At 47.8% G+C, this 57,671-nt stretch carries 56 protein-coding genes (1 of these 56 cut by a window edge); 14 read left to right on the top strand and 42 right to left on the bottom strand.

Annotated elements, in window-relative coordinates; translation table 11 throughout:
* Positions 1–254 precede the first annotated feature (254 nt).
* The 4 genes from AMJAP_RS07930 to ylqF all read right to left on the bottom strand — a co-directional run bounded on the left by AMJAP_RS07930 (position 255) and on the right by ylqF (position 3,065).
* Positions 255–1,433 carry a BaiN/RdsA family NAD(P)/FAD-dependent oxidoreductase gene (locus AMJAP_RS07930; RefSeq protein WP_019621727.1) on the bottom strand — a complete coding sequence of 393 codons (1,179 nt, stop codon included), beginning with the start codon at positions 1,431–1,433 and terminating at the stop codon, positions 255–257.
* 62 nt (positions 1,434–1,495) lie between these two features.
* A complete protein-coding gene (locus tag AMJAP_RS07925; RefSeq protein WP_019621726.1) occupies positions 1,496–1,741 on the bottom strand; it encodes a CDGSH iron-sulfur domain-containing protein in 246 nt (81 codons plus the stop codon).
* Positions 1,742–1,831: 90 nt separating this feature from the next.
* Positions 1,832–2,107: a hypothetical protein gene (locus AMJAP_RS07920; protein ID WP_019621725.1), complete on the bottom strand. Its 276-nt coding sequence runs from the start codon at positions 2,105–2,107 to the stop codon at positions 1,832–1,834.
* Positions 2,097–3,065 carry a ribosome biogenesis GTPase YlqF gene (ylqF, locus tag AMJAP_RS07915; RefSeq protein ID WP_019621724.1) on the bottom strand — a complete coding sequence of 323 codons (969 nt, stop codon included), beginning with the start codon at positions 3,063–3,065 and terminating at the stop codon, positions 2,097–2,099. Before ylqF ends, AMJAP_RS07920 begins: the two co-directional genes overlap by 11 nt.
* 175 nt (positions 3,066–3,240) lie before the next feature.
* Here ylqF and AMJAP_RS07910 point away from each other — a divergent pair, with 175 nt between their 5' ends.
* Positions 3,241–4,467 (top strand): EAL and HDOD domain-containing protein, encoded by a 1,227-nt coding sequence (locus AMJAP_RS07910; protein WP_019621723.1) that lies wholly within the window; start codon positions 3,241–3,243, stop codon positions 4,465–4,467.
* Positions 4,468–4,578: 111 nt separating this feature from the next.
* Here AMJAP_RS07910 and AMJAP_RS07905 read toward each other — a convergent pair whose 3' ends face one another.
* The 4 genes from AMJAP_RS07905 to AMJAP_RS07890 all read right to left on the bottom strand — a co-directional run bounded on the left by AMJAP_RS07905 (position 4,579) and on the right by AMJAP_RS07890 (position 8,127).
* Entirely contained in the window at positions 4,579–5,505 is a 927-nt protein-coding gene (locus AMJAP_RS07905) for a LysR family transcriptional regulator (protein WP_019621722.1), read from the bottom strand.
* Between the two features lie 191 nt (positions 5,506–5,696).
* Positions 5,697–6,179: a universal stress protein gene (locus AMJAP_RS07900; RefSeq protein WP_019621721.1), complete on the bottom strand. Its 483-nt coding sequence runs from the start codon at positions 6,177–6,179 to the stop codon at positions 5,697–5,699.
* Positions 6,180–6,234: 55 nt separating this feature from the next.
* On the bottom strand, positions 6,235–7,563 hold the full coding sequence (locus AMJAP_RS07895; protein WP_019621720.1) for a TRAP transporter large permease: 1,329 nt from the start codon (positions 7,561–7,563) through the stop codon (positions 6,235–6,237).
* 48 nt (positions 7,564–7,611) lie between these two features.
* Positions 7,612–8,127 (bottom strand): TRAP transporter small permease, encoded by a 516-nt coding sequence (locus AMJAP_RS07890; RefSeq protein WP_019621719.1) that lies wholly within the window; start codon positions 8,125–8,127, stop codon positions 7,612–7,614.
* A 719-nt stretch (positions 8,128–8,846) separates the two neighbouring features.
* Here AMJAP_RS07890 and AMJAP_RS07885 point away from each other — a divergent pair.
* Positions 8,847–9,428, top strand: coding sequence for a DUF2889 domain-containing protein (locus tag AMJAP_RS07885; protein ID WP_019621718.1), 582 nt, complete (start codon positions 8,847–8,849; stop codon positions 9,426–9,428).
* A gap of 310 nt (positions 9,429–9,738) precedes the next feature.
* On the opposite strand, the gene cysB is transcribed toward AMJAP_RS07885, so the two are convergent.
* From cysB to rluC, 3 genes are all read right to left on the bottom strand, one after another.
* Positions 9,739–10,713, bottom strand: a complete 975-nt coding sequence (gene cysB, locus AMJAP_RS07880) for an HTH-type transcriptional regulator CysB (protein WP_019621717.1) — start codon at positions 10,711–10,713, stop codon at positions 9,739–9,741.
* A 90-nt stretch (positions 10,714–10,803) separates the two neighbouring features.
* Positions 10,804–11,910, bottom strand: a complete 1,107-nt coding sequence (locus AMJAP_RS07875) for a DNA-binding protein (RefSeq protein WP_019621716.1) — start codon at positions 11,908–11,910, stop codon at positions 10,804–10,806.
* A gap of 22 nt (positions 11,911–11,932) precedes the next feature.
* On the bottom strand, positions 11,933–12,901 hold the full coding sequence (rluC, locus tag AMJAP_RS07870; RefSeq protein WP_019621715.1) for a 23S rRNA pseudouridine(955/2504/2580) synthase RluC: 969 nt from the start codon (positions 12,899–12,901) through the stop codon (positions 11,933–11,935).
* Between the two features lie 509 nt (positions 12,902–13,410).
* On the opposite strand from rluC, the gene rne reads away from it, so the two are divergent.
* On the top strand, positions 13,411–16,329 hold the full coding sequence (gene rne / locus AMJAP_RS07865; RefSeq protein WP_019621714.1) for a ribonuclease E: 2,919 nt from the start codon (positions 13,411–13,413) through the stop codon (positions 16,327–16,329).
* A 123-nt stretch (positions 16,330–16,452) separates the two neighbouring features.
* Here the strand turns inward: rne and murB are convergent, their stop codons facing one another.
* Both murB and AMJAP_RS07855 read right to left on the bottom strand, forming a co-directional pair.
* Positions 16,453–17,475 (bottom strand): UDP-N-acetylmuramate dehydrogenase, encoded by a 1,023-nt coding sequence (gene murB / locus AMJAP_RS07860; protein WP_019621713.1) that lies wholly within the window; start codon positions 17,473–17,475, stop codon positions 16,453–16,455.
* A complete protein-coding gene (locus AMJAP_RS07855; RefSeq protein WP_019621712.1) occupies positions 17,468–17,974 on the bottom strand; it encodes a low molecular weight protein-tyrosine-phosphatase in 507 nt (168 codons plus the stop codon). The genes murB and AMJAP_RS07855 overlap by 8 nt, the downstream gene beginning before the upstream one ends.
* 247 nt (positions 17,975–18,221) lie before the next feature.
* Between AMJAP_RS07855 and AMJAP_RS07850 the strand changes: the two genes are divergently transcribed.
* Together AMJAP_RS07850 and AMJAP_RS07845 are read left to right on the top strand one after the other, a co-directional pair.
* A complete protein-coding gene (locus AMJAP_RS07850) occupies positions 18,222–19,586 on the top strand; it encodes an alpha/beta fold hydrolase (protein WP_019621711.1) in 1,365 nt (454 codons plus the stop codon).
* A 102-nt stretch (positions 19,587–19,688) separates the two neighbouring features.
* Positions 19,689–21,038 (top strand): 1-acyl-sn-glycerol-3-phosphate acyltransferase, encoded by a 1,350-nt coding sequence (locus AMJAP_RS07845; RefSeq protein WP_169336953.1) that lies wholly within the window; start codon positions 19,689–19,691, stop codon positions 21,036–21,038.
* Positions 21,039–21,167: 129 nt separating this feature from the next.
* Here the strand turns inward: AMJAP_RS07845 and AMJAP_RS07840 are convergent, their stop codons facing one another.
* The 7 genes from AMJAP_RS07840 to AMJAP_RS07810 all read right to left on the bottom strand — a co-directional run bounded on the left by AMJAP_RS07840 (position 21,168) and on the right by AMJAP_RS07810 (position 27,612).
* Complete coding sequence (locus AMJAP_RS07840) at positions 21,168–21,890, bottom strand: DUF2189 domain-containing protein (protein ID WP_019621709.1); 723 nt, start codon at positions 21,888–21,890, stop codon at positions 21,168–21,170.
* Between the two features lie 299 nt (positions 21,891–22,189).
* Entirely contained in the window at positions 22,190–22,954 is a 765-nt protein-coding gene (gene kdsB, locus AMJAP_RS07835; RefSeq protein WP_019621708.1) for a 3-deoxy-manno-octulosonate cytidylyltransferase, read from the bottom strand.
* An 8-nt stretch (positions 22,955–22,962) separates the two neighbouring features.
* The gene (locus AMJAP_RS07830) at positions 22,963–23,148 is read right to left on the bottom strand and encodes a Trm112 family protein (protein WP_019621707.1); all 186 of its coding nucleotides are present in this window, start codon (positions 23,146–23,148) and stop codon (positions 22,963–22,965) included.
* Between the two features lie 34 nt (positions 23,149–23,182).
* The gene (gene lpxK, locus AMJAP_RS07825) at positions 23,183–24,205 is read right to left on the bottom strand and encodes a tetraacyldisaccharide 4'-kinase (RefSeq protein WP_019621706.1); all 1,023 of its coding nucleotides are present in this window, start codon (positions 24,203–24,205) and stop codon (positions 23,183–23,185) included.
* Positions 24,206–24,207: 2 nt separating this feature from the next.
* A complete protein-coding gene (locus AMJAP_RS07820; RefSeq protein WP_019621705.1) occupies positions 24,208–24,627 on the bottom strand; it encodes an ExbD/TolR family protein in 420 nt (139 codons plus the stop codon).
* Positions 24,628–24,639: 12 nt separating this feature from the next.
* Complete coding sequence (locus AMJAP_RS07815) at positions 24,640–25,260, bottom strand: MotA/TolQ/ExbB proton channel family protein (protein WP_026340114.1); 621 nt, start codon at positions 25,258–25,260, stop codon at positions 24,640–24,642.
* A gap of 60 nt (positions 25,261–25,320) precedes the next feature.
* Complete coding sequence (locus tag AMJAP_RS07810) at positions 25,321–27,612, bottom strand: DNA internalization-related competence protein ComEC/Rec2 (protein ID WP_019621703.1); 2,292 nt, start codon at positions 27,610–27,612, stop codon at positions 25,321–25,323.
* A gap of 77 nt (positions 27,613–27,689) precedes the next feature.
* On the opposite strand from AMJAP_RS07810, the gene AMJAP_RS07805 reads away from it, so the two are divergent.
* Positions 27,690–28,277: a DUF2062 domain-containing protein gene (locus AMJAP_RS07805; protein ID WP_051088415.1), complete on the top strand. Its 588-nt coding sequence runs from the start codon at positions 27,690–27,692 to the stop codon at positions 28,275–28,277.
* Positions 28,278–28,320: 43 nt separating this feature from the next.
* Here the strand turns inward: AMJAP_RS07805 and lolD are convergent, their stop codons facing one another.
* Together lolD and AMJAP_RS07795 are read right to left on the bottom strand one after the other, a co-directional pair.
* Positions 28,321–29,007, bottom strand: a complete 687-nt coding sequence (gene lolD, locus AMJAP_RS07800; RefSeq protein WP_019621701.1) for a lipoprotein-releasing ABC transporter ATP-binding protein LolD — start codon at positions 29,005–29,007, stop codon at positions 28,321–28,323.
* Entirely contained in the window at positions 29,000–30,244 is a 1,245-nt protein-coding gene (locus AMJAP_RS07795; protein ID WP_026340113.1) for a lipoprotein-releasing ABC transporter permease subunit, read from the bottom strand. Before AMJAP_RS07795 ends, lolD begins: the two co-directional genes overlap by 8 nt.
* A 98-nt stretch (positions 30,245–30,342) precedes the next feature.
* Here AMJAP_RS07795 and AMJAP_RS07790 point away from each other — a divergent pair, with 98 nt between their 5' ends.
* Genes AMJAP_RS07790 through AMJAP_RS07780 form a run of 3 tightly spaced genes read left to right on the top strand, consistent with a single transcriptional unit; the run spans position 30,343 to position 32,061 of the window.
* Positions 30,343–30,912 carry a PilZ domain-containing protein gene (locus AMJAP_RS07790; protein ID WP_019621699.1) on the top strand — a complete coding sequence of 190 codons (570 nt, stop codon included), beginning with the start codon at positions 30,343–30,345 and terminating at the stop codon, positions 30,910–30,912.
* Positions 30,896–31,747, top strand: a complete 852-nt coding sequence (locus tag AMJAP_RS07785) for a hypothetical protein (protein ID WP_019621698.1) — start codon at positions 30,896–30,898, stop codon at positions 31,745–31,747. The genes AMJAP_RS07790 and AMJAP_RS07785 overlap by 17 nt, the downstream gene beginning before the upstream one ends.
* An 8-nt stretch (positions 31,748–31,755) precedes the next feature.
* Complete coding sequence (locus AMJAP_RS07780) at positions 31,756–32,061, top strand: hypothetical protein (RefSeq protein WP_019621697.1); 306 nt, start codon at positions 31,756–31,758, stop codon at positions 32,059–32,061.
* 59 nt (positions 32,062–32,120) lie between these two features.
* On the opposite strand, the gene sthA is transcribed toward AMJAP_RS07780, so the two are convergent.
* The 10 genes from sthA to AMJAP_RS07730 all read right to left on the bottom strand — a co-directional run bounded on the left by sthA (position 32,121) and on the right by AMJAP_RS07730 (position 42,614).
* Positions 32,121–33,521, bottom strand: coding sequence for a Si-specific NAD(P)(+) transhydrogenase (gene sthA / locus AMJAP_RS07775; protein ID WP_019621696.1), 1,401 nt, complete (start codon positions 33,519–33,521; stop codon positions 32,121–32,123).
* A gap of 175 nt (positions 33,522–33,696) precedes the next feature.
* Positions 33,697–33,927, bottom strand: coding sequence for a (Na+)-NQR maturation NqrM (nqrM, locus tag AMJAP_RS07770; RefSeq protein ID WP_019621695.1), 231 nt, complete (start codon positions 33,925–33,927; stop codon positions 33,697–33,699).
* Between the two features lie 8 nt (positions 33,928–33,935).
* A complete protein-coding gene (locus AMJAP_RS07765; protein ID WP_019621694.1) occupies positions 33,936–34,994 on the bottom strand; it encodes an FAD:protein FMN transferase in 1,059 nt (352 codons plus the stop codon).
* Positions 34,987–36,213, bottom strand: a complete 1,227-nt coding sequence (nqrF, locus tag AMJAP_RS07760) for an NADH:ubiquinone reductase (Na(+)-transporting) subunit F (protein ID WP_019621693.1) — start codon at positions 36,211–36,213, stop codon at positions 34,987–34,989. The genes AMJAP_RS07765 and nqrF overlap by 8 nt, the downstream gene beginning before the upstream one ends.
* Positions 36,214–36,248: 35 nt before the next feature.
* Positions 36,249–36,857 carry an NADH:ubiquinone reductase (Na(+)-transporting) subunit E gene (gene nqrE, locus AMJAP_RS07755; RefSeq protein WP_019621692.1) on the bottom strand — a complete coding sequence of 203 codons (609 nt, stop codon included), beginning with the start codon at positions 36,855–36,857 and terminating at the stop codon, positions 36,249–36,251.
* On the bottom strand, positions 36,857–37,516 hold the full coding sequence (locus tag AMJAP_RS07750; RefSeq protein ID WP_019621691.1) for an NADH:ubiquinone reductase (Na(+)-transporting) subunit D: 660 nt from the start codon (positions 37,514–37,516) through the stop codon (positions 36,857–36,859). The genes nqrE and AMJAP_RS07750 overlap by 1 nt, the downstream gene beginning before the upstream one ends.
* A gap of 3 nt (positions 37,517–37,519) precedes the next feature.
* On the bottom strand, positions 37,520–38,308 hold the full coding sequence (locus AMJAP_RS07745) for a Na(+)-translocating NADH-quinone reductase subunit C (RefSeq protein WP_019621690.1): 789 nt from the start codon (positions 38,306–38,308) through the stop codon (positions 37,520–37,522).
* Positions 38,295–39,506, bottom strand: a complete 1,212-nt coding sequence (locus AMJAP_RS07740) for an NADH:ubiquinone reductase (Na(+)-transporting) subunit B (RefSeq protein WP_019621689.1) — start codon at positions 39,504–39,506, stop codon at positions 38,295–38,297. The genes AMJAP_RS07745 and AMJAP_RS07740 overlap by 14 nt, the downstream gene beginning before the upstream one ends.
* 2 nt (positions 39,507–39,508) lie before the next feature.
* Entirely contained in the window at positions 39,509–40,846 is a 1,338-nt protein-coding gene (locus AMJAP_RS07735) for a Na(+)-translocating NADH-quinone reductase subunit A (protein ID WP_019621688.1), read from the bottom strand.
* Positions 40,847–41,177: 331 nt separating this feature from the next.
* Positions 41,178–42,614, bottom strand: a complete 1,437-nt coding sequence (locus AMJAP_RS07730) for a glyceraldehyde-3-phosphate dehydrogenase (RefSeq protein WP_019621687.1) — start codon at positions 42,612–42,614, stop codon at positions 41,178–41,180.
* Between the two features lie 275 nt (positions 42,615–42,889).
* On the opposite strand from AMJAP_RS07730, the gene mfd reads away from it, so the two are divergent.
* Together mfd and AMJAP_RS07720 are read left to right on the top strand one after the other, a co-directional pair.
* Positions 42,890–46,339: a transcription-repair coupling factor gene (gene mfd, locus AMJAP_RS07725; RefSeq protein ID WP_040404365.1), complete on the top strand. Its 3,450-nt coding sequence runs from the start codon at positions 42,890–42,892 to the stop codon at positions 46,337–46,339.
* A complete protein-coding gene (locus AMJAP_RS07720; protein ID WP_019621685.1) occupies positions 46,339–47,085 on the top strand; it encodes a CsiV family protein in 747 nt (248 codons plus the stop codon). The genes mfd and AMJAP_RS07720 overlap by 1 nt, the downstream gene beginning before the upstream one ends.
* 63 nt (positions 47,086–47,148) lie before the next feature.
* Here AMJAP_RS07720 and AMJAP_RS07715 read toward each other — a convergent pair whose 3' ends face one another.
* From AMJAP_RS07715 to sohB, 6 genes are all read right to left on the bottom strand, one after another.
* Positions 47,149–47,550, bottom strand: coding sequence for a DUF2750 domain-containing protein (locus AMJAP_RS07715; RefSeq protein ID WP_019621684.1), 402 nt, complete (start codon positions 47,548–47,550; stop codon positions 47,149–47,151).
* 78 nt (positions 47,551–47,628) lie between these two features.
* Entirely contained in the window at positions 47,629–48,732 is a 1,104-nt protein-coding gene (locus AMJAP_RS07710; protein ID WP_019621683.1) for a mechanosensitive ion channel family protein, read from the bottom strand.
* Positions 48,733–48,775: 43 nt separating this feature from the next.
* A complete protein-coding gene (gene nagZ / locus AMJAP_RS07705) occupies positions 48,776–49,795 on the bottom strand; it encodes a beta-N-acetylhexosaminidase (RefSeq protein WP_236588755.1) in 1,020 nt (339 codons plus the stop codon).
* A gap of 8 nt (positions 49,796–49,803) precedes the next feature.
* On the bottom strand, positions 49,804–50,280 hold the full coding sequence (locus AMJAP_RS07700) for a L,D-transpeptidase (RefSeq protein WP_019621681.1): 477 nt from the start codon (positions 50,278–50,280) through the stop codon (positions 49,804–49,806).
* 21 nt (positions 50,281–50,301) lie between these two features.
* Entirely contained in the window at positions 50,302–50,961 is a 660-nt protein-coding gene (locus tag AMJAP_RS07695; RefSeq protein ID WP_019621680.1) for a TetR/AcrR family transcriptional regulator, read from the bottom strand.
* A gap of 134 nt (positions 50,962–51,095) precedes the next feature.
* Positions 51,096–52,172: a protease SohB gene (sohB, locus tag AMJAP_RS07690; RefSeq protein ID WP_019621679.1), complete on the bottom strand. Its 1,077-nt coding sequence runs from the start codon at positions 52,170–52,172 to the stop codon at positions 51,096–51,098.
* Positions 52,173–52,305: 133 nt separating this feature from the next.
* Between sohB and AMJAP_RS07685 the strand changes: the two genes are divergently transcribed.
* Entirely contained in the window at positions 52,306–52,641 is a 336-nt protein-coding gene (locus AMJAP_RS07685) for an SCP2 sterol-binding domain-containing protein (protein WP_019621678.1), read from the top strand.
* Here AMJAP_RS07685 and nudC read toward each other — a convergent pair.
* Positions 52,638–53,414, bottom strand: a complete 777-nt coding sequence (gene nudC, locus AMJAP_RS07680; RefSeq protein ID WP_019621677.1) for an NAD(+) diphosphatase — start codon at positions 53,412–53,414, stop codon at positions 52,638–52,640. The two genes, AMJAP_RS07685 and nudC, sit on opposite strands and share 4 nt — an antisense overlap.
* A 260-nt stretch (positions 53,415–53,674) precedes the next feature.
* Here nudC and nhaB point away from each other — a divergent pair, with 260 nt between their 5' ends.
* Positions 53,675–55,174 carry a sodium/proton antiporter NhaB gene (nhaB, locus tag AMJAP_RS07675; RefSeq protein ID WP_019621676.1) on the top strand — a complete coding sequence of 500 codons (1,500 nt, stop codon included), beginning with the start codon at positions 53,675–53,677 and terminating at the stop codon, positions 55,172–55,174.
* Between the two features lie 69 nt (positions 55,175–55,243).
* On the opposite strand, the gene dnaQ is transcribed toward nhaB, so the two are convergent.
* The 3 genes from dnaQ to AMJAP_RS07660 are packed head-to-tail and all read right to left on the bottom strand — an operon-like array spanning position 55,244 to position 57,193.
* A complete protein-coding gene (dnaQ, locus tag AMJAP_RS07670) occupies positions 55,244–55,963 on the bottom strand; it encodes a DNA polymerase III subunit epsilon (RefSeq protein ID WP_019621675.1) in 720 nt (239 codons plus the stop codon).
* 14 nt (positions 55,964–55,977) lie between these two features.
* A complete protein-coding gene (gene rnhA / locus AMJAP_RS07665; RefSeq protein ID WP_019621674.1) occupies positions 55,978–56,424 on the bottom strand; it encodes a ribonuclease HI in 447 nt (148 codons plus the stop codon).
* Entirely contained in the window at positions 56,408–57,193 is a 786-nt protein-coding gene (locus tag AMJAP_RS07660; RefSeq protein ID WP_019621673.1) for a class I SAM-dependent methyltransferase, read from the bottom strand. Before AMJAP_RS07660 ends, rnhA begins: the two co-directional genes overlap by 17 nt.
* 85 nt (positions 57,194–57,278) lie before the next feature.
* On the opposite strand from AMJAP_RS07660, the gene gloB reads away from it, so the two are divergent.
* Positions 57,279–57,671, top strand: the 5' portion of a protein-coding gene (gloB, locus tag AMJAP_RS07655) for a hydroxyacylglutathione hydrolase (protein WP_019621672.1). 381 nt of this gene lie beyond the right edge of the window; 393 of the gene's 774 nt are visible here — the first part of the coding sequence; it begins with the start codon at positions 57,279–57,281; its stop codon lies beyond the right edge, outside the window.

The following is a 57,671-nucleotide window of genomic DNA, read 5'->3' as shown; positions in this document are numbered from 1 at the left end:
CCCCAGCTCCCCTTGACTATTAGTTTTCTGGGGAGGAACATCTGGATTCTATTGTGAATTCAATCGGTCGTTGCAACCCACTGATTTAATCTATTCGCAGCCTCTCGGTTGCTTTTCTCTTCCTATTTCATTCTAAATGAGATGCCGCGTCACACTAATAAGACGGCATTCCATCTTTCATGATAATCAGACAATGTTAGTAAAAAAGTGAAATACATCTGCACAGCAGACAAACTTTATTGTTTCTACGCACATTAAACCGCCTGACCCGCCGCAAAGCCTGAAGCCCAGGCCCATTGGAAGTTATGACCACCTAGATGCCCGGTGACATCCAGACACTCTCCGATAAAATAAAGACCAGAAGCAGAATTAGATTCCATCGTTTTCTGATTGATTTCGTTAGTATTTATACCGCCGATCGTCACTTCTGCGGTACGATACCCTTCGGTACCTGAAGGCTTTATTTTCCAACGACAGAAGGCTGCAGCAATCGTTTCAAGCTGTTTATTTGAGAAGTTGCCCATCACGCCATTGAGCTCAAACTTGGTACAGAGCACCTGCGCCATCCGCTTACTCATCTGCTGAGCCATGATGGTAGTCAGTTCAGCTTTAGGACGGGCTTCGCGCTGCCCTTTTAACCATTCAAGAAGATCAAAGTCTGGAAACAGGTCGATCTCAACCTCTTCACCCGGATGCCAATAGTTTGAAATCTGGAGAATTGCCGGGCCACTAATACCCCGGTGAGTAAAGAGCATCATCTCTAAAAAACTGATTTTACCTATGGTCGCCCTGACAGAATGAGAGACACCTGAGAGCTCACTCAAAGCCTCTTTATCCTTTGGCTGTAAGGTAAATGGGACCAAAGAAGCGCAACGTGGTAAAACATCCAACGAAAACTGTTCAGCGATGTCATAAGCAAAACTCGTCGCGCCACCGTTAGGAATAGACAGACCACCGGTCGCAATAACAACAGATTCTGCTGAGATATTGCCTTTAGTCGTTTGTAACTGAAAACCAGCTTCAACAGACTTCAGTTTATGTATTTCAGTCTCAGTTCTGATCTCAACGCCTGCCCACTCACACTCAGTCGACAAAACCTGGAGGATCTCTTTACTGGATTCATTACAAAAAAGCTGACCTAAGGTTTTCTCGTGATATTCAACCCCGTGACGATCGACCAGATCGATAAAATCCTGGGCTGAATATCGGCTCAGTGCAGATTTGCAGAAATGTGGGTTCTGAGAGATGAAGTGCGCAGGTGAATTGTGCATATTCGTGAAGTTACAGCGCCCACCACCGGACATCAGTATTTTCCGGCCAATCTTGGAGGTATGCTCCAACACCAATACTGATCGCCCTCGATAGCCCGCGGTAGCGGCACACATCAAACCGGAGGCGCCGGCTCCGACAATAACGACATCAAACTGTTGCAAGGGACGGTCTTCCTAATAAAAAAGCGCATTGTACCCAGTCATGAATGCCCTAGCGAGAATTATTAACGCTTATTATGGCTCCCATCACAGAGCGGCGCGGTGCCGGTTTGTTTACAACAGCACAGTGCAACAGTTTCGGATTTTCGCGCAACGAAGACGACCGGGTCGAGTCCGGTCCCTTGATGGGAACCATCACAGAAAGGTTGAGTACCTGAACGACCACAGGCACACCAGCAATAGGTTTCGCCCTCTTTCAGATCAACTCTGGCTGGCGCATCACCAGCACGATGAACATCAGCATGAGACATTGTCTGATCTCCGTTTACTGCCTGCAAATAATTTCGCAGGTAACAGTAAACGTAGAGTACACAAAAGCAGAGATCAAACTATAGAAGGAATTATTCCTCTTCGGAATCTTTCTGACGCGCCTCTTCAGCACGCTTAAGGCGACGTATTTTTTCTGCCAGCGGCGTTTCTCGCTGCTGATCGACTGAATCAGAATTCTGCTCCGCATCACGGGCTTTTTCGTAAACCGACTTACTCTTTTTCTTCTGCTCCAGGTTACGACGTCTACGACTTTCATAACTATCAGGATCAGCAAGCTTTTCACTCCGGCGCGGAACATCCAAAAAGATGGGTTTTGGAGAGGTGCGCTTTTTCTTTTTACGTGTCATTTCTATTACCTTTATTTCGGTGGGCCGATCGTTGAGCCTCTGATTCAGCCTCCAAACGTTCTTGCTCCAATCTTTCCTGTTCCAGGCGCTCAGCTTCAAGCCTTTGCTGTTCCCACTTTTCCAACCACTCAGAAACGGTTTCGTAAGTAATCTGACCAATCTGGCCACCACGAAGCTCATTCAGCAGAATTTCTGATGCCTTATGCAGATCAATAACACCACCCGGTCTCAGGCCACCACGTTTTCGGCCTATCGCCTCTAACACCTGATCTGCATGGTCTGGTAGCTGTTTAAACTTATACCTTGCCACCAAAAGCTCTGGATATTCCCTGCGTAAGAAGCCGGCAGCATACAGCGCCACATCCTCAAACTCTATCGCGGTATTTTTGATCGCCCCACTGGCAGCCAAGCGGTAGCCCGAGTCATAATCTTCAATCTTAGGCCACAACATGCCCGGGGTATCCGACAACGCCATACCATTACGCAGCGTAAAACGTTTTTGCCCTTTAGTTACGGCTGGCTCGTTACCCACTTTTGCTATCTTTTTACCCAATAAAGCGTTGATCATAGTTGATTTTCCAACATTGGGAATGCCCATAATCATCGCCCGTACCTGGCGGCCATTATTACTTCTGGACGGCACCAGCTTGTTGCACATATCGGGGATAGTACTGATCAATTTCTTCTGCGAATAATCGAGCATTACCGCCTGAGTTTCGGGCAGACTATTGTAATAGTCGACCCACTCCTGAGTGCGTTCAGGGTCGGCCAGATCGCTCTTATTCAGCAATTTAATAACCGGCTTTCCTTTGCCCAGCTGAGAGACCATTGGATTTTCACTGGACACAGGCAAACGGGCATCAAGTACTTCGATGACCACGTCGATCTCATCCATCACCTGAGCGATCTCTTTGCGGGCCTTATGCATATGGCCCGGAAACCAGTTAATACTACTCATAATTACAGTCTGCTATTTCAGGGGCACACATTATACCTATAGCATAGAAAACAGCGACTTCTTTTGACAGCTCTTTGCTTAAGAACTGCCTGTTCTGGGCAATAACTTAGCTGACAATCCATCGCACTAGTTATATGCTTGATTAAAACGCAGTTTTCAATGGAAATAGCTAGAAATGGACACCTCTTCAGATTCTCAGGTTCTGATGGCACGGCAACCGATTTTCGACCGAAGTCAGCGGGTTGTAGCCTATGAACTGCTATATCGAGACGAGCAAGACACGGAGCACGCTCTGTTTCGAGGATCAGGCGCTACCCGTGAAGTCATTCTTAACTCCTATACCAGCATCTCCGACCAGGGATCGTTGAAACGCGTTCCCGCGTTTATCAACCTCACCCGGGATTTGCTTGTCTCCGAGGACTTTCCAGAACTTCCCCGTAAAAATATTGTTATCGAGATACTCGAAGATATAGAGATAGACCGGGAGCTGATCATTGCGGTACACCGTCTGGCGAAAGCTGGCTACCGCATCGCACTTGATGACTTTATCTACAAGGCTGAAGCCGTACCGCTGCTTAAAATGGCCCATATTGTCAAAGTCGACGTTAAAGGCATGAGTTTCGACCAGGTCGCTGAACAGGTGCGCCTCATCACCCCCTTTAAAGTCACTTTGCTCGCCGAGAAAATTGAAACTGTTGAGATGTTAGAAGAGTGCAACAAGCTCGGCTTTAAGCTATTTCAGGGACACTTTCTCAGTAAGCCTAAACTGGTTAAAGGGAAAAAAGTCGATCCAAATCAGGCTGCCCTGTTTGAGCTGGTGCAAGAACTACAAAATCCAAATACCACACCTGAGCGACTTGAACATCTGATCATCCGTGATCCGGTGCTAACCTATAAATTACTCCGCATCGTCAACTCTGCCGCGTACTCTTTAGTACGAAAAGTGGAATCTCTGACTGAAGCGATTGTTATGTTGGGGATGGCTCAAATCCGGAAGTGGGCTACCTTGATCGCCCTGAACAACCAAAGCGGCAAGCCTGAAGAGATCAGTCGTAGCCTGCTGGTACGGGGAAGAATGTGTGAAGAGGTAGCGCTGGCAGCTAAACTTAGCAATCACGGCAGCTATTTCATGACCGGAATGATGTCCAATCTCCACTTGCTGCTGGATATTGATCAGAAAACCATGCTTAAAGAGGTACCACTGAGCGACGATATCAAGAATGCCATTCTTTATAATGAAGGTCAGATGGGTGAAACCTTGCTGCATGTCGGCAACTACGAAGCCGGCGACTGGGACCTACTACCCTCTAATTTTGACGCCAATCTTTACGAAGCCTGTTACCGTAAAGCGCTAGACTGGAGCAAGGAAGCGATGCAAGCACTCAACGATCTTGAGATGTAAATCCAGCCAACAACAAAACAAGGCCGCGTCAGCGGCCTTATTTATTAATAGGTTACTATTATTTATTCAAGTAAAACATAAATAATTATTCACTATATCATCCACGACAAATCATAAAATCTGGTCACATTTCTCAAGGTTTTTCACGTTAGCCGTTATCCAACCCTCTAGAAACTTAATAAACAGATCAGCTTTCATATTCTTATATTTATGCGCAGGATAAATTGCAAACAAAGAGCATGGCTTTACCTCATAGTCAGCTAGTAACAGCCTGACTCTGCCCTCTTCAATCAGCTGACAGGCTTCGAAGCCCGAAAGCCTGCACACCCCCTGATGCGCCAACATCACCGCCTGCAGCATCAATGAGCTATTCGCTCTCAGTCTACTCGCAATCTGAATCTCCTGAGAACCGTCTATGCCATTAAACACCCATCGATTCGCTTTACCTAACGAGACGCCCCCAAGACAGTTATGGTTTTCCAGATCGGCCGGAACCTGCAACTGACCATGCCGGGCAATATATTCAGGCGTAGCACATATAACCTGCGGCGCACAGGCCAGCTCATGGACAACCAATGCTTCGCTGGGCTGAATGAAATCAATCACTCTGAACGCAAGATCAAAGCCCTGCTGAAGAGGCCCAACGGCGCCATCGTCCAACATTACCTCTAGCTGTATATCAGGATACTGAACGAGAAACTCGGGCACCGCCCTGGCCAACAACGCTGTACCGAAAGCAATATCGCTATTTACCTTCAACACTCCATGAGGATTACCCTGAAACTGCGTAACCAGCGCTTCAGCCTCTTCCACCTGAGAAAGAATCTGCTGACACTTCTCATAGTAAGCCTCACCAGCTTCCGTCACCTTAAGCCGTCGGGTCGTCCGCTCTAGAAGCGCCGCACCCACATGCTTTTCAAGGTGCGCAACCTGTTTACTAACCGACGAGCTAGAAACCCCTAAATCACTTGCCGCGAGGGAAAAACTCTGCAGCTCAATGACACGGGCAAAAACCGCCATAGCAGAGAGGACATCCATGGGCCTGTTTCTCCTTACAATAGATCAGCATTAAACTTATCAGGGCACTCCTTAAGACACAATATTATTTCCTGTAGCGAATTAATCTTTAACAGACATAAAAAAAGCGACCCCCTCGAAAAGAAGGGGTCGCTTTTATTTTCTCAGGGGCGCTTACAGCACAACGGCCATACCCCTGAACGCTAATCTGCTTATAAAGGCACGATCAGAATTGGACGCTTGGAGTTCTGCATCACTTTGTTAGCAGTGGAGCCAAGTAGAAACTGGCCAACCGCAGAGTGGGTACGGGTTCCCATAACAATGACATCTGCATCAATATCATCAGCAACCCTGAGGATGGTTTTCCAAGGCGTTCCCTCTTCAACACGAGATTGCACTGAACCTTCAGAAAGCATCTCATTTTCTTCAAGCTCTGTCTCACAAAAGCGCGCAATTCTATCTTCCATTTTACGCTTTAAGTTTTCTAAACCTTGAGTATGCATCTCATGCAGAGATTCATCATTCATCATTGTTTCAACCACACTCTGTGCTGAGGCACTGAGAGGCTCAATAATATGAAGATAGGTAATCTCTGAATTGTAATGACCACAAAGACTCACCGCAGCCCTGAATGCCGGACGAGAACCTTTATCAATATCAGACGCGTAAAGAATTTTTTTAACATCAGGTAGCATACTGTAACCCTCATAAACAAAGGCCCTCAAGGGGCCTTAAATGCTTAATATGACTTTATCGATACAACATTTCTGGCAGGAAGAGCGCAATCGAAGAGATAAACGTAATCAGCGCCAGACGAATAATGTCCGCACACCAGAATGGTGTTACACCCTTAAAGATTGTGCTGGCCTTAACATCCTTAAGCACCGCACTAAGCACGAATACATTCATCCCCACCGGCGGCGTGATCAGACTGATCTCGGTAACAACAACCACAACGATACCAAACCAAACCAGATCGAAACCCAGGCTGGCAACGAGCGGGAAGAAGATAGGCACAGTCAGCAGCAGCATAGACAGGCTCTCAAACACCATTCCAAGAACGATATAGATCGCCAGAATAACCAGGATCACCACCATCGGTGCGACATCCATGCTATTTACTAACGCCAGCAAATCTGCCGGCAACCCTGCCCGGTTGATAAAGTTTGAGAAGATCAATGCACCGATAAGTACAGCGAATAGCATCGCAGAGGTACGCGCAGTGTCGGTTAAGATATCAAACAGACTACCGAAGCTTAGCGAACGACGGAACAGTGCAATAAAGAACGCACCACCAGCACCTATACCCGCCGCTTCAGTCGGCGTGAATATACCCATGTATATTCCACCCATCACGACAGAAAACAGAGTCAGAACACCCCAGACACCATTCAGCGCTTTAAGACGCTCCGGCCATTCCATTTTCTCACCGCAAGGACCTGCTGCAGGATCACGCCAAACCACATAACGCACTGCCGCTAAGTACAACAAAATTCCCAGCATTCCAGGAATAAAGCCTGCTGCAAACAACTCACGAATACTGGTTTCAGTCAGCAGGCCATAAATAACCAAAATAACAGAAGGTGGTATCAGAATACCCAGTGTTCCACCCGCTGCAATAGAAGCGGTTGCAAGAGAGTCTGCATAGCCGTATTTACGCATCGGCGGCATCGCCACCTTAGCCATAGTCGCAGACGTCGCCAGGCTGGACCCACAAATAGCAGAAAAGCCACCACAAGCCACAACAGTCGCCATCGACAGACCGCCTTTACGGTGCCCTAAAAAAGCGTATGACGCGCGATAAAGCTCATGAGAAAGTCCTGACTTAGTTACCAGGTTGCCCATAAGAATAAAGAGAGGAATAACGGAAAGACCATATTCCTGAGAAGTATCTACAACTCGCTTGGCGGCCATGGATAGCGCACCATTCCAGCGAAAGTCCATAAAATTGTCGAAAGTCAGCCCCTGCATGTAAGCAAAGCCAAAGAAGCCAACCAGTCCCATCGCAAATGCGATAGGAATGCGGATGACCACGATAATCAACAGTAAGATTGCAAAACCAATTAATGCAGTAATCATTCTGAAAATACCTGTAACGTTATCAGCGTATTGAGATGAAGGCCAAAATCAGTTGCGTGACTGAACTAGCAACCGGTATACACCATAAGTGATCATAAGCGCAGCTGTAGCCCAGCTCATGAACGCTATATATTCAACGATGTAGCCCACCGGCATCTCTAGAAATTCGGTCACCTCATCACGACGTAACGATCTTTCTGCCAGTTGAAAAATACGCGTTGCCAGAAAATAGAGCGATGTAGAAATCAGAAGCGCAGAAAATAGCCCCAGAATCTTTATCAGCGTATTGCCTAACATACGGTCAAGAATATCGACAACAACATGGCCACCACGCCATGTAATTACAGGCATTTCTGCAAAGACGAGAATTGCAATCCCCATCTCAGTCATCTCCGTTGCACCATCGACAGCATTGCCAAGGAAGTAACGACCAAACACATCTGCGCAGGTCAACGCCATCAGGAAAAACAGCGTTACAGCAGCAATCAACTCAAGAAAGAAGGCCAGCCAGACAACCGGTCCTTTCTCCTCGTAGTGCATTGAAAGCCAGGCACTAAAAGCCATATCAGACTCCTTATTTATATCTACTGGACCTTACATTAAGGTTAGCCAGCTCGATTATTGTTTTAGTGGATAGATTCGTGACTGTTAAGCTTCGTAACCCAACGGGCTTTCGATCCTGGCTCTTAAAGTAGACGGGGCAGCTCCCGCTTCTCCTACCTGGCTAAGGCAATTTAAAATTCTCATTCTATCGGTCTCCAGCACATGTCTTTCGATGCTCTTAAATCACATTAAGAGCATAACGGGGATTATTCCCTCTTTATTATTCCTTACCAGACCTCAGCCAAAATCTAATTGTCTGAGATCAAGTTATTAGTTTAACCGAAAAACGATACCATTTAACAAAATAATTTTATTATTTCGTATCAAGTACTATCCATTAAACAGTTAACAATCCTTTGCGGCACACTGACAAAGCACTTTATACAGCTTACCAGCCTCAAATTAGTTAACATGTTAACTTAATAAGTTTGAAACGTAAATATTTTTTATATTGCTCGTTTTAAGATAAGAGCCCGCAACTACAGTAAATACACTTCAAATTTCTAAAAAGAGGAGCAATCACCCTCGCCTATCGCTACATCAACCTCGATACCTGCATGAATAACCGTTAAAATGAGGCTATATAGCGACACCGAACAACAGCTTCTGAAACTTCTCAAAGCAGACGACAGCCTATTCAAAGGCTATTACACATTTACATTACAGAAAGAACATACCCTATGCCATTACCTCAGCCTACTGAGCGCATTCTCGAACACACTCGCACCGTCACCTGTACAGGCTACAAGCGTAGCGATGGCTTATGGGATATTGAAGGGCACCTGAGCGATATAAAAACAGCCCCCATTGAGATTCGCGAACGCAACGACGGTATTGTTGAACCCGGCGAGCCTATTCACTTACTGGCAATACGTATCACTATCGACCTAGATTTTAATATCCTCGACGCGGTCGCCAGCATGGACTACACCCCATATAGAATGTGCCCTTCGATAGCCGACAGATATCAGCTACTCATCGGTACCCGAATCGCTCCTGGCTTTACTAAAAAGTGTAAAGAGCTTTTCAGTGGTACTAATGGCTGCACCCACTTACTTGAATTACTCGGTCCTATCGCAACTACGGCATTTCAGGCGACTCATACCGAGCGAAAAGACATAGAGGGCTGGGGGGACGGAGATAAAAAGCCTCAGGTTCTGAATACCTGCCACACATTTGGTAGCTCAGGTGAAGTCGTTGAAAAATATTGGCCAAAGTTTTACGAACCGGCAAACCAGATAAAAACTGAAACGATCAGTTAATCACTTTCCTGAATAATATTTAAACCTCACAAAGAGCCTGCGTCAGCCCTGCCCGACAGGTTCTTATACTCCGGACATGCCGCTGCTTGTAGTGATAATGGACATAGGCAGTTTTTACTTTAGAAAAAACTGCCTGACGTCCCAAAAGAGCTCTCTCATCGACCGCTTTCTCTGTGTTTTATTAGCTCGACAGAGAAACCAACTCCTTTCTAAGAGGGGCTTGCTTAAAAAGCCTTGATACTGCTGTACTTAAAAACAAAAAAACCTCTGAAGAGGCTTTTAAAATAGATTAGATTTGTTCCTGACTGGATTACAAATCAGGCAATACTTGCCCCGCAAATATCTCCTCAATTTCTGCTCGACTACTACAAGACTGAACCTGACGAACTACATCAGGAGTCAGGTGTGGAGCAAACTGCTGAATAAAGTCGTACATATATCCACGCAAGAACGTACCTTTACGGAAACCAATTTTAGTGGTGCTAAATTCAAACAGATGACTTGCATCGAGAGCAACCAAGTCACTATCCAGCTTTTCATCAAAAGCCATAGTCGCAATAATGCCTACACCTAAGCCTAAGCGCACGTAGGTTTTAATGACATCGGAATCAACCGCAGTAAAGACAACCTTCGGTTCCAGACCTTCACGACTAAAAGCATCATCAAGTTTTGAGCGGCCGGTAAAACCAAATACATATGTCACGATCGGACACTTAGCGACATCCTGAAGGGTAAGCTTTGATACCTGAGCCAATGGATGATCTTTCGGCACCACAACAGAACGATTCCAGCGGTAACAAGGCATCATAATCAGATCATTAAAATGTGCCATTGCTTCCGTAGCAATAGCAAAATCCACCGCCCCATCAGCTGCCATTTCTGCAATTTGCATCGGGGTACCCTGATGCATATGCAGAGAAACTTCCGGATAGCTCTTCATAAAGCTATTAATAGTCACCGGTAAAGCATAACGAGCCTGTGTATGCGTTGTTGCCAGCTCCAGGCTCCCCATTTTTTCATCGCTGAATTCCTGAGCCACCTGTTTAATGCTTTCGACTTTCCGCAGGATATCACCGGCAACCTCAAGAATTGCCTGGCCAGCCGGAGTAACCCGGGTCAAATGCTTACCACTACGCGCAAATACCTCTACGCCCAGCTCATCTTCCAGTAAGCGTATCTGCTTACTAATTCCAGGCTGAGAGGTATAAAGGCTTTGCGCCGTAGCTGATACATTAAGATCATGACGGGCAACTTCCCAAATATAACGCAGTTGCTGCAGCTTCATTTATACCTCCAACACTGATAAACGAGTCTTTTAATAACTTTTAATTATAATACACGGTTATCAAATCAGGTAACACTCCCAATAAAGAGATCAGGACAAGCGGCTTCGAAGCCGTCTGATCTCTTCCTCATGAGCGGTAATTTTCTTATCTAAAGAAACCAGCCGCGCATTGGCACGCATAACATCTTCGTCTTTATCTTTTAACTGACCACGGAGCAAATTTTCACGGCGTGATGCGTCGTTTGCCGCACTGATATTCTTCTGACTTACCCGTTTCAGCTCCTCTTTTATCTCACTTACTTTATCTTCAAGTCGTTTACTGCGGTTCTGTTCAGACAATAAGGAACTACTTAGCTGACTTCTTTCCCTGACGCTCTGACTATCATCACTTTGGTAGCGTTTTAGTTCAGTTTCCAATGCTTTAATCTGAGTTTTCCCGGTATCTAACTTTACATCTTTCTTTGCTACCAGCGCCTGAAGATTATGAATATCTTTAGTCAATGCAGACTCTTTACGGCCACACTCATCTCTCAACTTCTCTAAAGCGCTTCGATAATATCGAGTATCCGCTTCAGCTTTAGCAACCTGATCCAAACCATGACGTTGCTCTTCCAAGACACGCTGATCGAAGGTCCTCTTCGAATCATCCATCTTCTTCTGTAACAGGTTCAACTCCTGCTCAGTATTAAGACGGCGCTGCTCTTCGGTCTTTTGCTCTGTAGTAACAGTAGCCAGATTGATTTTTAAAACAGAGATCTCAGCATCGAGCACCTGAACGTGATGCTTTTCCTGCTCCAGCTGCTGCTGTACTTCACGGAAAACCTGGTCCATTTCCGCTTGTTGACTTTGCGCTTTAAATAGCTCCGTTTCAGAATGACGACGAGCATCTTCACTGGCCAGCTGCTGATACTGCTTATCAGTTGTCAACGCTGACTGAGCTTCCTGAACTGCGTGTTGCCATAAGGACTCCACACTATGAACGAGAGATTCCGGCAATTCAGGCAACTTAACAGAGGAATCACCCAACATCCGGATACGATCCGGCAAAACGCTCCACCACTGTTCCAGTAACTCATTTAAATCCAGTTCATCTGCCCCAAGAACCTGAGCCAGTTCAACGGTGTTAGGTGATTTACCATTTTTCAGCATAACATCTGCTGCTTTATTAAACGCTTCAGTACTAATCTGTTGACTCATTTATAACGCCTTAGCGGGCCTATCAAAGCCCGTCAATGTGTTGCAATTTTTTTAATCCCGTTTCCAGCTCACTTCCAAGAGGAGCATGGAAAATTTTTCTACCGCCTGACGGCATAGGCACGCGTAATTCAGCGGCATGAAGAAACAGCCGACGGATCCCATAACCTTTCATCTCACGATTCATCTCATCAGTGCCATATTTATCATCACCAATGATCGGATGCCCTGCAAACTGACAATGCACCCTGATCTGGTGAGTCCGGCCCGTAATAGGTCTTGCCTCAACCAGGGTTGCGAAACCACCAAAACGTTGTAAAACCTTATATTCAGTTAGTGAAGCTTTACCCATTGGATGAGCCTTCACCACCCTTTCGCCTGACTTTAACTCATTTTTTTGCAGCGGAGCATCTACTTTGGTCTTTCGAGTCGACCATTTCCCCTCAACTAAGGCATGATAAATCTTAGTAATTTTCTTAGCCTGTAACGCCGCATGTAAAAAACGCAATGCGCTGCGCTTTTTCGCCACCATAATGCAGCCGGAAGTATCCCGGTCAAGCCGGTGAACCAGCTCCAGGAATTTCACCTCGGGGCGAATCTGGCGGATAGATTCTATAAGCCCCAAACTAATACCACTGCCCCCATGAACAGCAAGACCCGAAGGCTTATTAAGAACAATCAGATCATTGTCCTCAAACAGAATCGCTGCTTCAATCAGCTCCTTCAGATTATCGCTAACCGTTGCCTGTGGTTTCTCTTCGCTAAGCCTGAGCGGAGGAACACGCACTAAATCCCCCGCCTGCAATCGGTAATCAGGCTTAATACGTTTTTTATTTACCCGAACCTGACCCTTTCTCAGAATTCTATAAATAAGCGTTTTAGGGGCACCCTTAAGACGGGTGCGTAGAAAGTTATCAATTCGCTGGCCCTGCAGCTCGGATTCAATTTCAAACCATTGAACGGCTGGGGCTGGAGATGCATTTTGTTCTGACATATTAATTAGATATCGGACCTTTCGATTGATGCTGTCAATTTAAGCTGCTATATTCTAGCGCTGCTGCGGGCAGTTGGCTTTAGCTAATTTGAAATTCCCGGTTTTTTTGCCATTTAGTTCTTAGAATCAAGCAAATGACCGGTTTGAATCCCCTGTACAGCATTAATTTAAAGAGAATTACTACGTATTTCATCTAGCTGGCAATGCCCTGAATTGCAAAACCAGTTGGAGGTGAAGATGTCAATAGCCCGGAACCTGCCTCAACTACAGCGGCAGCAACAACCTGATCAGACTCTATAAAGAAGTCGATATGAGGCTACTGTTTCCTTCACCGTCGATAGACCTGCCCGCATAACAAAGCGGCCAGGCATAAAGTTGAACACAAAGTCGCTACGAAGACTTGGTTTTCCGTGTCCGGATTGTATTTATACCGGACACCTCTCTGTGTGGCTTACGGCTGGATGAACTGCGTTAGTGTTATAAGAGAACGCTAACAAACAATGAAAAGAATGCTGATTAATGCAACTCAACAAGAAGAGTTGCGCGTTGCGATGGTTGACGGCCAACGCCTCTACGACCTGGATATGGAATCCAGCTCCCGTGAACAGAAAAAAGCCAACATTTACAAAGGCAAAATAACCCGGGTTGAACCTAGCCTGGAAGCTGCTTTTGTTGACTACGGTGCTGAGCGCCATGGCTTTTTACCCCTCAAAGAGATCTCTCGCGAATACTTTAAAAAAGGCTCCGACAAAGGCGGACGCCCGAATATTAAAGAAGTTCTCGCTGAAGGCACTGAAGTCATTGTCCAGGTAGACAAAGAAGAGCGCGGTAACAAGGGCGCAGCACTCACTACCTTTATCAGTCTGGCAGGCCGTTATCTGGTTCTAATGCCAAACAATCCTCGTGCCGGTGGTATCTCTCGCCGTATCGAAGGCGATGACCGTAAACAGCTTAAAGAAGCTCTGGACGGCATGACTATTCCGCCTAAGACAGGCGCTATTGTCCGTACCGCTGGCATTGGCCGCACGTCCGAAGAACTTCAATGGGATCTGGATTATCTGATGACTCTGTGGGAAGCGATTAAGACCGCATCCGACGAGCGTCGTGCTCCTTTCCTTATCTATCAGGAAAGCAATGTCGTCATTCGTGCGATTCGTGATTACCTGCGCCAGGATATCGGCGAAGTACTGATCGATAATCCCGATGTCTACAAAGACGCTATGAACTTCGTTCAGCAGGTTATGCCAAGCTACCTGAACAAGATCAAGCTCTATGATGAGCAGATCCCTCTGTTCAACCGCTTCCAGATCGAAAGCCAGATCGAAACGGCATTCCAGCGTGAAGTTCAGCTACCTTCTGGCGGTTCTATTGTAATAGATCCGACTGAAGCCCTTGTATCTATCGATATCAACTCCGCTCGTGCTACACGCGGCAGCGACATCGAAGAAACGGCGCTACAGACCAATCTTGAAGCAGCCGACGAGATCTCTCGCCAACTGCGTTTACGTGATATTGGCGGACTAATCGTTATCGACTTTATCGATATGTCACCGATCAAAAACCAGCGCGAAGTTGAAAACCTGATGCGTGATTCCCTTAAAGTGGATCGCGCACGGGTTCAACTGGGTCGCATCTCTCGCTTCGGCCTGATGGAAATGTCCCGCCAGCGCCTACGCCCTTCTTTGATAGAAAGCCGGGGCGCAGTTTGCCCTCGTTGTAACGGTCAAGGCACTGTTCGTGATACCGAATCTCTGGCACTGTCCATTCTCCGCCTGATCGAAGAAGAAGCATCAAAGGATCGTACCGCACAGATTCGGGCTATCTTGCCTGTTTCAGTCGCTACCTTCCTACTGAACGAAAAGCGCCGCGAAGTTCACGAAGTAGAGCTACGTAATGATGTACGCGTTGTCGTAGTGCCTAATCCAAATATGGAAACACCGCACTACGAAGTCGTTCGTCTGCGTGACGACCACACCGTAATCAACACCAATGATGCCAGCTATACTCTTCAGCCAGAACCTGAAGACGAGCCGAAAATTGAAGCTGCAAAAGTTCAACCAGTACGTGAACGAGCTGCAGTAAACACTGTTGCACCAGCAACGCCCGCTCCTGTGCAAGCGACTCCTCAGTCAGACGTCGTCGCCACTAAGCCCGCTACAGCAACTAAGCCTTCACTTTTCAGCAAAATTTTCGGCGCTCTGTTTGGTGACTCCGAAGCTGAAAAGGCTCAGGTTAAAGCTCAGCAGGAGAAAGAGCAGGAAGAACGCAATAAGAAGCAACGCGGTCGTAAACGTTCAAATAACCGACGTGACCGTGGCGACCGTGATCGCAACCGCAATCAGCGCCGTGATAGCGACAAACTGGTCGATAACCTGAGTGATAGCACAGCAAAACCGCCTGTAAAAGAGACTCAGGAGAAGTCAGGGGAATCCAGCCAGGGCCGCTCTCGTAATCGTCGTCGTGGTGAGCGTGGCAAGGGACGTCAGCAAGAGCAGCAACCAGAAGAGATGAACGTTGCTAAACCTGGCAATGATCAGGATCAGCCTGCCGAGCAGAATGAAGATGGTCGCCCTCGCGGTGAACGTCGTCGTGGTCGCCGTCGTCGCGGAGAGCGCAGTGGAAAACGTACTGCAGATGCTTCTGTTACCACTAACCAAGAGTCGACTGTTAATCCTGAAGCAGCCGCTGAAACGGTTTCAGTCGCTGTTGAACAAGCGGTAAATGAAACTAACACTGAAGCAAAACCTTCTGAAGCTCCACGTAAACGCAGACAGCGTAATCGCGGACCTAAAAAAGACAATGCTACAGATTCAGCAAAGCTAGATCAGGCGAACACTTCAGCAGCAGAAGCATCTGTAACTGCAGAACCTGTCGTTGAAGCAGCAGTTGTTGAAGCGCCCGAAGCTGAAGCTGTTAAAGCACCTGTTGTTGAAGCGCCCGTAGCTGAAGCGGTTAAAGCACCAGTTGTTGAAGCACCCGTAGCTGAAGCTGTTAAAGCACCTGTTGCTGAAGCGCCCGCAGCTGAAGTTGTTGAAGCCCCTGTTGCTGAAGCGCCCGTAGCTGAAGTTGTTGAAGCCCCTGTTGCTGAAGCGCCCGTAGCTGAAGTTGTTGAAGCCTCTGTTGCTGAAGCGCCCGTAGCTAAAGTTGTTGAAGCCCCTGTTGCTGAAGCGCCCGTAGCTGAAGTTGTTGAAGCACCTGTTGCTGAAACCACAGAGCAACCTCGCACGGCGGGACGCCGGGTCCGTAAGCGCCCAGATCTGACCGCTCCTGTAGTCGCTCCTGATGAAGTAATGACCGCAAGACCTCGTCGTGAAGCGCCTATTGCAGCAAATCCAGACGCAGCAGCACCACGCCAGCGTCGTCAGCGTCGGGCTCCCAATGACCCACGCCAGCAAGCTTCTGCAAGTAACACTTCTTCCAGCGAGTAAAGCGAAAGCTAATTCTCAGGAATAAAAAAGCCGGCTGAATAGCCGGCTTTTTTACTTCCACTTTCAAGTACGCAATTAATTTTTATACTGCAAACAACCCTGAAATTGCTACACCGACGTTCACTAAGGGTAGCAACGCGGCTCAATCTCCAGCATCACTCCGAAGCACTTAAAGACATCAGCCTGTATATTTCCCGCCAGCTCTAAAATTTCCTGACCACTGGCCTGGCCATGATTTACTAATACCAAAGCTTGCTTATCATAAACGCCAGCATCCCCTTCTCGACGACCTTTCCAGCCTAACTGATCTATTAACCAGCCTGCAGCCAGCTTGCTGTAACCTGACCGGTCAGCAAAAGCGACTAATTTCGGAAAGCGCTGCTTTAGCTTTTCAGCCTGATCAACAGGGATAACCGGATTCTTAAAGAAACTGCCCGCATTACCGATCTGCTGTGGCTGAGGAAGCTTTGAATTGCGTACTTCGCAAATAAGATCACTTAATTCCAATGCGCTGGGCGATTCAATACCACGGGCACTGAGCTCTCCAGTTAAACCACCATAATGCAACACTGGATTGAAAGTACGACTAAGCCCAAAGGTAACATGCGTAATCAGGTATCGTCCGGGATAACGGCTTTTAAAAACACTGTCCCTATATCCAAACTGACAGTCTTCACAGCTGAATAACACGGTTTCCCCACTATTCAGATCGTAAGCTTCAAGGCTTAACATCCTGTCTTTAAGCTCGACGCCATAAGCACCAATATTCTGCATCGGCGCCGCCCCTACTGTACCGGGAATAAGCGACAAATTTTCTAAGCCATAACAGCTCTGCTCGAGCGTCCAGCGAACTAAAGAATGCCAATCCTCGCCAGCTCCCGCTGTAACACACAACACCCCGCCTTCAACCTCGGAGATTGCATGACCTGAAATACGATTTAACACCACCAACTGATTAAGGTCATCCGTCAGTACCAGATTACTACCGCCACCAATAATTAAAACCGGCAGACCGCAACGATCAATCAGCTGGCGTAGCATATCTAGTTGTTCAACAGAATTGAGCTCTACAAAGTATCGCGCTGACACATCAAAACCAAAGCTGTTAAAGGCCTGAAGAGAAACGTTTTCCTGCAATTCAAGCATCACTTCTCAGCTCCTGATTGATACGTCTTAATAGCGCTTCAGATGCGGTCTCAGTAAGATCTAACACATGATCAAAACCTGTAGAACCTCCATAGTACGGATCAGGCACCTCGTGCTCATCCAGATCAGCCAGCTCTAAAAACAACCCTAAATAACCCGGATAGTCTGCCGGACAGATTGAACGAAGATCTGTCAGGTTCTGCACATCCATCGCCAGAATATAATCGTAGTAACCAAAGTCAGCGGCTATCGCCTGTCGTGCTCTTAAATCGCTAAGGTCATAGCCGCGCTGCAAAGCTGCAGCCATCGAGCGATGATCGGGAGAATTACCCACATGATAAGCTGCAGTACCGGCAGAATCGATCTCAATCTTCTGCGCTAACCCCTGCCGCAAGACCCGCTCACGAAACACACCGTGCGCGGTTGGTGAGCGACAGATGTTACCCAGACAGACAAATAGAACCTTTACTTTATCTTTATTATTCAACGAATTAACCATTAAATTTTAAATTATTTACCGATTTGTATAACGGCAATTACAGGCATTATAAAACAAATACTTAGCTAATGGTTTTAGAAATCTAAATAGTGAAATTAACGACAGGGTATAAACCTTTTAAATCAGCCTTCTCGTCAGGCCAGACACATAAAACACCACAGTATTTAGTCTATATACATTTTTTACGTATCACTTTAGTATGTTAATTATGATAAAAAGACCCCGGCATATTGCCTCAGATCGAGTGATGCGTTTTTTACGTTCATCGTTAAGCCCTCTTCTCACCCGACCCTGGCTAGATCGTTTAATCCTCTGGATACTGGAACATTGGTTCTTCCCTCTATCCCGGCTGTGGGCATCCGCCCGTGCAGCTGAAGGCTCGATTGACCGCTTCTGCATTGAAGCTAACATCGCCCCCTCACCAAAGCATTGCCAAAAGGCTTATCGGGTATTGGCTAATTTTGAACACGCACGGGTGAAAAACCTGATGACCGAACAGGTATGGCAGGCATACTTGTTTGGCGATGACACGGTTACTGAACAACGACTGCTGATTGCAGAAGAGATGCGATTGGATACCCGCACCGAATACCTGATGATGCGCAAGCAGTTCACTCCCTTCAGAAAGATGGTTAAGCAATCGATCGCCTTGCGCCCGCCAACTCCGGAAGAAACCCATTCTAAATATCCAGATCAAAGCGTTTTTAATTCTGCCTTTGCAATATCTGATCAATTCCCCGAAGTTGAACAGTCACGTTCGATACCTGTCCCCAGCGGACGAGACTACTGGATACGTTTCAAATCTCCCTCAGAGGACATGGCTGATCTTGCCTATGCACGGGTACACGAACCGGTCGGGGTAAAAAATCCCCCCACACTTATTTTTGGCCATGGTATTTTCGTTGAGTTTGATCACTTTCATAACCTGATTGATGAGGTACACGCCCTGACGAGCATGGGTATTCGGGTAGTCCGCCCGGAAGCCCCCTGGCATGGGCGACGGGTAATACCAGGACACTTCGGTGGCGAGCGCTTACTGTCCACCGCACCGGTGGGCATGATCGAATTTCTCGCAGCGCAGACCCGTGAATGGGCCGTTTTGATGGATTGGTGCCGCACCACGAGTAGCGGCCCGGTAGCCATTGGTGGCAGTAGCCTGGGAGCACAAACGGCAAAAGCCATTGCAGTCAGAGCGAAAGCCTGGCCCAAGCGGTTACAACCCGATGCGCTATTCATGGTAACCCACTGCACTCATATCGCAGAAGCGGCTCTGGATGGCGCACTGTCTGATCTTTGGCACCTTTCCGATGCACTCCGCGACCGGGGCTGGAATAAAGAACTGGCACGCGAATGGCTAAATAAACTGGACCCGGAAGCGTCCCCGGTGATGCCCCCCCAACAGATTATCAGCGTCATGGGATCTGAAGACACCGTCACTCCCTTTGCCTCAGGGCAAACGCATATGGATAGCTGGCAGGTACCGCCCCAGAACCGTTTTGTTTATCCCCGTGGCCACTTCACCATTCCGCTGGGACTGATTCGGGATCAACAGCCATTATGGCGTCTTCGAGCGATCTTTAGTCAACTGGAGAAGCCTACCGATGCACCGTAACTATCATTTTCTTAAAGCAGAGACCTGGTTATCTTAAACGACACGGTACACTTACCCCTATGGCTGTTCTTGCTACTGCTACTACTGGCAGGACTTGGTCTGTTGCATTATTTTTTAGCCCCCTGGTTTAAACAGTTTTATCGTAAGCGCACCCTGCGAACATCACATATTCTGGACGACAAACTCAGTCATGGGTTTACACCTCAGACCCATAGTCGCCGAGGTCTGCTGATCGACAAACTCCTCTCTGACCCGGACGTTATTGCTGCGATCGCGGAAGAGACCAAAATTGGCGACGAAGATGTCGATGCAGTACACAAGCGGGCTGGTGAATATGCTGAAGAACTAGTGCCCTCATTCAATGTCCTTCTCTATTTCAGGCTGGGATATTGGTTAGCCAGGAGCTTCTTACGTTTTCTTTATTGGGTAAAAGTCGGTTACAGCGCTGAAAAGCAATACGACAATATCGACCCCAATAGCTGCATCGTGATTGTTTCCAATCACCGCTCTAATTTTGACCCTTTCTTCCTTATCTATCTGGCATCACGCAAAGCAGCGATATCTTATTCCGCCGGAGAGTGGGCCCGCGGTTTCCCATTCCAGCAGCTACTCCACGCGATCGGTTTTTACATTATTCGACGCGACAGCGGCAGTGCTCTGTACCGAAAAATGCTGGAGCGCTATGTCTCGCTCGCAGTGAGCAACTGTATTCCGCAGGGCCTGTTTATCGAGGGCGGCTTAAGCCGGGATGGCAAGATGCAGCCACTAAAGCTTGGGATGCTCAACTATGTAACAAAAGCGATGGGACAAGGAAATTGCAAAGACATAATTTTTATTCCTACCGCACTGAACTACGACAAGATCCCTGAAGATAAAACACTGCTGGCCCACCAGGAACAGGGGTTCAAACAGAAGGGTCGATTTTACTCCCTGCTTTCATTCAGCAAGTTCCTGTTACAGTTAGTACCTCACATGCTGCCGCACCAGCACAAGCCGTTCGGCTATGCCTGTGTCAATTACGGCGACCCGATCTCGTTACAACAATGGCAGCGACAGCACGGCATTGATCTGAATATGTGTGACAACGAAACACGTAAACAGGCAATCGGTCAGTTAGGTGAGGACATCGCACAAGAGATAGAACAACATTTGCCGATTCTGCCGGTGTCCATTCTCTCGGCTATTTTCCTCAACAATCTTGATAAACCCATTTCAGAACTGGATCTTAAAGCACAGGGTTATGAAATATTTATTGGCTTGCGTGAACATGGACGCTATATGCTGGTACCTAAACAGGATGAGGATTACGCACTGGAACAGGGACTCTATACCTTGTCTAAGCGGAAAATGATCACTGAAGTTGAAGAGGGTTTATTTCAGGCCAATAGCCAACACCGAGCTATGTTTGAATACTACCGAAATTCACTGGGCGATCTGCAGACATCAAAGTGAGTATGCAAAGCGCCTAAGCACAATCATTTTCACTCTGGTAAAACCAACGCGCTACAAGTGCCAACAGATATTCGGCCAGCATGAAACTCTCTCAACCAGCCTCCATGCTCTCTTGCAGCCCATCAACGCTCAGCTATCGGCCGGTTGCAAAAGGTCCTGGTAAGCCGCATAACTCGCATATGCTGTAACAGGCAAGACAACCACCAGCAAAGGCAGAACCAGAACGAGCGTGGAGAGCATTAAAAGTGCTAATGACAGCGCCCAGCGAAACATTAACCATTTATGCCGCCATACGGTCGCCACGCTGGTAAATACCGCATCAACAAAGCTCATCTTTTGATGCATGATCAAAGGAATAGAAAACGCGCCAACCATAAAACCCATCTGCGCAATGACAAAGCCCATCAAGCCGGTAAACATCAGATAGGAAAACAGGCTTTCCCGAAGCACCGGATCGGACAGTAGCTCACCGCTAATAGGTACCGCTTTAACACCGAAATACATCCCATAGATAACTATCGCATCGGTCACCCAGATCAGGTAGCAGATACAGAGTACAAAGGTTAAGAAGAATATGCCCGGTGTGGCCTCCCTAACCCCTTTCAGCAGATCAATAAAGCCTGGTTGCCTTCCCTCATGGAGCATCCGTCCAACCCGTTGAAAACCGGTTACCAGCAATGGCGCTATGATCATAAAGCCAGCAATAAACGGATATAGCACCAACCCAAGATCGAGCTTTAATAGCTGCCAGTATGCCGCCAGTGCGATCACCAGGAATATTGAGCTGAACAGCATACTGATCGCCCAGGTACTGAGGAAATCCTGCCAGCCACGGCTCAGCCAGCCTTTCACACTAGGTGTTCTTTCTTGTTTAGACTGCACTGTCATGATACTTCACACGTTGATGTATCGATCTGCTTTTAAGGTAACGAGCACATCTGATAAAACGCTGACCGGTGATCAACAATAAGATAAAAAAGACGACCGCCCGCTACGTAAGCAAGACGATCTTTGATAGCAAAACAGGCTTTTATACTTGCCAAAAAGCACTCAGCAGGATGTCATAAAACACTCTGAAACAAACGCATGGAAATTGACTTAACTTCTCCCCTATAGAGAGAAACGTTTCGCGTCATCGTCAATGCGTTATTCTAAGCATCAAAAAGATGACGAATGCGCTCCAGATCTTCAGGCGTATCAACACCGGCTGGCGGTAGCTCATCAGCTTCATCGACATGAATCACCGCACCATTCCACATTGCCCGTAACTGCTCAAGACACTCGGTCTCTTCCAGCGGCGCAGGCGCCCACTTTACAAAATCATTAAGGAGCTTAACCCGATAGGCATAAATGCCGATATGACGCTGGTAATTAACGCCTTCAGGGAGCACTTGCCGCCCTTGTTCAGAGGCAAAGGCATCACGGGGCCAGGGCATTGGCGCACGACTGAAATAGAGTGCACGGCCCGTCTGATCAGACACCACTTTAACAACATTAGGATTCAATAGTGATTCAATATCAGTGATCGGCTCACTCAGCGTAGCAATACTGGCCTCAGGAACGGCACTTAGATTATGCGCAACCTGATTAATCACCCGTGGAGGAATCAGAGGCTCATCGCCCTGCACATTGACGACAATATCATCGGCATAAAATCCAAGTGAATGCACTACTTCCTGCAACCGGTCGGTGCCCGAAGGATGGTCTGCAGACGTCAGGCAGACTTCCGCACCAAAACTTTTGGCGGCATCAGCGATTCGCTGATCATCGGTAGCGATTATAACGCGCTGCGCTTCACTCTGAATCGCACGTTCATAGACATGCTGAACCATCGGTTTACCGGCGATATCCGCCAGCGGTTTACCGGGAAAGCGGGATGAGCCAAACCGGGCGGGAATAACGACAGAAAAAGCCATAGTCGATCCTACTTCTCTAGTCGTTCTTCTGCGGTTAAAGTCCGCGCTTCAGTTTCCAGCATGACCGGAATATCATCGCGAATCGGATACGCCAGCCCTGAACTCCGACAAATCAGTTCATTGGTCTCTTTATTCCACTCGACCGGTGCTTTAGATACCGGGCAAACCAGAATATCCAGTAAATTCTTATCCATCTCTAGTGCCTCTGTTTGGAGTGCTAAGTATAAATTATTCTGTTGCATTCACGGAAGGGGCTAAGTCATTCAACAGAGCCTCCAACTGTATAGCAAAACCCTGTTCCAGTACGGCATTCACCTGCAGATACCAGGTATTATGCAAAGCGATATGATCGCATTTTACCGCATCTTTCTCTGTCATGATCAGCGGACCGTCCTGCTGAAAATTAAAATCCTTCTCAACATAAGCATGATGATCAGGAAAACTGTTAAAAGTGACGCTGAAATCCAGTGCTTCCAATGTCGCAGAAAAACGCTTTGGGTTACCAATGGCGGCCACCGCATTTACCTGACGAGACTCAGACCACTCGTCTGCAGCCACATGCTTATCATCACCTAAACGCACCAGTTCACCCGGTTGCAGTGTCATCGTGAATGACTTTTCCAGATAGGAGTTCTGCAACCACTGCTCTGGGGAGGCACCATTAACAACAATCAGATCAACTTCATCCAGTCGTGCAACCGGCTCTCTTAACGGCCCTTCTGGCAAACAACGACCATTACCGAAGCCTCTGACGCCATCAATTACCGCAATCTCTACAGATCGATTCAGCGCATAATGCTGTAACCCGTCATCACTGATAATAAGATCGCAAGCGGTCTGCTCTAACAATAATTTCGCTGCAGCTACCCGGTCCGGAGATATAACCAGCGGAACACCGGTACGCCTGACGATCATCAAAGGTTCATCACCAGCTTCAACAGAGGTAGACGCCGCAGTAACAAAATAAGGAGTGGTGGGTGGTGCCGCACGATAACCACGACTGATAACGCCAGGCTTATAGCCCCGCTGTCGTAGCTGCTCTATCAGGAAAAGTACCAGGGGCGATTTACCAGTCCCCCCAACTGAGATGTTACCGACCACCACCACAGGCACTGGCGCGGTCCAGCTTGCACGGCGGCCTTTTTGAAAGGCTTTGCGTCGACGGCGTGCGATAGCGCAGAACAACGTTTCCAGTGGTCGCAGCAACTTTAACCAGCGGCTATTGCGATACCAGGCTTGTTCCAGCCCCACAGTTATTCCTCAGCCGCTTGCTGAGTGGTAATGCTCAATCCAGCAAAGCCAAGCTTGCCAGCCACATCCATCACCGTCACGACTGACTGATGGGGCGTATTAGCATCTGCTGAAATAACAAAGGGTAGCTTACGGTCATCACCAGCCTGGTCCATAATCGCCCGGCGCAAAGTATCGGGCTGGCTATTCAGAAGAACCTGACCGTTAACACTGAAATCACCTTCTACACTGATGGTCACTTCTATTGAATCAGTCTGAGATTCAACGATTTCACCTTCCGCTTCTGGCAAATTAATCTCTAGATGCGTTTCTTTGGTAAAGGTTGTGGAGACCATAAAAAAAATCAGCAACAAAAACACCACATCAATAAGTGGTGTCAGGTTTACCGAAACTTCTTCAGGTTGTTTGCGTCGGAATTTCAATCTATTCACCGGTTACTCAAAATCAACTTCACGTTCGCCGTGCACAACTTCGACCAGCTTCTGAGATTCCTGTTCCATCTCAATCAGCAAGCTCTCGACCCGACGTTGCAGATAACGATGAAAAACCAGTGTTGGGATAGCAACGGTCAAACCCGCTGCTGTTGTAATCAGTGCCTCAGATATCCCGCCGGCGAGTACATTTGCATTTCCGGTACCCTGCAGCATTATCTCAGCAAATACTTTAATCATACCGATAACCGTACCCAACAGCCCCAGTAATGGTGAAATAGCCGCGATGGTACCCAGTGAATTAAGAAATCGTTCCATCTGGTGCATCACATGTTGGGCCGCTTCCTGAATACTTTCCTTCATGATCTCACGACCATGCTTGGAGTTATTCAAACCCGCCACCATGATCTGACCGAGAAAGCTTTCGTTACGTATCAACTGCATACGCTCAGGCGTCATCTCTCCATTGCGAACCAACACCCAAACATCGGATAACAGATTGGTGGGCGCGACGCGCTTCTTTTGTAATATCCAAAAACGCTCCAGACAGATAGCCAGAGAAAATACAGAACAGGCGATAATCGGCACCATTAGCCAACCACCGGATTGAATCAATTCGAACACCAGAAATCCTCCTACAAACCGGCCCATACTCTAGCATAGAGTCTGAGACCATAATAGTGATTAACCTGCTGTCCAGTAACGCTTTTTCTGTTCCCGAAAGCGGTGCGTATCACAACCTCCCAATCCACTTGTCAAAATCAGTGCACCACCTTCCACAGTGCTGTCCATCGGAACCTTTAGTACCTCTAATCGCCTCACCACATCCTCGGCAGGATGCCCATAGGAATTACCAAATCCGGCGCTGAACAGAACCCTGTCTGGTTCCAGACTGCGCAACCAGAGATCACTACTGGAGAAACGACTACCATGATGCGCAGCAACCAGCCAATTCACCTTTAAGTCAGGATTACCCCTGATAATCTGTGCCTCAACACTGCTTTCAATATCACCGGGAATAATCAAACGACAATCCCCCGCCTGCACAAGTAGCACACAGGAGCGATTGTTTTCACTCATTGGCTGAGGATCAGATGGTTGAATATAACTGAAACGAACCCCTCCCCATTCCCAGCCAGCCCCCGAATGACAAGGTTCTCCGTCAAACCGTCGTTTAAGCAGTGGACTGCCCGTGTGAAACGAATCCACTTCAACTGCCGCAACCAGATCCCGGTATCCACCCGCATGATCATTATCTTTATGACTAATCACCAGACGATCAAGTCGCTTAATACCCCGCTGCTCAAGCACCGGAAGCAACGTATAACGGGCAACGCTTCCGCTAGGGTAAGCTGCACCGGTATCATAGAGTAGCGTTTTATGTTCGGTTTCTATTAATACCGACAGCCCCTGTCCCACATCCAGAACTGTTGCCCTAAATGCACCCTGTTGAGGCCGCTCTCTGATCGGAAAGATCAGCGCAACAAGCAAAAAGAGTGTAAAACCTCTGACACCAATCCAACCGGGCAAAATCAGGATCAGTGCCGCCAAACTCGCCAGCAGGGCTGCCATGAGAGAAGGATGTAAAACGATAATACCCTGCTCATCAGGTAGCACAACCTGTTGCAATGAATACCAAAAGCTATCGCTCAGAAAGTTCAACAACGCAGCACCGGCAAAGGGATCCATCAAACAGAGTAACAACCCTAGTAATACACCCGGTAACATAATGAATGTAAGGGCCGGTATGGCAATAAGATTGACCAACGGCGCAACCACTGCAACTTGCCCCATCCAGAGTAACAACAGAGGAGATAAGCCGAAAAATACTGCTAGTTGAGTTTTAATCAGGGGCTTAACAAACCCTGTAGAGTCTTCCCGGGTAACCGTCAGCAACAATGCCGCCACAGCACCAAAAGACAACCAGAACCCCGGTTGATAAATACTCAGAGGCTGAACCAGCAACACACCGACTAACGCTAAAAGAAAACGCTGCCAAACACTAACAGCGCGATTTATTAATACAGGCAACAGCATCGCCAGCGCCATAATCAAAGCTCTCTGGGTGGGTACACTAAAGCCAGCAAGGAGCGCATAGGCTGAAGCAAAAGCAAGAGCGGGTATAACTCTATAGCCTCTTACGTCTGCGCATCCCTGAACAAACCGCCCCGCGAGGCGTTGAAAAATGGCGCCGGCAATATACCCAAGCAAACAGGCGATACCTATGTGTAAACCACTGATAACAGCAAGATGTACAGTGCCCGTCTGCCGTAAAATACGCCATTGCCCATCATCCAGCCCCTGCTTATCCCCTAGCACTAAGGCTCTGACCGTCGCCTGAGTGGTAGAGCTCAAAGGTAAACTCATTAACCAGCCACGGACCTGATAACGAACCCTTTCGGCTGTATATCTGAAATCTGTTTCCACATCCGCCAACAACTCAGCATTAAGCAGATAACCTTTTGCATCTATCTGCTGAGCAAAAAGAAAAGTCTCATAATCATGCCCTCCTGGATTCATATACCCCCGAGGCGGTTTTACACGGACAGTTAAACGCCAACGCTGACCAGGCTGCACTTCCTGGTCAGGGCGGTACCAGCTCAACAGCAGATGTTTTAACTGGGCCCCTGATTGTGTTGCTGAAGAATTCGAAGAAGGTTCGTCAATTTCAAACCGAAAACGGAGCAGACCTGCACGTGACTCAGGCAAATGGCTGACAACACCCTCAACGGTTAACACTTGAGTCGGCATATTAAGCGGCATACGATGACTGAGATTGAGATGACCCCATACTGAGGCGTAAAGAATACCGATCAGCAACCCCATTAACTGTGAGCTGACTTTTCGTCGGAATCGTAGCTTAGATTGCGCTGCAAATAGCAACGCTAAAAGCACCACTAATAAGGCTATAAGCGAAAAAGAAAGGAGCTGTGGCAACAAGGCCACCAACATTACACCAAAAGCTATACCTATCATCCATGATTTCCGGTTGGCTTAGCGATTTTTAGTGGGCATAATTAATGCCCCATACATCTACTATAAGTGCGTCCCTGATGCCGCGCAAATTAATCAAAAAATATATGCCGGATGAGCGTAAGCTCAAATCCAACCGCTATCTCAGCTGGCTAGGGAGTTATATACATGACCCCAACTTATGGCATCTGACCCGGAAATCTGTCAGCAAAGCTTTTTTTGTCGGTTTATTCTGCGCCTTTATCCCGCTGCCATCGCAGATGGTGATAGCCGCCGTGGTCGCACTGTTTATCCGCAGCAACCTGCCAATATCTGTCAGCCTGGTATGGATAACTAACCCTATTACTATCCCTCCCATGTTCTATTTTGCCTATTGGGTGGGGACGCTGATGGTAGGTGCAGACCCTCAACAGGTCGAATTTGTCATGAGTGTTGAGTGGCTTACCACTGAGCTGTCTCATATCTGGTTACCGCTATTAGTAGGCTCTTTAACCTGCGGTATTGTCAGCGGCACGCTAGGATATTTTATGATGCAGGGATTCTGGGTATGGCAGGTAAACAAAAGCTGGCGGAAGCGTAAATCCCGCAACTCAACAAAAAAATGCACTGATGAAGTCGCTTGCCAGAACAGTGATTCAGATGAAACCGAAAGTAAAAAGCCGGAATAGATCCCGGCTTTTTTAAAGTACTGATGTACGGACTCAATAAAGCTTAAACGTTTATCTCTTGCAGCAAACCATCCTTAAGCTCCATCACCCGCCCCTGTTTTTCGGCCAACTGCAAGTCATGGGTAACCACTACAAACGAAATACCAAATTCAGCGTTGAGATTATCCATCAGCGCCTGAACATCTTCAGCCGTATGCCGATCAAGATTACCCGTGGGTTCATCCATCAACACGCACGCCGGATTAGTCACCAGCGCACGGGCAATCGCAACCCGCTGACGCTCTCCGCCACTGAGCATTGACGGTTTATGCTCCAAACGATGCCCCAGCCCCACTGAACGCAGCAGCTCAGCTGACTTTTCTTGTACGGTTTTAATCGACTCGCCTCTGATCAGCAGCGGCATCGCAACATTTTCCAGCGCACTAAATTCCGCTAACAGGTGGTGAAACTGGTAAACAAAGCCCAGTGAACGATTACGCAGCTGCGCGCGCGCTTTTTCGCTGATATCGAAAAAAGACTGGTTATCGATGCGCACATCACCGGAGCTGGGAAGATCCAGGCCGCCTAACATATTCAACAGGGTACTCTTGCCTGAGCCGGAGCTGCCGACAATTGCCAGAGTCTCTCCCCGCTTTACCTCAAGCTCAACACCGCGCAGTACTTCAACCGCTATATCAGCTTCACCGTAGGCTTTCTTCAGATCGATACACTGCAGCACCAAATCACTCATAGCGTAACGCCTCTGCTGGTTGTGTACGGGAGGCGCGCCAAGCCGGGTACAAGGTAGCCAGAAAACTAATACTTAACGCCACGCTGATAATAGTGACTACATCCTCAAGCCGAAGCTGAGATGGCAAATAACTAATGAAGTAAACCTCGGCACTCAGAAACTGGATACCGAAAGCCTGTTCTACCCAGGCAATTAAGTCTGTCACCGTTAACGCAAGTACGATCCCCAGGACCGAGCCTAGCAGGGTTCCCATGACGCCAATAACGGTGCCCTGCACCATAAAAATTCGCATGATCCGGCCAGGTGTTGCTCCCAGTGTTCGCAGGATAGCAATATCACCTTTCTTGTCCGTTACCACCATCACCAGAGTCGAAACAATATTAAAGGCCGCTACAAATACAATCAGAAACAGCAACAAGCCGATCATCTTCTTTTCTAGCTGGATGGCCTGAAACAGATTGCCGTGGGTACGGGTCCAGTCACTGGCGCGATAAAACTCACCCAGATCAGTAATGATCTGACGAATCCTGTACGGTGCCTCAAAGAGGTTATCAAATTGCAGACGAATACCATCAACACCACTGCTCATCCTTTTAATCCGGGCAGCGTCATCAATATGAATATAGGCCAGATTTGCATCAAGCTCCGCTCCAACCTCGAACAACCCAACAACGGTAAAACGCTTTAAGCGGGGAATAACCCCTGCTACGCTAATTGATGCTTCCGGTAACACGAGGGTGATTTTGTCACCAAGGTTAGCCCCCATCGAACGGGCCAGAAGAGCCCCCAGTACAATGCCATAGCTTTTAGGCGCCAACTGATCAAGGCTACCCGCTTTCATGTGGTTGCCAAGTATCGAAATTTTTTGTTCCAGTTCCGGATCAATACCGTTGATCAGAACACCACGGACAACTCCCCGATTAGTCAGCATTCCCTGTGCCTGGATGTAGGGAGCGGTCCCAACAACTCCAGGCTGCTGGTTAACCGTATCAGCCACTGACTGCCAGTTTTCAAGTGGCTTACCGTAATCCGATATGGTGCCATGGGGAACCATACCGAGAATGCGGTTTTTGAGTTCACGATCGAAACCGTTCATCACCGAAAGTACGACAATCAGCGCAGCCACACCCAGCATCAGCCCCAGCATTGAGACTAATGAGATGAACGAGATAAAATTGTTGCTCCGTTTGGCGGCGGTATAACGCAACCCAACGTACAGGGAGAATGGTCTAAACATGGCTGAGGATTAAATCACAGACGGGTAAATTTCTCTAACAAAATCAGAATAATATTCGCTATACTCGGGTAATGTGAGATTACTTTGAGGGCTTAACTTTGAATCAGGAACGACGCCAGTATTTCCGCATCCATGGCAAAGTAGCGGTAGACTATAAAATCATCACGGAAGATGAGATGGAACACAGCCGAATACCGACTCAGTTCGAGGTTTCGCCTTTCTTTCTGTTACTGACACAGCTCCAGAACCTGGGGCGTGATAATGACTATCATCTGCGCAAGATCGCTCAAAAAGAGCCTTCGGTCGCCGCATACCTTGAAAGCATGAACGATAAGATTGATGCGATAGCTCAGGCTGTTGCCAAGAGTGATGTCGAATTTGAAAACCTAACCGCTCAGGAAATCAGCCTGAGCGAGGGAGGCTTGAGCTTCGATTGTGAAGAGGCTATTCCACTCAACACCTATCTGGCGCTTAAAGTTGTCTTTGAGGAAACCTTTTCGGGCCTCCTCCTTTACGGACAAGTTCTCTACTCTGGCGAAGAGAATGGAAAATATAAAATCGGGGTTGAGTTTACTGACCTGCCGGAAAGCAGCCGAATGATCGTCGCCCGATATATTCTCTCTACCCAGGCACGCGAGCGCCAGCAGATCAATGAAGAGCTCTACTAACAGTATTGAACTTGTCGACAGCCTGGTTCAGCTGAATCAGGCACTGTTGAAATTCACCAACTGCTTGCGTACCAGCCAACAGCCTTACTGGTTACCCGGACAAACCACGACAAATCTTGAGCAGGCGGCAGCACTGTATGCTGACATCTGGTATCAGGATAATCAGGACGGCCGAACCACCCGCAGCCAACACGGCTTGATCGGCGCCAATGCAGAGCTTATTCAGCACGCGCTGGAACTCAATCTGGCCAAAGCCCGGTTTCAAAAAATGGCCACCGAATACCGCCTGAGCGAATCTCCGGACCTTCAACATAGCCTTCAGAAAAGGACAGCAAAACTAGCTGAACTTCTTCATCGCCAGGGGGCATCACGCCTTCATCTTAAACAGTGTTATCGACAAATTCCTGTCATCGAAACCCGACCGGTTAAAATCGGTTTCAGCTGGTACACCAGTGGTCGAAGTATCCGCAAACTCAGCCCTAAAGAGGCAGAAGAAAAACTGCTTAAGATGGATTCCAGTCAGCCACATATCCAGCTTCAGCTACAGGCGGTCGGGAATCTGCGTCCAGGGGATATGCTGGCACAGATCCAAACTCAGGTACCGGTAATGCGCGCGAACATCCTCTGGAAGCAGAAAGACCTAATGTTACGCAAAGCCCGTAACACCTCATTGCCTATTATTGTCGCTCTGGACGATGAAAACCCCCTCTTACCTGAGTATAATGAGCCTCCACTTATCGCTCCTGAGTCAAGAAGCAGACTGGAACGCAGTGATCTTAAGATAGATCCTCAACCCTTTCTGCCCAGCCTCCGAGCTCACCGTTATCTGGGATAAATCGTTTCATGTCTGCAAGCTCGCATAATAAAGTACTGCACCACTTAGCCACTGCGTTTGGTTTACTCTTTCTCGCCGGTTACTACCTGGTCATGGATCAGAGCGGTTTCTATGACTGGGTAACCGCCCAGCTGCCAGCAGAATACGCGGGATCAGGCCTGATGCTGGGCATTATGATAGCGATGACCCCGGGATTCTTTATCTGGAAACATTACAATCGCTGGGTGGAGAAAAAACTGGGCGTGTCCGGTAAGTATTACGAAGATGGCTTTTATAAAGAGCCTGAAAAAGCAGATAAGAACAAACCAGACTGATTCTTTGAAGCCATAAAAAAACCGCCCGTAGGCGGTTTTTTTTTCATCTGCGCTAACGCTTACAGATTTGCTATCCGATTTAACCCCGCTATTGCCGCAACCCGATACGCTTCCGCCATGGTTGGGTAGTTGAAGGTGGTATTAACGAAGTAGTTAATCGTATTCGCTTCCCCTTCCTGATTCATTATAGCCTGGCCGATGTGCACAATCTCTGAAGCCTGATCGCCGAAGCAATGAATACCCAGAATAGCCAGCGTTTCCCGGTTAAACAGGATCTTTAACATGCCGATAGGCTGACCAGAAATCTGCGCCCGGGCAGTATCCTTAAAGAATGCCTGACCCACTTCGTACGGCACACACTCTTCAGTCAACTGCTCTTCTGTCTTACCGATCGAACTGATTTCAGGAATCGTATAAATACCGGTAGGAACATCGTTGATATAACGGAAATCATCTGCATTAAGCATATCTGAAGACGCTGCACGGCCCTGATCGAGCGCGGCTGAAGCCAGTGCAGGCCAGCCGATCACATCACCACAGGCATACATACCTTCCACCTTGGTGCGGTAATGATCATCAACCTCAATCTGACCACGACCATTAGCCTCAAGACCAACGTTCTCGAGCTTAAGCATGTCAGTATTACCGGTACGGCCATTACACCATAGGAATGCATCAGCACGGATCATTTTGCCTGACTTCAACGTCAGCGTGACGCCCCGCTCATCTGCCACTACCTTTTCGTAAAACTCATTGTGACGGATCTTAACCGCGTTATTTCTAAAGTGATAACTCAGCGAGTCTGAGATTTCAGCATCCAGGAATGACAGCAGACGTCCCATTGAGTCGATCAGGTCAACTTTCACACCCAGACCGCTAAAGATAGACGCGTATTCAGAACCGATAACACCAGCACCATAGATAATAAGCGTACGAGGCGTATGACTCAGCGTCAGGATAGTATCGCTGTTGTAAATACGAGGGTGAGAGAAATCGATGTCTTCCGGAGTATAAGGGCGAGAACCGGTAGCGATAATAATATTCTTAGCACGTAGGGTCTCATCACCATTAATGGTGCCTTTTACTAATACCGTGTTCTTATCCTGAAATTCAGCCAGACCAAAGAACAGATCGATACGGTTACGGGCGTAAAAGTTGGTCCGCATCATGACCTGATTGGAGATAACCTTTTCGGCACGCTTTAATACTTTAGGAAAGGAGAACCAGCGTGGTTCACCGATATCCCGGAACATAGGGTTAGTATTGAACTCGATGATCTGTTTAACCGAGTGACGCAGAGCTTTGGATGGAATAGTCCCTTTGTGAGTACAGTTACCACCGACAGAGTCCTGTGACTCTATCACTGCAACACGGCGTCCTTTCTTCGCCGCGTTCATTGCCGCACCTTCACCGGCAGGACCGGACCCTAGTACAATGACATCATAGTCATAGACAGCCATCACTTTCCCCTATTACCTGTTAATTTCTATAAAGTTGTATAAGTCTAAGCGTTTGTTGTGCTTCAGAATAATGCATATTGAAAGCATATAGCCTGCGCTAGATCAGACCCATTAGCCTTTAGGTTAGCGAAGTATTCTTCCCGCAAAATTCCCTGCTAATACCCTATCAGCACTCTTATTTAACTTCGTAAGCCATATCAGCTATTTCAGCCTTCTTTTTCTGTTTTTCCTGCTCATCATCGCATTTTTGAGGATCATCTCCACAAATCGAGCACTTACCCTCGATACCAACATTTGCGAGACCACCACAGGAACCCGCGATCGGCTTGCGACCCATAATTACGCCTACTGCCATACCAATAATTACCAGTCCAAGGACTACAAAACTCAGAACCATAGTTGCCATTTTTTACCTCACTGCACCAGAAAATCCGAAAACCCTGGCGTCATTATCTCTTTAAACCCTGCTTCTGTTTTGACAATTAACAAAGCTTCAACTCCTTCCTGCAAGGCATACTGTTCCGCCACTTGCGGACCTAACACCATCATCGCCGTTGCCAGCGCATCGGCAGACGCACAGTCGGCTGCCAGGACAGTAACGGATGCCAGTTTATGATCTATTGGCTTTGCCGTAGCTGGGTTAATCGTATGGGAGAATCGAACCCCGTCTTCTTCGAAATAGTTGCGATAATCACCCGATGTAGCTATAGCTACATTTTTCACTGCGATAATACGCTGGATCTTGCGCTCTCCAACAAGCGGAGCTTCAATCGCTATTTTCCAGTTATTACCGTCCGGCTTTATTCCTTTGGCACGAAGCTCACCCCCGATCTCAACCAGATAACTGGAGATTCCGACATCTTCGAGCAGCTGCGCCAGCTTATCAACGCCGAAGCCCTTCGCTATGGCTGATAAGTCGATATAAATATCGCCAGACTTATACAGTTCAGTACCCGTTTTCGATAACTGAATTTTTTTATAACCGATACGCTCACTCAGCGCGGTAATTTCATCGTCCGAAGGCGCTTTTATTATACGCCCCTCAGGACCAAAGCCCCACAGATTAACCAACGGCCCTACAGTGACATCAAATGCACCTGCCGAGGACTGGCTAATCTCTAAAGCCCGGGATAACACTTTTGCCAGATCAGAAGATAACTTCACCTCACTACCTGCGGGTAACTGATTAATGCGGGTAAGTTCGGAATCAGCCTGATAGGTAGACATTGCATTGTTTACAGCTATCAGTATCTGATCAATCTGAGCAGGGAGTTTCTTATCTGTCTCAGAATCAGACGATACCCACTTAACAGTAAAGCTGGTACCCATGGTCAGTCCTTGATGACCGACAATTTGAGGTGGTTTACTACAGCCTGGCAAAACTGTAAGAAACAGAAACGAAGCGGCCAGCAGCAGAGCTGCCGGCCGTTTTAGAATATGTCTGAATAATGCAGACATCAGATGATCAGCCACCAAAGTCGTCGAGGAAGATATTTTCCCGTTCAACACCCAGATCAACCAGCATCTGGATAACAGCAGAGTTCATCATAGGCGGTCCACACATATAGTATTCACAATCTTCAGGCGCTTCATGATCCTTCAGATAATTTTCATACAATACATTGTGAATGAAGCCGGTCATTCCATCCCAGTTGTCTTCCTCTTGCGGATCAGACAGTGCCAGGTGCCACTTAAAGTTATCATTTTCAGTGGCCAGCATATCGTACTCTTCATTGTAGAAGCACTCACGCAGTGAACGTGCACCATACCAGAAAGAGATCTTACGCTTAGAGTTCAAACGCTTTAACTGATCGAAGATATGAGAACGCATAGGCGCCATACCTGCACCACCACCGATAAAGACCATCTCGTTATCGGTGTCTTTAGCGAAGAACTCACCAAATGGCCCGTAAACGGTAATCTTATCGCCTGGTTTCAGGCTGAATACGTAAGATGACATGATACCAGGTGCAACGTCTGTACCCGGTGGTGGAGAAGCGATACGGATGTTGAATTTAACCACACCACGCTCTTCCGGATAGTTCGCCATAGAGTATGCACGAATAGTGTTTTCAGACACCTTCGATACATAACGCCACTGGTCGAACTTATCCCAGTCACCCCGATACTCTTCTTCTACATCAAAGTCTTTGTAATGCACTTCGTGTGGAGGACATTCAAGCTGAACGTAACCACCGGCACGGAAGTCAACGTTTTCACCTTCAGGCAGACGCAAAGTCAGCTCCTTGATGAAGGTTGCAACGTTCGGGTTAGACTCAACAGTACATTCCCACTTCTGAACACCGAAGATCTCTTCTTCGAGCTCAAGCTCCATGTCCTGTTTAACCGCCACCTGACAAGATAGACGCCAGCCCTCTTTGGCTTCACGCATAGTGAAATGAGATTCCTCAGTTGGCAGCATAGAGCCACCACCATCAAGAACCTGACACTTACACTGCGCACAGGTACCACCACCACCACAGGCAGATGGGATAAAAATCCCTTTTTCTGCCAATGTCTGCAGCAGCTTACCGCCAGCAGGTACTGTAATTGTTTTAGCTTCGTCTTCGTTGATGCGAATAGTCACATCACCGGAGCTAACCAGTTTTGAACGGGCTGCCAGAATTACCGCGACAAGTGCAAGCACTACCGCAGTAAACATGACAACGCCGAGGACGATTTCTGCATTCATTAGCTAATCCTTCCTTTAGTAATCATGTGACAGCTTTACAGCTGAACGCCGGAGAAAGACATGAAACCCAGAGACATCAAACCAACAGTGATGAAGGTGATACCCAGGCCACGTAAACCTTCCGGTACGTCGCTGTATTTCAATTTTTCACGGATGCCTGCCAGCGCAGTAATTGCCAACGCCCAGCCAACACCTGCACCAGTACCGTAAACAACAGACTCACCGAAAGTATAATCACGCTCAACCATAAACAGTGCAGCACCCATGATGGCACAGTTTACAGTGATCAGCGGCAGGAATACGCCCAATGAGTTGTAGAGTACAGGCACATACTTATCCAGGAACATCTCCAGAATTTGCACCATCGCCGCAATTACGCCGATGTAAGAGATGTAACCCAGGAAGCTCAGATCTACTTCCGGATAGCCGGCCCATGCCAGTGCACCTTCGCGCAGCAGCAGGTTATAGATCAGATTGTTTACCGGGGTGGTGATCGCCAGTACTACAATGACTGCGATACCCAGACCCAGAGAAGTCTGTACCTTCTTAGAGATCGCCAGGAATGTACACATCCCCAGGAAGAAGGCCAGCGCCATGTTTTCAACGAAAATCGCCTTAACAACAAGGCTGATATACTGTTCCATTACACAGCCTCCTTCTTAGAGTTCTTCGCCAGTTCAAATTCCGGCGCTTCTACCTGGTCTGTCTTAAAGGTACGAACCAACCAGATGAACATGCCGATAATGAAGAACGCACTGGGTGGTAGCAGCATCATGCCGTTCGCCTGATACCAACCACCGTCAGTAACCAACGGTAACACTTCGATACCGAACAGCTTGCCCGCGCCGAATAACTCACGCAGAAAGCCAACAAAGATCAGTACTACACCGTAGCCCAGACCGTTACCGATACCGTCGAGGAATGAGATTCCCGGAGGATTCTTCATGGCGAATGCTTCAGCACGACCCATTACGATACAGTTAGTAATGATCAGACCAACAAATACCGACAGCTGCTTCGAAATATCGTAAGCGTAAGCTTTCAGAATCTGGTCTACCACAATTACCAGGGATGCAATGATCGCCATCTGACAGATGATCCGGATATTACTCGGTATCTGATTACGGATAATCGAGATAAACAGGTTAGAAAACGCTGTTACAACGATTACCGCCAGTGACATTACAAATGCAGTACCCAGGTTAGATGTTACCGCCAGTGCGGAACAGATGCCCAGGATCTGCAAACCGATCGGGTTATTAGTAAAAATAGGTCCTAACAGGACTTCTTTAGCTTGAGACATGAGTTACGCCCCCCCTGCTTTCAGGTTTGCCAGGAATGGCGCATAACCATTCTTGCCCATCCAGAACTGAACCAGGTTGGTAACACCATTTGCTGTCAGAGTCGCACCCGCCAAACCATCAATCTGGTGCTTAGCTTTAGGGCTGGTTTTATCAACGCTACCCTTAATCAGGCCCAACTCTGGCACCATTGAGCCGGCAGGATATACTTCCTTACCAGGCCAAACCGCTTTCCAGTTCGGATTATCGACTTCGCCACCTAGCCCAGGGGTTTCTGCATGAGAGTAGAAACCCAGACCCACAACAGTGTTGAGGTCACTTTCCAGCGCTAGGAAACCGTACAAGGTAGACCAGAGGCCGTAACCGTGTACTGGCAAAATCACCTTATCGTAGCCAGTCTCGCTTTCACCTTTAACCAGATAGACAGGCATAACTTTCGCCTGATATTTGATCGAGGCGATATCAATGCCACGCTCCAGAGCGACACCCGTGTCGGACTCTTTCGCTGCTTTCTTAGCATCGTAACGCGCCGGGTCAGACACTTCTGTGTACTTACCGGAACGCAGGTCAACGAAGCGTTTCTCAATTACCTCACCGAACAGCGCCGGAATATCTTTTCCTGCAGTGGCTATACCAGCTGCAGCCAGGATATTGGTCTGACGATCAAGATTTTTATTAGCTATCTGTTTTGGCTTAAGCAGTACTGCTGACGCAGAAACGACAACAGAACAAACCACACAAAGCAAAACAGCAACAGTTATCGTTCTACCGATAGAATCTTTATTCGCTGACATTGCGCATAGCCCTCCGCTTGATATTCGCCTGCACGACAAAGTTGTCGATTAGTGGCGCAAACAGGTTAGCGAACAGAATCGCCAGCATCATTCCCTCAGGGAACGCTGGGTTAACCACTCGAATCAGAACCACCATGACACCGATCAAAGCACCAAATACCCATTTACCCGTATTGGTCATAGACGCGGATACCGGGTCGGTTGCCATAAAGAACATACCGAAGGCAAAACCACCTAACACCAGATGCCAGTAAAACGGCAGAGCAAACATCGCATTTGAATCAGAACCGATAATATTAAACAGGGTCGACAGTGCCGTCATACCCAGGAATACACCGGCAACAATACGCCATGCAGCAACTTTAGCGATCAACAGCACCGCACCACCGATCATGATGGCAAAGGTTGATACCTCACCGACAGATCCCTGGATAGTACCGATGAATGCATCGAACCAGGTAATGTTCTGAGCCAGAATCGCATCAACACCGCCTGCTGCAGCAAGGCCCAGTGGCGTAGCGCCAGAGAAACCGTCAACCGCAGTCCAGATCGCATCACCTGACATCTGCGCAGGATATGCGAAGAACAGGAAAGCACGACCGGTCAGTGCCGGGTTAAGGAAGTTTTTACCGGTTCCACCGAAAACTTCTTTACCAATTACGATACCAAAGCTGATACCCAGTGCTACCTGCCATAAAGGAATGGAGGGTGGCAGAATCAATGCAAACAGGATAGAAGATACGAAGAAACCTTCGTTAACTTCATGACCACGCTTCATTGCGAACAAGACTTCCCAGAATCCACCGACAATAAAAGTCGTCAGATAGATAGGTAGCCAGTACATCGCACCGTGCATGATGTTGTCCCACAGACTGTCCGGGTTAAAACTCGTGAACAGTGCTGCCAGACCACCCTGCCAGGTTGAAGGCTCAGTTATACCCAGGTCAGCCATAGCAGTATTTGCCTGGAAGCCAACGTTGTACAAGCCGAAGAATACAGCTGGGAAAGTACAAGCCCAAACCAGAATCATCATACGTTTCAGGTCAACTGCATCACGAACGTGAGCAGCCGCCTTAGTCACATGACCCGGCGTGTAAAAAATGGTATCTGCAGCTTCATACAGCGCGTACCAGTTTTCATACTTGCCGCCTTTATGGAAATGCGGCTCCATTTTATCAAGAATATTTCTCAAGCTCATGATCAGGCCTCTTTCTCGATACGCGTCAGATTGTCGCGAAGGATTGGGCCGTACTCATACTTGCCAGGGCAAGCAAATGTGCACAGCGCGAGGTCTTCTTCGTCCAACTCAAGACAACCCAGTTCCATCGAATGAACGATGTCGCCTGTTACCAGAGCACGCAGCAACTGCGTTGGAAGAATATCCATTGGCATCAGTTCTTCAAACTGTCCAACTGGAACCATGGCCCGTTCTGAACCGTTAGTCGTCGTTGTGAAGTTAAACTTCTTAGACGGGTTCAGGAATGACGCGAAGATATTCAGTACAGAGAACTTATTTGTGCCTGGCACAAGCCAGCCCATCAGTTCACGCTGATTACCCTCTTCCAGTACAGATACCTGGTTAGCATAGCGCCCCAGGTAGCCCATTGGGCCTGCTGCGTTACGGCCGTTCCATACAGAACCACTGATTACACGGTTATTGGAACCGTTAATCTGACCAACCAGCAACTCAGACAGGTTTGCACCCAGACGAGTACGCAGTAACGTTGGCTTGGTTGCCATAGGGCCACCGACTGCAACGACACGGTCAGTGAATAACTCACCCGTCGTAAACAGTTGTCCAAACGCGATGACATCCTGATACCCGATAGTCCAGACTGTCTTGGTAGCTGATACAGCATCCAGGAAGTGGATATGCGTACCTGCGTTGCCCGCAGGATGTTTACCCGCAAACTCTTCGACAGTAACACCATCGGTTGTTGGAATAGATGCGCCTTCAGCTTTACACAGGAATACTTTGCCTTCTGTGAGACGGGTCAATACAGTCAGACCATTCACAAAAGCATCACTCTGCTCAGCAATAACCACTTCGGGATTTACTGTCAGAGGATTGGTATCTATCGCTGTCACAAAGATCGATGCGGGCGCGCTGCCCGGCTGTGGTACTTTGCTGAAAGGACGAGTACGCAGAGCGGTCCAGGCACCGGACTTAACCAGATTGTCCTGAGCCTGTTCAGCGGTCAGTGATGACAACTGAGATGCTTCGTACTTCGTAAATTGTTCCGCTTCATCGCCATCTATCTCGATAACAACAGATTGCAGAACGCGACGTTCGCCACGGTTAATCTCTTTGATTACCCCCGCAGCAGGTGCTGTAAAATCTACACCTTCAGTTTTCTTATCGGAAAAGATCACTTGACCGAGTTTTACTCGATCTCCCACCTTGACCCGCATCGTAGGCTTCAAGCCTGCATAATCGAAGCCGATCACGGCAACGGACTTAACCTCAACAGCTGCCGATACAGTCTGCTCTGGTGCGCCCGTAATAGGTAGATCCAGACCCTGTTTGATCTTGATCATCCGCCTCACCCAATCACTATTATAATTTTTTTAGGGCCCTAACCCCGCAGAACGCGATGCTCCAGACTCTGCAACATTGTCCCCTGATGTCACAAATCAAAGCAAAATACCCTACAAACGGACAGGACTACCCCAACCCAAAAACCGGTTAAGTATAAAGATCGGGAGGTAATTTTTCTACCAGAGGGGACATTAAAGGTAACTTTTCGGTCACTATTAGCCAAGCTTATTCAGAACTTTAAGAGATAAGCTTATTCTATTTGGAAATATAAAGAAAAACCTAATAAAAAACCGCCCCTTAGGACGGTTTTGCAATTAACCAATAGTCGAATTAACGTACAGCTTTAGGGAAAGCTGGCAGCGTACACTGCGCCATACGCTGAGCCAGACGAATAACCTGACAGCTGTAACCAAATTCATTATCGTACCAAACGTAGAGCACGCAACGATTATCTTCAGCAATAGTCGCCAGCGCATCAACAACACCTGCAGCACGTGAACCAACGAAATCTGAAGAAACAGCTTCAGGTGAATTACTGAAGTCTATCTGCTTTTGCAGTGGCGAGTGAAGTGCCTGATCACGCAGATAAGCGTTCAACTCTTCCTTGTCGGTTGGATTATCCAGATTCAAATTAAGAATCGCCATAGACACGTTAGGCGTCGGAACACGGATAGCATTACCGGTCAACTTACCTTCCAGCTGAGGCAGAGCCTTAGAAACCGCCTTTGCAGCACCGGTTTCAGTGATAACCATATTCAAACCTGCCGCACGACCACGACGATCACCTTTATGATAGTTATCTATCAGGTTCTGGTCGTTAGTGTAAGCATGTACAGTTTCTACATGGCCGTTAGTCACACCATATTTAGTATCCAACGCTTTCAATACCGGAGAGATAGCGTTAGTGGTACAAGATGCAGCGGACAGGATTTTGTCATCATCAGAAATATCAGCATGGTTAACACCCATTACGATATTCTTGATACCTTTACCCGGAGCCGTCAGCGCCACTTTCGCAACACCTTTAGACTTCAGGTGCAGCGACAGGCCAGCTTCATCGCGCCAGATGCCCGTATTATCCAGCACCAACGCATTATTAATACCGTACTGCGTGTAATCAACCTGATCAGGACCATCAGAATAGATGATATTTATCAGGTTACCATTAGCAATAATGGCCTGATTTTCTTCATCAACCTGAATCGTTCCCCGGAAGGAGCCATGAACAGAATCGCGACGCAACAAGCTGGCGCGCTTCTCAAGATCATTAGTCGCTTTACCTTTACGCACAACAATTGCACGCAAACGCAACGCCTGGCCACCGCCCGTACGCTCAATCAGCAGACGCGCCAACAAACGTCCGATACGGCCGAAACCATAAAGAACAACATCCGTTGGTTCTGCAGGAGCCCCACCAATCGCAGGCGCAAGCTCAGCCTGAAGGAAGTCTTCCAGAGAAGCACCCTTTCCTTCTTCACGGAATTTAACCGCAAGCTTGCCCACATCGACATGAGCATTCTTAACGTCAATCTTATCTAGTGCCGTCAAAACAGGATGAGTATCTCTTACAGACAACTCCTGCTCTTCAACCTGACGTACAAAACGATGCGCTTTCAAAACATCAACGACAGAACGCTTGATAATCAGACGTCCATATACAGAGGTCTCAACGTTTTTATCACGGTAAAGACGACCCACAACTGGGATCAATTCTTCAGCTAAAGCTTCGCGACCTTTCCAGTCAGCTAACACTTTTTCTTGGCTCACGGCACACTCCAAAATGGTAGTAGTCAAAATAGTAGTCAAATTTTCGCTGGCCGGTATTATCCTCTTTTCCGCACCTGCGGGCAAATAAGAAACACTACACTTTAGGGTTATTTTTATATTTTATTGCCCAACCATGATCGATCAGGACAAATGCGAGACTGCTGCGGACAGTGACATATTAAACTGTACTTTTATCGCACGCGCCGTAACATAAGCGACCGAATCAACATCACAGGCCGAATAAGGCCTGCCCTGGACAACGGAGCGAGCCTTAAGTGTTTAAGAACGAGTATCAATTACCCAAATCAGACGGTGACATCCGACGCATAGGCAACCTCCCCGGCGCAGGCCGCGGTATGCTGACAACCGATATCGCCAACCAACACCCGGGATTGATACTTTGCATCACTAATGACAGTGATAATGCCACCCGCCTCAAGTCCGAGATTGGCTTCTTCAGCGATAACAGCATTGAATGCCTGCTATTCTCCGATTGGGAAACACTACCCTACGACAGTTTTTCTCCTCACCAGGACATAATATCCGAACGACTCAATACTCTATTCAGACTCCCTCAGCTACAACGCGGGGTATTGATCATCCCGGCCAGCACACTGATGCACAGAGTGGCGCCTCCACGCTTTCTGGATGGCAACACCCTTATTTTAGACCAGGGCCAGCGCCTTGATCTGGACAACACCCGCAACAAGCTCACCGACGCGGGCTATCATCTCACCGAAAGCGTGTATGAACATGGCGAGTTTGCCATTCGCGGCTCCATCATCGATATCTTTCCAATGGGCAGTAAAACCCCCTTCCGGATTGAGCTGTTTGACGATGAAGTTGAAACACTGCGCACCTTTGATCCCGAAAGCCAGCGCTCTATTGATCAGGTCGACAATATCCGCGTACTGCCCGCTAAAGAGTTCCCGTTTGACGAATCAGCAATAAAAGACTTTAAACAACGCTGGCGTGAAACCTTTGATGTCGATTACAAGCGCTGCCCTACCTATCAAGACATTTCCAATGGGCTAACCCCGCCTGGGATTGAGTACTATCAGCCACTGTTCTTTGATACCAGTGCCACGCTTTTTGACTACTTACCAGAGAATGTATTAATTCTCACCGAAACCGACTTAGAAGATCACTGCAAACAGTTCTGGCATGATGTACAGGAACGCTATGAAGAACGCCGCCATGATATTGAGCGCCCTCTTCTCGCGCCTAATAAGCTTTTTGTTCCAGCCACTGAGCTATTTAGCACACTAAAGCCCATGCAACGGGTCCAGCTACAACAAGGCAAGACCCAGGCACGCGCGGAGTCTGGTCGCTATAACCTGTCACTGACTGAACCCCCTGAATTAACGATCAACGCCCAGGCGTCTCAACCACTTGCAGCGATTGATAAATTTCTCAGTAAAACTCAGGACAAAGTACTCTTTTGTGCCGAATCTGCAGGCCGACGTGAAGCGCTGATGGAGCTGCTCGGTCGAATCGACATCAAACCGCATCAGGTCGATAACCTGCCGCAGTTTTTTGATGACGGCTTCCCGATCAATATCTGCGTCTTCCCCCTGGAACAAGGCCTGAGCGTTGCTGGCAACTTTCACCTCATAACCGAAACTCAACTTTTTGGACACCAGGTGTTTCAGCGCAGACGCCGCTCCCGGGAACAGGAGCAGTCTGAGCAGGTTATTAAAAACCTCACAGAACTGAATCTCGGCGCCCCCGTTGTCCACATTGACCACGGCGTAGGACGCTATCGGGGACTGGTAACACTCGAGCTGGACGCTCAAAGCTCTGAGTTTCTTAAGCTTGAATACGCTAACGATGCCAATCTATATGTTCCGGTCTCCTCGCTCCACCTGATTAGCCGCTATTCCGGCGCGGGCGATGAACTGGCACCACTGCATCGCCTGGGCACAGAACAGTGGAGCAAAGCCCGTCGCAAAGCCGCTGAAAAAGTCCGGGATACAGCAGCCGAACTACTGGACATCTATGCCCGTCGAGCGGCCCGCCGGGGCCATCAGTTTGATAAGCCGGACGAACACTACGCCAGCTTTAGCGCAGCCTTCCCGTTCGAAGAAACCGTCGACCAGGCCAATGCGATCCAGGCGGTAGTCAAAGATATGCAAGCAGAACAGCCCATGGACCGGCTCGTCTGCGGCGATGTTGGCTTCGGTAAGACCGAAGTTGCTATGCGAGCTTGTTTTATCGCCGTACAAAGCAACAAGCAGGTCGCCATATTAGTTCCCACCACCCTTCTGGCACAGCAACACTATGATAACTTTCGTGACCGGTTTGCCGACTGGCCTGTCAATGTCGAGCTAATTTCCCGCTTCCGCTCAGGCAAGCAGACGAACACGGTTATTGAGTCATTGAAACAAGGCCAGACCGATATCGTTATCGGCACTCACAAGCTACTGCAAGGTGATATTAAATTCAGCGACTTGGGACTGCTGATCATCGACGAAGAGCATCGCTTTGGTGTGCAGCAGAAAGAACGGCTTAAATCATTACGCTCAGAAGTAGATATACTGACTCTAACCGCTACCCCGATTCCCCGAACACTGAACATGGCGATGTCCGGAATCCGGGATCTGTCGATCATCGCCACACCACCCGCTCGCCGCTTATCGGTAAAAACCTTTGTTCGCCAGGCTGACACTCCGCTTAAAAAAGAAGCTATTCTGCGTGAGCTATTACGCGGCGGACAAGTGTATTACCTGCATAACGAAGTCAAAACCATTGAACAAACCGCTGCCGAAATCAGCGAGCTAATACCGGAAGCCCGTGTGGCGATTGGCCACGGTCAGATGCGAGAACGCGAGCTTGAACAGGTAATGACCGACTTCTACCACAAACGTTTTAACGTACTGGTCTGCACCACCATTATTGAGACGGGCATAGACGTACCTAACGCCAACACCATTATCATAGATCGCGCGGACAAGTTCGGCCTGGCCCAACTTCATCAGCTGCGAGGCCGGGTAGGGCGATCCCACCATCAGGCTTACGCCTATCTTATGACGCCACACCAGAAAGCGATGTCCACTGACGCCGTCAAGCGATTAGACGCTATCGCCAGTGCCGATGATTTAGGAGCAGGATTCACACTGGCCACCCACGACATGGAAATTCGAGGCACCGGCGAGTTATTAGGCGATGACCAGAGCGGCCAGATACAAAACATTGGCTTTTCACTCTATATGGAGATGCTCGAACAAGCAGTTGAGTCTATACGCGAAGGCAAAACACCTAATCTTGAGGCCCCACTTAAACATGGAGTCGAAATCAATCTGCGCATTCCCGCCCTCATCCCGGATGACTACCTCCCCGATGTTCATAATCGTCTCATCATGTACAAGCGAATTGCGAATGCTAAGAATGACATCGAACTGAAAGAGCTTCAGATCGAGATGATCGACCGTTTCGGCATCCTGCCAGAACAGACAAAAAACCTGTTTCGCCAAACCCAGCTTAAACTTCAGGCAGAGCCTCTTGGTATCAGTAAGATTGATGCGGGAGAAAAAAGTGGCCGAATCGATTTTGAAGCCGATACAGTGGTCGACCCATTTAAACTGGTCCAGCTGGTTCAACAACAACCACAAAAATTTCAGTTTGGCGGCGCCAGTCAGCTGAAGTTCACATTGAATATGGCTAAAATAGAGCAGCGCTTCAAAGCAGTAGAACAACTGCTACTCCAATTGACTGGGAATGAATAATGATCAAACTCTATTCAGGGTTTTTACTGGCTCTGTCTCTGACACTGGTTAACAGTGCTCCGGTACACGCCGCAGCTTCAGACTACAAAGTAGAGGTACTGGCTTTTAGTCACCTGTCGTCCGACACACTGGATGACGAAATCTGGCCAGTGATTGAAACACTTCCATCTCGCCGTAGTCGTGCGCTTAAGTATTATAAAAAAGGGCAACAAAATGGTTACTTTACCCGCCTGCCTAAATCATCCCTTAGCCTGAGCGCTAAACAAGCCAGCCTTAAACGCAGCTCACTGTACAAAGTGCTTTTTCATGAAGCCTGGATTCAGCCTATCAACAGCAGAAAAGACCAATACCTGATCCGCATCAATGGCGGCGAAGTTCTGGATAACGGTCTTTATGAGCTGGACGGCTACATTTCGGTCGACAAAGGCCGCTATCTTCATTTCCGCAGCGATCTGTTTCACAGCCGGAGCCTGAGCCCTGCAGAAAGCACAGCACTCTTAAAAACATCAACAGAAACAACAGTCACTGTTCAGGAACCGCTACCCGAAAGCGCCGACACACTGCCCGACACAACCTCAGAGCTGAGTAGTGAAAGCATGAATGGTAACCGTTATCTGAATCAGACAGCCATTCCTGACTTTCTTACCGTTGAGATGAAATCTGCTCGCCGCATGCGAAGAGCAGAATTACACTACCTGGACCACCCACTGTTTGGTGTCCTGGTACGAATAACCCCCATAGAATAAGCAAAAAACGGAGCCCAATGGCTCCGTTTTTTTAAGGCATACAACAGTATGAACCGCGTAAGATTATCTCTTATTCGAGCGCTTCACCTCTTTGGTTAACATCATGTCCAGCTCCTCAGGCCAGACTACCAAACCATCTTCATCTTCTGCCCCAGGGAGCGGAAACACAACAACGGCGAAACCATCCTCTTCCAGTCCCGGAGTCCAGCGATAATTCCACTGCTTCAGCGTGATCGACATCGCCTCGCACTCAGCCCATTCCCCCGTAGCCCATTGCTCAGCAAACTCACGGTCTGGCCAGACAGGAACGCAGTCTTCATCATCTGTATTGAGCATTACACTACCGTGCTGATCGGTCAGAATCCACACCTGACCAGTTTCTACAACCCGGCTTACCAGATGATCGAAACGTTTTTCAGCGTCATACCCTGCAATCAGATCAAGCTCGTTTTGCTCAAGCGTCACGATATTATTCTCCAGTTAAATCAAATCCATAAAACATATCTATTTGAGGCGGCGCTATACGCGCCGCTTAACAAACAATCAGGTTGGCTCTGGAGCCGGTTGACTGGCTTCCAGGTGTATCGTCTGCGTTGGAAAGGCAAAATCAGCTTCGTGCTCGTGTACGATAGTGATAATTCGCCCCATGACGTCCTGCTTTATGCCATGAAACTCCACCCAGTTAGTTGTTTTGGTAAAGGTATAGATAAAGAAATCCAGCGACGATGGACCAAAACTATTCAGATTAACGATCAACGTCTGCTTTGCATCGATATCAGGGTGATTTTGCAGCATCTCTCTCACAGCATCCACCACCGCAGAAATACGCGATGAATCTTCGTAGCGCAGACCGATCGTCTCGTAAATCCGTCGATTGGTCATACGCGATGGATTTTCTACTGAGATATTGGCAAAGGTTGCATTGGGTACATACAAAGGCCGCTTATCAAAGGTACGTATACAGCTCTGACGCCAGCCAATTGCCTCCACAGTACCTTCGATCTCCTGATCAGGAGAGCGTATCCAGTCGCCTACTTTAAAAGGACGATCCAGATAGATCATTAAGCCACCGAAGAAGTTTGCCAACAGATCCTTAGCCGCAAAACCTACCGCAATACCACCGATACCACCGAACGCCAATACGCCGGAGATGCTGTAACCCAGGCTCTGCAGCACCACCAGCGTTGAGGTAATGATGATAGATAACCGTAGCAGCTTACCGATCGCCCCTACGGTCGTTTGATCCATCGGTTTCTTCACTTTATCTTTAGAGACCAGCGCACCTTCTGCCTGACGAATAAAGCGAATCAGGAACCAGGCGATCATTACGATCACCAACACTTTACGAACAGGGCTTACTGCGGTTAACAACAACGAATCCGACTGGAGCTTCATCAACTCCAGCGACAAGCTGAGCCCTAACACCCAGATAAGCAATGCCACCGGGCGCCGAGCCGCATGCAGCAAGATGTCATCCCAAACATTGCGGGTTTTAGCTAATTGCATTTCAAGGCGGCGAAACACCCGATTTGAGAAGAAGTTAACCAGCATCGTCACAAATACGACCAAAAATACCTGAAAAATCCAGGCATCCTCATAGCCAGTTAGCCCCAGCTGGGTAAAGACCTCTGTCAGCTGCTCCCGCATTTTTATTGCTCCATACTTTCAGTTATAAGCTCAATCAAAAGCTCTATTTTTGGGGAATTAGTTGCTTCGTCAGCTCAACGGCCTGCTGCCAACGAGGCGAACTTTGAATCTCAGCAATATCATAGAAACCCTTCGCACTCATTCTGCCTATACGCTCAGAACCCTGATGACTAATCTGCTCCAGATAATTAAGCACCTGCAGTGCCGCTGCGCGGTTATTACACACCAACAACATATCACAACCCGCTTCTAGTGCTTGCTCTGACCGGGACTCAAAACTACCAGCAACACTGGCACCTTCCATCGTCAGATCATCACTGAATACAACGCCATCAAAGCCAATATCGGACCGTAATCGCTGCTGTATCCAATAAGGGGAAAAGCCTGCAGGCCGGTCATCTACTTGTTGATATATAACATGAGCCGGCATAACTGCATCTAAGCCCTTCGCCATCAGACTGATAAAGGGCAACAGGTCCTGAGCCTCGATATCTTCCAGCCTCCGCTCATCAACCGGAATCTCGTGATGCGAGTCTGCAACAACCCAGCCATGACCAGGAAAATGCTTTCCTGTCGACGCCATACCTGCTTCGCGCATACCCGTGATAAAAGCGCCGGCAAGCTCAGCAACATCTTCTGCTGAAGAAGAGAAAGCTCTGTCTCCAATAACGTCACTGACCCCAAAATCAAGATCCAGCACTGGAGCAAAGCTAATATCAACGCCATAGGCGATCAACTCAGCTGCCATCAGCCAACCCAGCTCGGTGGCAACAGCACACCCCTGAGCAGCATTAGCTTCGTGCAATTTTCGCAGTGCAGCCATCGGAGGCAAACGGGTAAATCCGTCTCGAAAGCGCTGCACCCGCCCTCCTTCCTGGTCTACAGCGATAAGGATATCAGGCGAGCAGACACGTATTTCGCGAATAAGATCGGAAAGCTGCTGTGGAGATTCATAATTACGACTAAACAGAATTAGACCACCTACCTGAGGGTTCTGTAACAGAGCTTTATCCTCTGTTGTCAGACTCAGACCGGCTACGTCCAGCATTAATGCTCCAGACATCTGGCTTTTTACTCTTCTATAATGACCCGGGTTCCAACATCCACTTGCTCAAACAGTTGCGTAATATCATTATTACGCATCCTGATACACCCATGAGACAATGGCTGCCCCATCGGCTCAGTATCCGGCGTTCCGTGAATGTATATATAGCGCTGCATTGTATCAACGCTTCCCAGACGATTGCGACCTATTTCACACCCCGAGAGCCAGAGAATGCGCGTTAAAATCCAGTCACGATCGGGGTATTGGCGAGCCAGCGCAGAAGAAAAAACCTCTCCCGTAGCTCGCCGGGCAATATAAACAGTATTCAGCGGCATACCGGCACCAACCTTCGCGCGCACGAGGTGATCACCACGCGGAGTACAGCCCGTATTTTTTTCTTCTCCAGGACCATTCAAGGCCGTTGAAACAGCATAAGAGTTGACGCAGACATCATTCCGCCAGAGCTCCAGGCACTGGCGGCTGATTGAGATTAGGATATACATAGGGTGATTACAGACAACCCATCAAAGACGGGTAAAGGGTGTATGTTCTGCACGCGCCTGAAGACCAGCAACTAAAACAGGAATCATACGGTGTAGCGTACGCTCAACTTCAGCGACGCGTTCAAACTCTCGCATTTCAATCGCGACCAGGGTTTGAAAATTCGACAACGTAAAGACGATTGACCCCAGCAGAAAATGCAACCGCCAGAAAAACTCTTCATCACTCATCACCGCAGAATCAATTCGAAGTAACTCGACATACTCAGAAAACGAATTACCGTATCGGGCAACCATCGCATTGCGAAGCTCCTCCTGATTTTTCATATAGATCAGTTCGAGTAATCGCATAAAGACAGGCAACGCAAACTGCTTCGATTTGCCAATTTTCAGCAGCGAACGCATCAACATCTCAAGCAGCTCTTCGGCAGAAATAGTTCCCGGCACCTGAGCTAACTTACGTTCGCTAATTGCCTCATGCAGCGTCGTCACAAGTGGATTGAGATACTTCTCAGCAACAGCCGAGATTAACCCCTTTTTTGAGCCAAAGTGATAATTAACCGCGGCTAAATTTACCTTAGCAGCACTTGTAATCTCCCGCATCGTGGTTTCTGCGAAGCCCTGTTCAGCAAACAAAGCTTCGGCAGCTATCATGATTTTCTTAGCGGTGGCAGACTGTCGCATCGACGCTCCTGTGTCGAACCAGATCTATAAGACAATACTCTGGCATAAAATTTCACTGTTTTATGTTTTAAACATGCACAATCAAATTATAATCAACATTGCAAGAAATGCAGCACTTTCCCTTACCACTATGGTTACTTAGCCAGTAATCGGACATTCAGAATACGCCCAACCCATTTCGTAAATAAAGAGTCAGTCGTTTTAATCGACATTTCAGAAATACGATCCTGCAGTGTTTTCTTGTACTCATAACGAACTGAATACACATCCGCTTCTTCACAGGCTTTTGCCAGGTACTCATCGCTGGTTAAAATTTCATCTATCAGATTAACTGACAACGCACGACGACCAAACCAGACCTCACCGGTAGCCACCTTCTCCATGTCCACTTGCGGGCGGTATTCGGCTACAAACTCTTTAAACAGACTATGAGTGTCTTCCAGGTCTTCAATGAACTTTTCACGCCCTTTTTCAGTATTCTCGCCCATAACCGTCATGGTCCGCTTATACTCGCCCGCCGTTAGTATTTCATAATCAATATCGTGTTTTTGTAGCAAACGATGAAAATTAGGTAACTGCGCCACCACACCAATAGATCCCAGAATTGAGAAAGGAGCCGCAATGATTTTATCTGCCAGACAGGCCATCATATAACCACCGCTGGCCGCCACTCTATCAACACAAACCGTTAGCGGTACACCATGACGTTTGATCCGTTCCAGCTGCGAAGAAGCCAGACCATAGCTATGCACCATGCCTCCAGGGCTCTCTAGTCGAACCACCACTTCATCTTTTTCGGTCGCCATCGTTAAGACTGCAGTAATCTCTTCCCGCATCGGCTCAAGTTCTGACGCTTTGATATCCCCATCAAAATCAAGAACAAAGACACGCTTTCGTTCAGGCTCCGAAGGCTGCTCCACCTTACCTTTTTTCAACGCTTTTTTACGCGCCTTGGCATCAGCTTTGTCTTGCTTCTCTTCGTCTTTCAGCTGCTGCTTATAAACGTCAGCATCCAGCACAACCTCTTTCAGGGCATGCTCCATGTCCTCAAGTGTCTCATTCAAACTATTAACACTCAGATAGCCTTCTTTATGATCTTTCTTATTGCGGGATGCAACGACCCCAATGACAACGATAACCATAATAATTGCACCAACCACCGTCAGCGCTTTAGCCAGAAACAATCCGTAACTTGCCAGAAAATCGACCACTTCACACTCCAGATAAGTATGCCAATAAAGGCATTTAAGCGAATTCAAGATATTGATTTATAGCCGGGTAATGTAACATAGAACCTACTAAGGCAATATCACTGATATGTAAATTTGAGAAGCTGTATTAATCATGTCTGAAGCAATCACCGTGAGTCGGGTAATCGAGAAACTTTCCAGCCGTTTCATCGCAAAAAACAGTGTCGATATTAACTCGACCTATCAATTTCAACTCCACGATGCTGAAGACTTTTACTTCACTATTGCGAACCAGTCTCTCCTCGTCGAAACCGGTAATCATTCTGATCCTGATATCACCCTGATTCTTGACAGCGAGACCTTCATTCGGGTGGTCACAGGTGAACAAGATGGCATGAGTGCTTTTTTAAAGGGCCAGCTCCGGGCAGAAGGCAATGTAATGCTGGCAACCAAACTCGGTAAGTTTTTCAGTAAAGAGAAGCAGAGCTAACCCCCGTTCGATTCATACTGCTTAAGAAAGGCATCAATCAACTGTCGAGAGATAGTGAAACCCGGCGGGATGGGGGTGTTTTTGAGTTCGCTGTAATGAAACCAGCGCGCATCCACAATTTCACCCGGCTCCGGCACAATTTCGCCCGAGACGTAGTCCGCAAAAAAACCTAACATGAACGAATGAGGGAAAGGCCAGGACTGGCTACAGCGATAACGTATATTGGCTACCTCTACACCCACTTCTTCCCGAACCTCCCGGACCAACGCATCTTCTGCACTCTCCCCTGCCTCGATAAAACCTGCCAAAGTGCTATATCGGGGCTCCGTAAAGCGTATTCCCTGAGCGAGCAGACAGTATTCTCCCCGAATGACCAGCGTGATAATACAGGGAGAAAGCCTGGGGTATTGGGTCAAACCACAGGATTCACACTGCTTAGCCAGATCCTGCTGATGATGGGTAAGCGCATTGGCACAGCGAGGGCAATAAAGATGGTCACGGGACCAGGTCATTACCTGAGCCGCCCGTGACAATAGCGGAAAATATTGCTCTTCAGACTCAGACAGTAACTGTCTTAATCCTCTTGAAGGCGATAATGCCCCTTGTTCATTCTCGGGCAACACAACCAACCGAACCTGTTGCTCAGGCACCAATGTCAGATCGTATATCTCTAACGCCTGCTTATGATTAAAACAGGGAGTGCTAAAAAGCCACTGACCCTGCTCATCTGAACAAAGCCTATCCCCAACAGCATAAATGTATTCAATACCCATAGTTAAACATCAGCCCTAATAAAAACAGATAATTAAGCAGCGTTTAAGCCTTTCTGTATTAAGACCAGCAAGGTACACTCTGCAAGCTATTCAGAATAGTTTATGCAGACTATTGATTTATATTAAGGCCTGCTAATCTAAGCACAATTATAATAACTTTAACCACTTTACTTATTTCATGAAAGCGAAAGATTTATTCTTTATTGAGTCAATCTGAAACTTTCTGGAAGCCCCCGAATTGGGACAGGACCATGGCATCGATGACCACTACGCAGGCTCTTATTAAAAACTTTCTTGGCAACTCTCCAATCTGGTATAAACAGGCAATCATCCTGTTTTTAGTACTCAACCCGATTCTTCTTTACACTGTAGGCCCTGTTGTCACAGGCTGGATTCTGATTTTCGAATTTATTTTTACATTAGCACTGGCGCTGAAATGCTACCCACTTCAGCCTGGAGGCTTACTCGCCCTGGAAGCCATCATCATTGGTCTCGCCAGCCCCCATACTGTCTACCATGAAGTAGAAGCAAACCTTGAAGTCATACTGCTATTGATGTTCATGGTAGCCGGCATTTACTTTATGAAAGACATGCTTCTCATGGTGTTCACTAAGCTGTTGCTTAAAGTGCGCTCCAAGATGATGCTGTCGTTACTGTTCTCGCTCTTCTCAGCAGTGCTCTCTGCATTCCTGGATGCTCTGACGGTCACCGCTGTACTCATCAGTGTCGGTGTCGGTTTCTACGCGGTTTATCACAAAGTTGCTTCAGGAAAGAATTTCCATCATTCAGGCCACGATCACGGCGACGATGACCATGTCCATGAAGACCATCATGCGACGCTGGCACAGTTTCGCGCATTTCTTCGCAGTCTCTTGATGCATGGTGCGGTAGGTACGGCACTGGGCGGAGTATGTACTCTGGTAGGCGAACCACAGAACCTGTTGATCGCACAAAAAGCCGGTTGGGACTTTGTCCAGTTCTTCGTATTAATGGCACCGGTGACTATGCCCGTCCTGGTGGCAGGTTTAGCAACCTGTTTGCTGCTGGAAAAATTAAAGTGGTTTGATTACGGCGCAGAGATACCCCACTCAGTCCGCACAATTCTGGAAGACTTTGATATTGAGCAGGATAAGAAACTGACCAAAACAGATAAAATAAAGCTGATGGTACAGCTTTTAGTGGCAGGTTTCCTAGTCATTGCACTGGCATTCCACCTCGCCTCTGTCGGCCTGATTGGCCTGACTATTATCATCCTGCTAACCGCGTTCAACGGCATCGTTGAGGAGCACCAGATCGGTAAAGCTTTTGAAGAAGCGCTTCCCTTTACTGCGCTTCTGGTGGTGTTTTTCGCAGTTGTTTCGGTCATTCATGAGCAGCATCTGTTCCAGCCAATCATTGCTGCGGTATTGGAGATGGATACGGCAGTTCAACCGGGAATCTTCTTTATTGCTAACGGCTTTCTGTCTGCTATCTCGGATAACGTTTTCGTTGCAACTGTTTATATCAACGAAGTCGCGGCTGCTTTGGAAGCCGGAACGATTACACGGGAACATTTTGACCTGCTGGCTATCGCCATTAACACCGGTACCAACATCCCTAGTGTAGCGACCCCTAACGGTCAGGCAGCATTTCTATTCCTGCTAACCTCAGCCCTGGCTCCACTTATCCGCCTCTCTTACGGCAAGATGGTGTGGATGGCGCTGCCTTACACAATAGTGATGAGTCTTACAGGTTACACTGCGGTAACTCTGTTCTTATAACGTTACTAACAAAGAACACAGGCAAAAAAAGCAGGCTATAAGCCTGCTTTTTCTTTTTTTAAACAACAGTTACTGCTGTTCTTTGACCTCAGCATCTATCTGGCTCCAGATGCTGCCCCCCTTACCATCCAACCTGGCAATATAGGCTGCATGTTCTTCCAGCTCTTCTGCTTTAGCCCGTCGGACATTCAGATTCAGCCCGCTGGTATCGAGCCGATGCACCTGATCCACCCCATCATGTCCCTCATCTTCACCGGCCAGCAGCAAATTTTTCTGGCCACCGGTCAGCATCAGATAAACATCAGCCAGAATTTCAGAGTCTAGTAATGCTCCGTGTAGCTCACGGTGACTATTATCAATCCCGTATCGACGACAGAGAGCATCAAGGTTATTTTTCTGGCCAGGGTGCTTCTTTCTGGAGATAGCCAGAGTATCGGTCACCTGACAGATCTTGTTGATACGCTCAGGGTGCCCTGAAAGCTTGAACTCATGATCCATAAAGCCAACATCGAACGGAGCATTATGAATAACCAGATCAGCACCGCGAATAAAATCCAGAAATTCATGCTGAATTTCGGCAAACAGGGGCTTATCCTGCAGGTACTCATTGGTGATACCGTGTACCTGAATCGCTTCATTTTCAACAATACGATCCGGATTTATATATTGATGATAAGTGCGCCCGGTCAGGCGTCGGTTTACCATCTCAATACAACCAATCTCGATAATTCGGTGCCCCTCTTTGGGGTCAATACCGGTCGTTTCGGTATCCAGTACAATCTGTCTCATTGTTTATCTATCACTTATGCCTGTTGCAGGGCCAGTTCAACCCCTTTATTCGCCAACTGGTCTGCTAACTCGTTACCAGGGTGTCCACTATGTCCTTTAACCCATTTCCACTCTATCGAGTGGCGGGCATTTTGTTCATCCAGCCGTTTCCACAGATCCGCATTTTTCACCGGTTTTTTAGCCGATGTTTTCCAGCCATTGCGCTTCCATCCTGCCAACCATTCAGTAATACCTTTACGGACATACTGAGAATCGGTAGTCAGAACAATATCGCAGGCTTCTTTTAAAATAGTCAGAGCTTCTATCGCGGCCATCAACTCCATTCGATTATTGGTGGTTTCCATTTCGCCACCGAATAACTCTTTGGAATGCTCGCCGTACTCAAGCACTGCTCCCCAGCCTCCAGGACCGGGATTACCTTTACATGCACCATCGGTAAAAATATTAATTCTTTTCTTCACTCACTCTTCCTCGGGCACCACGGGTTGTAGGTTCAACCAATGGTAAATTAATCAATTTTCGTGCCTTACGAACCGGCTGTACCGGTGCCGCACCACCCACATCTTTACGGGCTACCTGTAGTGTAAACGCGCCACACTGGCCTGAGCAGCGACGAGTCATCGCCTCAATTAAACGACCACGCTGACGCCAGGATTCCTTTTCGAACGGCAGACGATAATAATCGGATAACACCTTAACTTCCGTCAACTCCAACAAGGCCAACCAATCATGCATACGTTGAGGACTAATAAAATGTCCCTGCCAGGGCACAGTCTCTTTATTGCATTTGAGTTTGCGATAAATACCCCACCAACTCATCGGATTAAAGCCCACATTTAACAGATAACCACCAGGACGTAGCACACGTGCCGCTTCCCGCAATACCTGGTGAGGGCTTTGAGCGAAATCCAGTGCATGATGAAGTAACACAACATCGATACTATTGTGCTCAAAAGGCAGTTCTTCATTACGCGCAATCACCGCGGTATCTGGCAGCCCCAGTTCAGCCATTGGGTTAACCTGGATTTGATGCCTGACAGAACTCTCTCGCGCTAAATCCAACCGATTATCAAAACTAATCTGCACCAGATGATAACCAAACATAGTTGGCAACAGACGATCCATCAGCTGTCGCTCGGATAAAAGTAACTGTTGTCCCAACTCAGTATCAAACCAGTCACGTAGTTCGGGTAACCAGTCGCCGAGTTGAGGCTGTTGCTTAAATACCATACTGTGTAAGCTCTTAACGCTATGCTGTTAATAGAAACATAGTGTACTACAGTATCTGACAAATCCGATTCAGCCGAGGCTTAAAATGTTCAATATCACGCCAATTTCTGCTTTCAATGACAACTATATATGGGCACTCGCTTCACCAGATAGCAGTGAAGTCGCTGTGATTGATCCTGGCGATGCGGACAAAGTAAATCAATACCTGAAGAAAAACGGTTTTCAGCTCAGCGCAATACTGATAACTCATCATCATGATGACCACACTGGCGGAGTTAAACAACTCAAAGCAGAACATAATGCCACGGTCTATGGCCCGCAAAACTCCCCTTTTGACGGACTGGAGGTTACGCTGAAAGAAGGAGATCAGGTCGAGCTGTTTGGTCAAAGCCTACAGGTCCATGAAGTACCGGGACATACTCTGGATCATATCAGCTATTATCTGGGGGACACGCAACCACAACTGTTCTGTGGCGAT

This window comes from Amphritea japonica ATCC BAA-1530 (assembly GCF_016592435.1).
Classification (GTDB): domain Bacteria; phylum Pseudomonadota; class Gammaproteobacteria; order Pseudomonadales; family Balneatricaceae; genus Amphritea; species Amphritea japonica.
The sequence above is the reverse complement of the archived record's forward strand: the minus strand, read 5'-3'. Positions and strand labels throughout refer to the sequence as shown.

Bases quoted from the DNA above. Each gene is read 5' to 3' on its own strand.
- AMJAP_RS07925 (WP_019621726.1), bottom strand. From the start codon at position 1,741: ATGTCTCATGCTGATGTTCATCGTGCTGGTGATGCGCCAGCCAGAGTT.
- AMJAP_RS07920 (WP_019621725.1), bottom strand. From the start codon at position 2,107: ATGACACGTAAAAAGAAAAAGCGCACCTCTCCAAAACCCATCTTTTTG.
- ylqF (WP_019621724.1), bottom strand. From the start codon at position 3,065: ATGAGTAGTATTAACTGGTTTCCGGGCCATATGCATAAGGCCCGCAAA.
- AMJAP_RS07910 (WP_019621723.1), top strand. From the start codon at position 3,241: ATGGACACCTCTTCAGATTCTCAGGTTCTGATGGCACGGCAACCGATT.
- AMJAP_RS07905 (WP_019621722.1), bottom strand. From the start codon at position 5,505: ATGGATGTCCTCTCTGCTATGGCGGTTTTTGCCCGTGTCATTGAGCTG.
- AMJAP_RS07900 (WP_019621721.1), bottom strand. From the start codon at position 6,179: ATGCTACCTGATGTTAAAAAAATTCTTTACGCGTCTGATATTGATAAA.
- AMJAP_RS07895 (WP_019621720.1), bottom strand. From the start codon at position 7,563: ATGATTACTGCATTAATTGGTTTTGCAATCTTACTGTTGATTATCGTG.
- AMJAP_RS07890 (WP_019621719.1), bottom strand. From the start codon at position 8,127: ATGGCTTTTAGTGCCTGGCTTTCAATGCACTACGAGGAGAAAGGACCG.
- AMJAP_RS07885 (WP_019621718.1), top strand. From the start codon at position 8,847: ATGCCATTACCTCAGCCTACTGAGCGCATTCTCGAACACACTCGCACC.
- cysB (WP_019621717.1), bottom strand. From the start codon at position 10,713: ATGAAGCTGCAGCAACTGCGTTATATTTGGGAAGTTGCCCGTCATGAT.
- AMJAP_RS07875 (WP_019621716.1), bottom strand. From the start codon at position 11,910: ATGAGTCAACAGATTAGTACTGAAGCGTTTAATAAAGCAGCAGATGTT.
- rluC (WP_019621715.1), bottom strand. From the start codon at position 12,901: ATGTCAGAACAAAATGCATCTCCAGCCCCAGCCGTTCAATGGTTTGAA.
- rne (WP_019621714.1), top strand. From the start codon at position 13,411: ATGCTGATTAATGCAACTCAACAAGAAGAGTTGCGCGTTGCGATGGTT.
- murB (WP_019621713.1), bottom strand. From the start codon at position 17,475: ATGCTTGAATTGCAGGAAAACGTTTCTCTTCAGGCCTTTAACAGCTTT.
- AMJAP_RS07855 (WP_019621712.1), bottom strand. From the start codon at position 17,974: ATGGTTAATTCGTTGAATAATAAAGATAAAGTAAAGGTTCTATTTGTC.
- AMJAP_RS07850 (WP_019621711.1), top strand. From the start codon at position 18,222: ATGCGTTTTTTACGTTCATCGTTAAGCCCTCTTCTCACCCGACCCTGG.
- kdsB (WP_019621708.1), bottom strand. From the start codon at position 22,954: ATGGCTTTTTCTGTCGTTATTCCCGCCCGGTTTGGCTCATCCCGCTTT.
- AMJAP_RS07830 (WP_019621707.1), bottom strand. From the start codon at position 23,148: ATGGATAAGAATTTACTGGATATTCTGGTTTGCCCGGTATCTAAAGCA.
- AMJAP_RS07810 (WP_019621703.1), bottom strand. From the start codon at position 27,612: ATGATAGGTATAGCTTTTGGTGTAATGTTGGTGGCCTTGTTGCCACAG.
- AMJAP_RS07805 (WP_051088415.1), top strand. From the start codon at position 27,690: ATGCCGCGCAAATTAATCAAAAAATATATGCCGGATGAGCGTAAGCTC.
- lolD (WP_019621701.1), bottom strand. From the start codon at position 29,007: ATGAGTGATTTGGTGCTGCAGTGTATCGATCTGAAGAAAGCCTACGGT.
- AMJAP_RS07795 (WP_026340113.1), bottom strand. From the start codon at position 30,244: ATGTTTAGACCATTCTCCCTGTACGTTGGGTTGCGTTATACCGCCGCC.
- AMJAP_RS07785 (WP_019621698.1), top strand. From the start codon at position 30,896: ATGAAGAGCTCTACTAACAGTATTGAACTTGTCGACAGCCTGGTTCAG.
- AMJAP_RS07780 (WP_019621697.1), top strand. From the start codon at position 31,756: ATGTCTGCAAGCTCGCATAATAAAGTACTGCACCACTTAGCCACTGCG.
- sthA (WP_019621696.1), bottom strand. From the start codon at position 33,521: ATGGCTGTCTATGACTATGATGTCATTGTACTAGGGTCCGGTCCTGCC.
- nqrM (WP_019621695.1), bottom strand. From the start codon at position 33,927: ATGGCAACTATGGTTCTGAGTTTTGTAGTCCTTGGACTGGTAATTATT.
- nqrF (WP_019621693.1), bottom strand. From the start codon at position 36,213: ATGAATGCAGAAATCGTCCTCGGCGTTGTCATGTTTACTGCGGTAGTG.
- nqrE (WP_019621692.1), bottom strand. From the start codon at position 36,857: ATGGAACAGTATATCAGCCTTGTTGTTAAGGCGATTTTCGTTGAAAAC.
- AMJAP_RS07750 (WP_019621691.1), bottom strand. From the start codon at position 37,516: ATGTCTCAAGCTAAAGAAGTCCTGTTAGGACCTATTTTTACTAATAAC.
- AMJAP_RS07745 (WP_019621690.1), bottom strand. From the start codon at position 38,308: ATGTCAGCGAATAAAGATTCTATCGGTAGAACGATAACTGTTGCTGTT.
- AMJAP_RS07740 (WP_019621689.1), bottom strand. From the start codon at position 39,506: ATGAGCTTGAGAAATATTCTTGATAAAATGGAGCCGCATTTCCATAAA.
- AMJAP_RS07735 (WP_019621688.1), bottom strand. From the start codon at position 40,846: ATGATCAAGATCAAACAGGGTCTGGATCTACCTATTACGGGCGCACCA.
- AMJAP_RS07720 (WP_019621685.1), top strand. From the start codon at position 46,339: ATGATCAAACTCTATTCAGGGTTTTTACTGGCTCTGTCTCTGACACTG.
- AMJAP_RS07710 (WP_019621683.1), bottom strand. From the start codon at position 48,732: ATGCGGGAGCAGCTGACAGAGGTCTTTACCCAGCTGGGGCTAACTGGC.
- nagZ (WP_236588755.1), bottom strand. From the start codon at position 49,795: ATGTCTGGAGCATTAATGCTGGACGTAGCCGGTCTGAGTCTGACAACA.
- AMJAP_RS07700 (WP_019621681.1), bottom strand. From the start codon at position 50,280: ATGTATATCCTAATCTCAATCAGCCGCCAGTGCCTGGAGCTCTGGCGG.
- AMJAP_RS07695 (WP_019621680.1), bottom strand. From the start codon at position 50,961: ATGCGACAGTCTGCCACCGCTAAGAAAATCATGATAGCTGCCGAAGCT.
- AMJAP_RS07685 (WP_019621678.1), top strand. From the start codon at position 52,306: ATGTCTGAAGCAATCACCGTGAGTCGGGTAATCGAGAAACTTTCCAGC.
- nudC (WP_019621677.1), bottom strand. From the start codon at position 53,414: ATGGGTATTGAATACATTTATGCTGTTGGGGATAGGCTTTGTTCAGAT.
- nhaB (WP_019621676.1), top strand. From the start codon at position 53,675: ATGACCACTACGCAGGCTCTTATTAAAAACTTTCTTGGCAACTCTCCA.
- dnaQ (WP_019621675.1), bottom strand. From the start codon at position 55,963: ATGAGACAGATTGTACTGGATACCGAAACGACCGGTATTGACCCCAAA.
- AMJAP_RS07660 (WP_019621673.1), bottom strand. From the start codon at position 57,193: ATGGTATTTAAGCAACAGCCTCAACTCGGCGACTGGTTACCCGAACTA.